Here is a 53,524-nt window from a genome sequence, read left to right on the forward strand (position 1 = left end):
TGTATTATTTGGTTTCCCAGCCGCTTGAGGGTACAGGCAGTGTTGAGCAGGCGATTAAAGCGAACTACGGTAGCGGCCCCAGTGCAAGCCGTATTACTACCGCTAGTTTTAGTGAGGTGCGGAGTAATTTAGCGGCTATCGGCTTTGATGAAGTATTAGAACAAGCTATTGAGGAAGAATAATGACAGTTAAGCAACCCGACTTAAGCTTTACGCAAAATCCTCAGTGGATAGCCGAGCGTGAGACGCACTGGGGGCCAATTGAAGGTTTTCTAAAAGAAAATAACCGAAAGGAAGTAGTTGAACAATTAAAGAAACTATTTTTTACTGGTGTGATAGACAACCCGGAAGATGTTAGGGAAGGGTTTGCAATACTGTATTACCCTCTTCAAACAGCAGAAGCTTGGGATTATCTATTTCAAGATGTCCGCCTAAACCCTAAGTGTTTTAAAGAATTTATGAATGCATCACTTATGGGCTCATATAACGAAAAATTCTTCTTGGATGACGAGGCTCGCCTGCGATTCTTTGATTACTTTCACCCAGCAACCTATCAACCCGTCATTAAAAGCCGAGTACCGATTGGGCGTGAACAAAAGATTGTGCAAATTGAGGTGGATCGATTCGAAATTCTTAGGGATATGGCCGCTAAATTCTCGCAGTTTCTTGGTGGGAGTGAGGTTCCTGTTATTTACTATCGATTGGATTACTTTTTTTCGTTTCTCGATGAGGCGTGTGATGTTATGGATGTTAGCAATAACGATAAAGATGACATTCAATATTTTGCTAATAATTTTTTGCAACGGTATTTTAAAATTGAATCTGACTTGGAACCAAAGAATCGAGGTGAACAAAAAGCCTTCCTAGTCCGCTTTTATAATCATATCGCCAACAACCCCGTACACCCCAGTATTAAAGCCATCTGGCAAAAAGTGCTGGATGAGCATGACTAATAATCAATTTGCGGTCGATATTACCGTGCCCCAAGCGCAGTTAAATGAGTGGGTGGAATTAATAAATGGCTTGTGCGAGGGGCAGTTAGGTGCATATTTAGAAGAGCGCCTAGAAGCCTTTAACCCCAAAGCGCTTGAATTGATGGATAAAGTGCTAGACGACTGGCTAGCCTACAGCCACCCACAGTTTTTTGATTTTGAACAACAAGGCAACCGCCTACGCTGTCAAGCCGAAGGCCCCACCGGTTTTCATCGTGATTTGGCAGTATTTAAAAAAGTTTTAGAATTATGCGGCGCGACAGTCAATGTTCAAGACAATACCCTGCTGGATTACTTGTAGAGACACTCACTCAAAATTCTTGATGCTCTGTCAGCGCTGTCGCCCCTTCAGGTGTGTGGCCTAAGCGCTCTTTTTCAGCTGCTCAATCCAGCACCGCGCTTTCGCTGACGTCACGCACCTTGCAGGCCTTATGGATATTGTATTTATCGATGACGAGTTCTGCTGCCTTACGCTTAAACTCGACACTAAATACGGTCTTTTCTTAGTCAGGTGATATTCCTACTGCTGTAGAATACCGCCTAACGATGTGTCCGGCATTATTAGACCAGAACTGTCCTTGCTGGTGTCGATACCTCGTTGACACCTACAGCTATATATTAAATTTTAGGCAATAAAAAACCCCCGTATCAGTCTGGCTATAGGCCTTATGATACGGGGGTTTAAGATATGGTGCCCGGTCGCGGAATCGAACCACGGACACGGGGATTTTCAATCCCCTGCTCTACCAACTGAGCTAACCGGGCTTTTCGGGTTGCCCCGAAAGAGGTGCGCATTAAACCGTCAAAGCTGCGTTGAGTCAAGCGCCTTTTTAATGTTTTTTTATTTATTGATGTTATCGCTGTTTTTTTGAGCATCAGGCGCTGGTGTTTCGGGTATGTAGCCTTCGATTGTATCTAACTCCCCGCCGTTAAAGAAGTTTTCCATTTGGGTACTTAGATACTTGCGGCTGCTTGGGTCAAATAGACTTAAGTGCTTTTCGTTGATCAGGCGGGTTTGGTGGGCTAGCCACTCTTGCCAAGCTTTAGCAGAAATATGGTTGAGTACATGCTCGCCTTTAGCGCCAGGCAGAGGTGCAATTTCGAGTGCTGGGAGCTCTTGTTGGTATTTTTGGCAAAAAACAGTGCGGGTCATGGTGTGCTCGCTTAGTAATAAATGGATAAGACGGTTGTAACTCGATGCAGCGGTGTGACTGCTACTGTAACTTGCCCAGCAGTTTTTTAACCGGTGCTGCTAGGCCAATGCTGGCAGGTTGGTTGGGATTGTACCATTGCTCGGCTGGCTGGAGCTGGGCTTGTTGAGGGTTGCTGGTGGCTTGTGAATATTGGGCTTTGGGTTGTGCGATAGCTGATTTGTTTTGCGCTGCGGTTTGAGTTGTGGTTCGATTGCTCGTTTGAATGGCTGCCTGAGCTTTTGTGGTGACAGCTTGAGTAATCGGTGTGATATCGAGATGGTAATGGCTAAAGGTGTGGCGCACGGTGGGGTGCTGTTGGGCTTTGCCGTGTGCTGTAAGGTGCGGCCAGCGCTGCTTGAGTAAGGTGGGCAGGGCGCTGAGCTCAGCAAACTCTGGCAGGCTCCACAGTCCACCCCAAATCCCTGTGTCTGGGCGCTCCTCTAAAAGGGTTTGGCCGTCTTTTTGTAGCAATAGCATAAGGGTTTGTTTGATGGGGATTGTTTTTTTAGGTTTTTTACCTGGGTAGTTGGCCCATGAACCTGCAGCATAGGCTTGGCAGCTGGAGGCCAGTGGGCATTCGGTGCATTTGGGTTTGCTGCGGGTGCACACGGTAGCGCCAAGGTCCATCATAACCTGTGTATAAGCACGGCTACAGTTTTGAGCTTTGCCGTTAGCGTCGTTGATGGGTTGTTTGGGGTTGAGTGCCTCGGCCACTTGCCATAATGCGTTGGCGGTAGCACTTTGGCCGGGCCAGCCTTCAATCGCGTAATGCCGCGCCAATACCCGCTTTACATTGCCATCTAAAATAGCGGCAGGTTGTTGGTGCGCTAGGCTTACAATCGCGCCTGCTGTTGAGCGGCCAATACCCGGTAGCTCGCTTAGTGCCTCTACGGTATCGGGAAATTGCCCGTTGAGTTGCTCGGCGACAACTTGCGCTGCTTTGTGTAAATTGCGCGCACGTGCGTAGTAACCTAGCCCCGTCCATAAATGTAAAACGTGATCTTGGGGGGCTTTGGCTAACGCTTGTACCGTAGGGTAGTGGTTAATAAAGCGCTCAAAATACGGAATGACGGTGTCGACCTGCGTTTGCTGCAGCATAATTTCGCTCAGCCATACACGGTAGGGGGTAATATCTTGCTGCCAAGGTAAGTGCTTGCGCCCATGTAATGCGTACCACGCTAATACACGTTTAACAAAGCTTTTGGCTTGGCTGTGATGGATTGTATTGTTTGAATTACTCACAATAATATTCTGCATTAAAAAATAGGGGGCTATGGTAATGGGTCTAAGGTATGGAGGCACGTAAGTCTTCATTTTTGTGCTCAAGTTACGGGCTTTATGAGCTTTATTGTATTGTTGTTGTGGCTAATGAGTGGCTGGTTACTCTATCTTTGATCTTCATCATTGCAATAACAAATAAGAATGGTTATTATTTGCGTTTGTTTTCTGGTCAAATATAAGGGCTTTACATGACGCAGCATGGCACGGTTTTATCGTTTTTGAACGCTCCGCTTAAAGCGGGCACATTTTTAAAGCTTGGTTTAGTGATTGGCGCATTGTTGACCGCCGCCTGTGGAAAAGAGTCGTCATCGAGTGAGGTGGCGGCAGTGCCTAAGCAAGATGCTGGCGGTATTATCACCGTGTACTCCGAGCGCAAAGAGCACTTAATTAAACCCATGTTTGATGCTTATACGCAAAAAACTGGTGTGCAGGTGCGTTATATTACCGATAAGGCTGGGCCTTTAATTTCGCGCTTGCAAAGCGAAGGCGCATCAACACAGGCCGATATGCTGGTGACTGTCGATGCTGGTAATTTGTGGCAAGCGGCTGAGCAGGGTGTTTTACGTGCTGTAGAGTCACCCATTTTAGAGGCTAACGTACCGGCAAACTTACAAGATGAAAACAACTTGTGGTTTGGCCTTTCGCAGCGCGCGCGCACTATTATTTATGCCACCGATCGTGTGAAACCTAGCGAATTAAGCACGTATGAAGCACTGGCTGATAGCCAGTGGAAGGGGCGTTTATGCTTGCGCACCTCTAAAAAGGTTTACAACCAGTCGCTAGTGGCGACGTTGATTGCCACGCAAGGCGAAGCTAAAACAGAAGAAATTATTAAGGGTTGGGTGGCTAACTTAGCGACGGCACCTTACTCTAACGATACATCATTAATGGAAGATATTGTTGCTGGGCGATGTGATGTAGGTATAGTGAATACTTACTACTTTGGCCGCATGCAGAAGCAGACACCCGATGTTAAGCTCGCTCTTTTTTGGCCTAACCAAAGCGACCGTGGCGTACATGTGAATATATCGGGTGCCGGCATTACTCAGCATGCTAAAAACCCAGAGGGCGCGCAAAAATTGTTAGAGTGGTTAAGCAGCCCCGAAGCGCAGTATACGTTTGCCGAGCTCAACCAAGAGTACCCTGTGCATACTGGGGTTAAGCCTAGTGCTCAGGTTTTATCGTGGGGTGAATTTAAAGCCGATCAAGTGAATATGAGCTCGGCGGGCCGCTTGCAAGCTGCTGCGGTTAAGTTGATGGACCGTGCGGGCTATCGTTAATATACGGTAGCTTTCATAAGCGTATTGATGCGCTATTGTTGTATACATTTTTAGCTATCGGGTTGCTATAAACTCATCACCCAGAGGTCGTTTAGCTCTCTGGCTGTGGTGGGTTCTGGTACATCTTCTAGCGCCATCAGGCAGTCGGTAAGTTCTAGGCTGAGGTCACCATGCTCTTTGGTGACCACTTGCCATAAGTTTTGGCGCAGTTTATTCAGTTGAAAGCGCACCTCTTTATTCATAATAAAAGCGCGCTCTATTTCGGTGTAGTAATGGCTAAGCTGTTGCTGAGCAGTTTGCTCTAAAAAGCGCACATATGCTGAGTTAATGACACTTGAGCGATCAATGGCCGATACAATATGAAACATGGCATTTTGTAGGGCATGCAAGCCTTTATGTTGATGTTTAAAGCCAAAACTTAAAAGGCATTTGTGGAGAATTTTAGTACAGGTGAGTGTGTGTGTTAGCTCGCTTTTTACAACCTCTGTAAAGTAGGGCATAAGCTCGATGGGCACAAGTGTTTGCGGGCTTTTGAGCGGGGTTAATAGCTCAATCAAAGCTCGGCCTACCGCATCATTTTTAATATTTAAACTGACCTCAAGCATAGGCGTTACATCGCCTAAATTGCAATCTGGATGCTTGCGAGCAATCGCAAACAGACTGTCGAGTAATCGAATAAAGTGCGCATATTCGTGAATACTGTTGGCGAGCTTACCATTAGGGTAGCCGGTACCATCGGGTAGTTCATGGTGGTCGAGTGCCGTTTGGGCAATGCTGCTGGGTAGCTTGGGTATTTGGGCGAGCAGCCGATGACCGCGCTGCGGATGGGTTTTGATTTCTAGCCATTGTTCTACTGTGAGTTCGCGGGTACTTCTTAAGATGGCAGGGTCGATGTGTAACATGCCAATATCGTGGCACAAGCCAGCAATAAACATGCTGCCTATCTCAGCCCCTTGCTTGTTAATATGCTGCATGACAATAGTGCTAAGCCAAGCGCAAAAGAGGCTTTGTTGGTAGGTATCTGATAGCTGGCTGCGCATAACAGTCAGGTGCTGTTTAATCACGGGGTAGCGGCATGCCAATGTGCAGCAGGTTTTGAGAACGTTGTGATTGAGATGGGTTTGGCTGAGCTGTTTTAACCGAGTATTGGATTGCAGGTAATGTAAAAAGTCTTGATATAGCTCCTCGGCGGTCAAAGTATTATCAATTGATGTGACAGCAAATGGCGGGATTGCGAGCTGAGCTTGATCGAGAGCTTCGAGCTGATGTACAGCCATGCGCAAGCCGCTCTCGCATATCAGTTTGCCATTGCGGGTGGTAAGACGTGCGTTAGCGTATACCTGGTGCTCACTGGGTAGAGCAATTAAGTGTTGAATATAGGGGGTTGTTGCCATGTATCTGATGCCAAAACGTACTGCGTCACGATGAGTATAGGTGAGGAAATCGTATTTTTGCGTTTTTGCACTATTTTATATTACGTGATTTTGCTTGGATTTTTTGCCGCTGCGATAACTTCTGGCATGATGTGCGCCTACCTTTCAGATTGAGTCGCTTGTGATGACCTCTTCCAATATGCTTTCTCGTTTACGTCATTCGTTGTGGTCTGTACCGGCTTTGGCGGTTGCATTGATGGTGGCTTTGCCGGTGCTTGTGATTATTTTGAGTTGGGGCAATGCACAGATCGATGTTTGGCAGCACTTAATAGCAACAGGCCTAGGGCGTTTACTCAAAAATACTTTATGGCTAATGCTTGGTGTGGGTATTTTAGTGATGCTGGTGGGAGTCACCCTAGCTTGGTTAACGGCGGTATGTGAATTTCCTGGGCGGCGCTGGCTTGATTGGGCGTTGATTTTACCGTTGGCTATTCCTACGTATGTTGTGGCTTTTGTGGGTTTGGGGTTGATGAGTTATAGCGGCCCTATCCTGACGTTATGGCGAGAACTGCTGGGTAATGACAGCTGGCAGCCCGATATTCGCTCACCTATTGGTGTGATTTTGGTGATGAGTGCGGTGCTCTACCCTTATGTTTATATGCTGGCGCGCAGTGCTTTTTTGCAGCAAGGCCGGGCCTTGTTAGATGCTGCTCGCACTTTGGGTGTGGGGCCGGTTAAAGGCTTTATAAAAGTCGCGCTGCCTATGGCGCGCCCTGCCATTGTGGCAGGTATGGCGTTAGCACTTATGGAGGCTTTAGCCGATTTTGGCGCAGTGTCGGTATTTAACTACGATACGTTTACGACAGCTATTTATAAAAGTTGGTTTGGATTTTTTAATTTACAAGCAGCAGCGCAGTTAGCCTCATTGTTGTTATTGTGTGTGGCACTGGCTTTAATGGCCGAGCAAAAATTGCGCGGCAAAAAAAATGTGCATAATGCGGCGAACAAAGCTCGTGACCGCATTCAATTACGTGGCTGGCAGGCCTTTTTAGCCAGTGGGTTTTGTCTATTGATTTTTACGGTGACGTTTGTGGTCCCTGTAGGCCAGCTGGTGGTATGGGTTGTGCAAACGGGTTTAAGTGCCTTTGATGCGCGCTTTGTTCAGCTAATACTGCATACTTTTTTATTGGGCTTCATTGCCGCCATATTGGTCGCGGCGGCGGCTTTGGGAGTCAGTTTGGCGCAGCGTTTTGGTAATAGCCCTATTGGGTTAACGCAGTTTACCTCTTTGGGTTACGCCTTACCGGGGTCAGTATTGGCGGTGGGTGTGATGGTGGCTTTTACATTTTTGGATCGCGAGTTACTGGCGCCTATGTTTAATTTTTTAGGCATTACACACACCGGCCAAATATTAGTGGGCAGTGTGACGGCCTTAATATTGGCGTACATCATTCGTTATTTTTCGGTAGGTCTTGGGCCTATCCAGTCTGGCCTAGAGCGCATACGCCCAAGCTTTGAAGAAGCCGCCCGCACGCTAGGGTGCAATCGCCGCCAAGTGGTTTGGCGAGTGTACTTACCCTTGCTGAGTCCTGCCACTTTAACTGCCATGGTTTTGGTTTTAGTCGATGTTATGAAAGAAATGCCTGCTACATTACTACTACGCCCTTTTGGTTGGGATACGCTCGCAGTGCGAGTGTATGAGATGACCAGTGAAGGCGAGTGGCAAAGGGCGGCTTTGCCTGCCTTGGTTTTAGTGCTGGTGTCTGTGGTGCCTGTGGTGATGATGATTCGGCGTAGTCGGCGCTAACGTGGTGTACTCTTATTTGTAAGGGGAGTCACGTCATCGCGAGCGCTTAAATACCCAAATGTCAGTCATGAGCCCCCTTCAGGTAAGGTTTGTCAGCTTAGTTGTCGAGTGGTGAATTTTTCAATGTAATAGGCGGCCCAATGGTTGGCTTTATCGTGCGGGGTGGTAGCTTGCGGCTAGTGTTAAAAGTATTGCTATTGGTATTTTTGTGTGCAACTCCATTATGGATTTATATTCCAGCATCTACGCCGTTTTTGGAGGCGCTTAATAATTCAGCGCACGCGGCGCTTTTTTTTATGATGGGTTTAGGCATTGCAGTGACTTTTGAGTTGCCTAGGCCTTGCCAAAAGAGCCTATTCGTTTGGTTTATCTTTGTTTTTTTATTGGTCTGTGTAGGTATCGCCATCGAGCTTGTGCAATCTTTTATTGGGCGCTCGGCAACGCTTAGCGATGTGCTTCTCGATGCGCTGGGTATTGGTGCGGCGCTGTGTACCTATTGGGCGCTATCTATACGTGGCTGTTGGCGTATTTTGTTGTGTGGCGTAGCGTTATTATTGCTGGCTATTGCATTTGTTGGCCCAGCGCAAGCGTTATGGGTGGGGGCTCAATTAAAGCAACAACTGCCGGTTGTGTGTAATTTTGATTCAGCTTGCCCAAATCTTGATAGTAGTGACGGGGGCACACTTGATGTGATTAACCTCGATGCCAGCAATATTGGCTCATCCTCAAAGCAGCGCTCAATTGTGTGGCGCACAAACGATTCGTTGGTTTTACGTGTAGGTTACCGTGCGGGGACATTTCCTGGTGGTGGGTTTGACCGGGTGATTGTGAGCTGGCAAGGCTATAACGCGCTATGCACCGAGGTGTACTGGCCCTATTTGAGCGCGGGGCAACTGGGGGTACATATTCATGATCAAGATTTTAGCAAAACACGTAAGAAGTTTGATCGAACGTATTCCCTTGAAGCGGGCGCTAATAAGGTCTGCATTGATTTGGCTGAGGTGGCTAAATTTATTGACTTAGCTGGCGTTAAAACATTGATGTATTACAGTATCAGACCTACAGCGGCCGGTGAGTTTTACCTCGATAATATTCATTTGCGCTAAGCGCCCCTGTTGTTGATACAATGTGTTTTTAAGCTGACCGATGGAATATAAAATGTTAAATAAAACTCCGTTAGCCCAGTTGCATGAAACAATGGGCGGCAAAATGGTTGATTTTGGTGGCTGGTGGATGCCGGTTAATTATGGCTCACAAATTGAAGAGCATAATGCGGTGCGTACAGATGCAGGCATGTTTGATGTGTCGCACATGACGGTTGTTGATGTTCACGGGGAGCAAGCACAAGCATTTTTGCGCTATTTATTAGCCAACGATGTCGCTAAGTTAACCGAGCAAGGTAAGGCCTTGTATACCGGTATGCTCAATGACGAAGGCGGTGTTATTGATGATTTAATTGTTTACCTCATGCCGCTGGGTTACCGCTTAGTGGTTAACTGCGCAACCCGCGAAAAAGACTTAGCGTGGATCAACTTACAAGCGCAAAAATTCACAGTAGAGGTGACTGAGCGTCCAGAGCTTGCGATGATTGCTGTGCAAGGCCCTAACGCACGTAAAAAAGTCTGTGAAGTATTGGCGGATGATGCTGATACGCTGAATAAACTTGACGTTTTTTATGGTGCAGCCTTAAGTGGTGCGCGCAGTGAATGGTTTGCTGCGCGTACGGGTTATACCGGCGAAGATGGTTTTGAAATTATTGTACCGGCTACCGATGTCAATACTTTTTGGCAGCAGTTGGCTGATCATGGCGTTGCGCCTTGTGGTTTGGGCTCTCGTGATACCTTGCGCTTAGAAGCCGGTATGAACCTTTATGGGCACGAAATGAACGATGAAACATCGCCTCTAGTAGCCAATATGGGCTGGACTATTAGCTGGGAGCCAACCGACCGAGTATTTATCGGGCGAAGTGTGATTGCGGCTGAAAAAGCGGCTGGCATCAAGCAAAAATTAGTGGGCTTAGTAATGCGTAGCCGCGGTGTATTACGCGATGGGTATGAAGTGGTTGTGCCAGGTACAGATGAGCGAGGCGTGATTACTAGCGGCACTTTTTCGCCAACGCTGGGTGTGTCTATTGCGATTGCTCGTGTGCCTACTGGTAGTGTGAGCAGCGCAGAGGTGATTATTCGCGGTAAACGTGTCGCCGTAGAAGTTGTTAAGCCATGCTTTGTACGCAAGGGCAAAGCACTCATTTAACACCGTGTGTTTTGCGCTGGTTTAAGCGAGCGCAAGCACATACAATACTCCAAATTTTTGACCGATGTGAGGATAACCCATGAGCGAAGTTCGCGCTGAATTGAAGTACTTAGAGAGCCACGAGTGGGCTCGTGTAGAAACTGATGGTACTGTTACCGTTGGTATTAGTGACCATGCACAAGCAGCGCTTGGTGATGTGGTATTTGTTGAGTTGCCTGAAGTGGGTAGCGATGTTACAGCGGGTTCTGAGGCCGGTGTTGTTGAATCGGTTAAAGCCGCTAGCGATGTGTATTCGCCAATTAGCGGTGAAGTGATTGCTGTAAACGAAGCCTTAGAAGATGCTCCTGAAACCATTAACTCTTCGCCTTATGACGACGGCTGGTTTTATAAAGTGCGCCCCACCGAGCTCGAAGAGTTGGATAACGCGTTAGATGCCGAAGCCTACCAAGAAGCCACTGAGTAACCCGTGTTAAAGTAGTCACCAAAAACGGCGCCTTATTTGGCGCCGTTTTTATAAGTGATGCATACAAAAAGGTCACTTGTATGGTGTGTGCTGGATTATTTTGTGGTGTTGGGTGCAGGCATGCGAGCGGCTTGTCTTAATGCGACGGTTAACTCTGCGAGCTGCTGGCGTAGCGCTGTATTATCGCTTGTGACTGGCGCGTGATCACTGTCTACCTGAGTGTCTTGTGCGCGGTGTGCAGAGGGTGTCATGTCTGTGGAAAGCGCACTGATGTGACTGGCTAATAAGCGCAGTAAATTTTGGCAGAGTGAGGCTTGCGGGTTATACCCTAAAAGGCTCAGCCATAGTTCAAGGCCTGTTAATTGTGCCTGTAAGCGCTGATATTGCCAGTGCTGCTGCCAAAGAGGCAGATCGTCATTGTGATACTGCGTGAGCTCTTGCAGCTGTTGGGCGCTGAGCTGTTGAGCGGCTTGTGCAAGAGCGGCTTGCTGCTGCGCCACAGTTTGTTGACTAAAAGCATTCAGTGCCGATTGGCTATCGCGTTTGAATAGCTGAGACTTTAGCTGCATAAGATGGTGGCGAAGGGCTTGCGTTTGTTGTGCAATGAGCTGGCGGCGCCGATTGTGTGGGTGCTCGCTGATTTCACGTAAGCCTAGGCTTTCGTGTTTGGGGGTGAGCGCGGTGACAGCGTGTAGTTGTGATACTTGGCGTGGAGTTTGGGCGCCATGTAGCATCAAGCCTAAAGGATAAAGCCCCAATGCCGCTTCTTGTTGATCTGTTTGCCGGTGTCGATCTTTTAATGTCTCTTCATTAAGCATAATGTCGAGGTTAAAGATTAAGCCGGTATTGCCTTGCGTACCGTTATTGTCTAAAAACCCAAGTTCTGCAGGCCAAGCGGCTATATACCCATGGTATAGACTGATGGTCGACCAATTGGCGGTATTTTTTAGTTGTGGCTGTAGCGGTGAATTCGGTAGTTGATCTTGGCGTTGGGTGGCCGCTAATGCGCCTAGTATTGCCAAGGGTTCTATACTAAGGGCCAGCTGCTGCCACCGTTGCTGAGCGTTTTGCAGTGTTGTGGTGTTGGGGTCTGCCAGTAAGGCACTAACGCTACGCTGCAATACGGTGGCTGCTTGAATGGCTTGCTCTAATTGCAATTGCTGGCTTTGCCATACGGTGAGCGTCAGTGTGTGAACGGCAGCCATCGGTAGTGCTATTTGGGTTGCCGTAGGCGCTGGTGGTGGCCCTTGAGGGGCGCCATTGTTGTTGCAGCTGCTAGTGCTAATTGAAGCTGTAACGCACAGTGCAAGGGTACGCCATATACAGCGGTTGAGTGGGCGTCTGTTGAGCTGCGTTAAGCGAGGCATTGCGGTGCTAACGTAAGCTCATAATAGGCACATTATGACTGGCTGCATATTTTGCCAATTTGGGGCAAGGGTCGACGGCGACGGGGTGATCAACGGATTGCAACAGGGGAATATCATTAGCGGAATCACTGTAAAAATAACTCCCTTCTAGCGTCTCGTCGTGTTGGCTGAGCCATTGATTAAGACAGGTGATTTTACCTTCTTGAAAGCACGGAGTACCGCTGTGTGCTCCAGTAAACTGGCCATCAACGATCTCGGGCTCTGTAGCAATAAGATGCTGAACACCTAAACGGCGTGCAATAGGACCAGTGACAAAGCGGTTAGTCGCTGTAATGATGACAATGGTGTGGCCTTCGCGTCGATGCTTAGCTAATAAAGTAACGCCTTTTTTTAAAATCATAGGCTCTACCACTTCGGTCATAAACTGCGCTTGTAGTGCTAAGCGCTTAGCCGCGCTGAGGCGGGTTAATGGCGCAAGTGCGAACTTAATATAAGCGGCAATGTCCAGAGTTCCTTCCTGGTAATCAATATAAAATTGATCATTGGCATGTTTAAACACTGTGCGATCGACTATGCCTTGCTGACATAGGAATTCGCCAAAAGCGTGGTCACTGTCGCCGTTAAGTAATGTGTTGTCTAGGTCGAACAGGGCAAGTGTCAAGGAAGCTCCTTAAGTACGATTGGCATGAATAAGTGGCTTTACACGCCATTAAACGTGCTAGGTAGGTGAATAATCTTAGTATATCGTGTAAATAGGTACTCAATAACGAAATAAAGCTGAATAAGAGCTGAATCGCAAATTGCTGTTAGTGTATAAATTGTGAAACAATGACCTGATCATTATAACAACAAATCGTTAAGGAGCTCGTGTGATAGACGCCGAAGGCTTTCGCCCTAATGTGGGCATAATCCTCATGAACCCTAAGGGGCAAGTACTCTGGGCGCGGCGTATTGGTGGCCAAGATGCTTGGCAGTTCCCGCAGGGGGGAATTAAAACCAATGAATCAGCCGAGCAAGCTCTTTATCGTGAACTTAAAGAAGAGGTCGGTTTAACGGCTGAGCATGTCACGGTTATTGACGCTACCCGAGGGTGGTTGCGCTATCGTTTACCGAAGCGCTATGTGCGACCTCAGCAGCAGCCTTTATGCATTGGCCAAAAGCAAAAATGGTTTTTATTGGAGTATAACGGCGCCGAGAGCGCCATTGACTTAAGCGGTGATGGCCATCCAGAGTTTGATACTTGGGAGTGGGTCAGTTATTGGTATCCGTTAGATCGCGTAGTTAACTTTAAGCGTGATGTGTACCGCCGTGCAATGCGTGAACTAGCGCCTGCGCATGCTAATTATCAAGAGCAAAAGTGGCGAATGGAGCAAGGTTAATGCTGGGGTCTTTGCGGAGTATTGTTCAGGAGGTTAATTCAGCGCGGGATCTCCCGGCGGTACTGCGTATTATTGTGACGCGTGTAAAGCAAACCATGACAACCGATGTGTGCTCGGTATATTTGCGTAATGTTAAAAAAGAATTTGTTCTGATGGCAACCGATGGCTTAAATGTAGAGGCTGTCGGGCGCGTGATGCTGACTAAAGGGCAGGGGCTTGTAGGTTTGGTGGCGGCGCGCGAAGAGCCCGTTAATCTAGATCAAGCTGAAGCACACCCCAATTTTGAGTATTTTCCCGAAACAGGTGAAGAGCGTTATAGCGCATTTTTGGGTGTACCGATTATTCATCAGCGCAAAGTGATGGGTGTATTAGTGGTTCAGCAAGTTAAGGGTCGTACCTTTGATGAGGGTGAAGAGGCCTTTTTAGTGACCATGTCAGCGCAGTTATCGGGGGTGATTGCCCATGCCGAAGCCACTGGAGCGCTGGTGGATATTCACTCGGATGCAGGGCCTACCGAAGCCAAGTTTATGGGGGTTGCGGGTGCACCGGGTGTTGCTATTGGCCGTACGGTGGTTGCGGCGCCGCCAGCGGATTTGCGCGCAGTGCCCTATCGCCGCTGTGATGATATAGAGCAAGAGGTGGTGTTTTTTTTAGAGGCCTTAGCGCAAGTGCGGGCCAATGTACGCTTATTGGGCGATGAGCTGGCTAACCGGGTCAATAAAGAAGAGCGCCAGTTATTTGATGCCTACGTGGGTATGCTCGACGATGCTTCATTGGGTGGTGAGGTTATGGATCGTATTCGGCAAAATATATCGGCCGAGTATGCGTGGAGTGAAGTGATTCTGGAGCATGTGACAAACTTCCAGAGTATGAGCGATCCTTATTTACGTGAACGCGCCAGTGATGTCCAGGATTTGGGTGGGCGAGTGCTCGCTGTATTGCAGCAAAGTAACCAAAAAAAAATCGTCTTCCCAGAAAATACTATTTTAATCGGTGAGGAGTTAACGGCTTCTATGTTGGCCGAAGTGCCGGCAGGGCGTTTGGCGGGTATTGTATCTGTAAGAGGCTCTAGTAACTCGCATGTAGCCATTTTGGCCCGCTCAATGGGTATACCCACCGTGATGGGGGCGGTCGATTTACCCTTTACGAAGCTCGATAGCCGCGAAATGATTGTCGATGGTTATCACGGTAGTGTTTACAGCGACCCGTCGCGCAATTTATTGCTGCACTACCAAGATATTGTGGATGAAGACTTGCAAGTTGTTCGTACCCTCGAAAGCCTTAAAGACGAGCCCTGCGAAACAACCGACGGCCATCTCATTGAGTTATGGGTCAATACAGGTTTGGCGGCCGATGCCGTGCTATCACTCGAGCGCGGAGCGGAAGGCGTCGGGCTCTATCGCACCGAAATTCCCTTTATGCTGCGTGACCGCTTTCCTTCAGAGGAAGAGCAGCGGCAGGTTTACCGCGAACAGCTGGCAGCGTTTTTCCCGCACCCTGTTACCATGCGCACCTTAGATATTGGTGGGGATAAAGCGCTTCCGTATTTCCCCATCGAAGAAGAAAACCCCTTTTTGGGCTGGCGTGGTATACGTGTAACGCTTGATCATCCCGAGATATTTCTAGTGCAAGTACGGGCAATGCTCCGCGCCAGCGAAGGCTTGGATAATTTACGTATACTCCTGCCCATGATTTCGGCTATTCCCGAGCTAGAAATTGCTCAAATGCTGATTATGCGCGCTTACGAAGAGCTAGTGGCAGAGGGGCGTAAAATAGCCTTGCCGCCTATTGGTGTAATGATTGAGGTGCCTTCGGCAGTTTACCAAGCGCGCGAGCTAGCGGCGCGCAGTGATTTTTTATCGGTCGGGAGCAACGACTTAACACAATACATTTTGGCCGTTGATCGTAACAATACACGCGTTGCTGACTTGTATCGCTCTTTTCATCCTGCCGTTTTGCGGGCTTTAAAAGATGTCGTCGACGCCTCGCACAGCCAAGGCAAGCCAATCAGTATTTGCGGCGAACTCGCTGGTGACCCAACCGCGGCATTGTTGCTGATGGCTATGGGTTACGATGTATTGTCGATGAGCGCGACGAATTTGCTCAAGGTGAAGTCGGTGATTCGTCGCGTCAGTTTGATTGACGCCCATGAGTTGATGCTCGAAGTACTTGCTTTGCCCGACACCGAATCAGTCTATGCCACGCTTGATGATGCGTTTAAAGAAGTCGGTTTGAGTCGAATGCTAAAACCTATTGTGCCAATTAATCGTTAAGCACTAATGACTTTAGTGACTCGAGCGTGGTATGTGGTGCTCTCTTTGCTTTTCCCCTATATGATAGCTGCTTTTTATAATGTGTCTCATCGCTTTAATGCAGTCATTACATTCAATTTAGTCATTACATTCAATAAGGATGCATCATGCTCACTTATCCAGAAATTGACCCTGTTGCCTTTACGGTTTTTGAGTCGCTCGAGGTATTTGGTAAAACATTTGGCCCCCTAGAAGTCCATTGGTATGGGCTGATGTATTTATTGGGCTTTGCGGCGTGCTGGGGGCTTGGCATGTATCGAGGGGGGAAGTCTTATAATGTGGTTTATCGTAAGCAAATGGATGACTTATTGTTTTATGTTGCCATGGGTGTGGTTCTGGGTGGACGCATGGGCTATGTTGTTTTTTATCAGTTTCAGGAGTTTCTTGCTGATCCGGCGATGATTATTCGGGTTTGGGAGGGCGGCATGTCATTCCATGGTGGTTTGCTGGGGGTTGTTGTTGCGGTCTTACTCTACTGTCGCAAAGTTGATCAAAATATTTTCGATGTCATTGATTTTTTTGCACCCTTTGTTCCTATTGCCTTGGGGCTTGGGCGTTTGGGTAATTTTATTGGTGGTGAACTGTACGGCCGTGCAACCGATGTGTCGTGGGCCATGGTTTTCCCTAAAGACCCAGAACAATTAGCGCGTCACCCATCACAGTTATACCAAATGTTTTTTGAAGGACTGGTATTATTTACAGTACTATTCTGGTTCTCGCGCAAGCCGCGGCCACGTGCTGCTGTAGGTGCGTTATTTTTGTTGCTGTACGGCTGCGTGCGTTTTGGTGTGGAGTTTGTACGCCAACCCGATGCTCATATTACCTTTTTGTTGTTTGGTTGGATGACGCGCGGGCAAATGCTATCGGTACCGATGATTCTTATTGGCGGTGGCGTGTTTATTTGGGCCATGAAGCGCCAAAAATACGGCCCAGGTAAGCCTGAAATGAAAGCGCAAGAAGCAGCTAGCGCTTAATGAGCCGATCAGCTGCGCTGGTTTTTCAGTCGCGGCTGCCGACTTAATCGCTAAAAGACATCAGTTTAATGGTATTAAAGTCCACGCCTTTATTTGCTATCACACTTTAAAGACTGGCATGTTGTAAAATAGCGGCCCTTGCCAGTAGACATATTTTAAAGAAGGCCAGCAAAGGTTTTGTTATGAAGCAGTATTTAGATTTAATGCGCCATGTGCGCGATAGTGGTGTGACAAAATCAGATCGTACCGGGACGGGGACTAAAAGCGTTTTTGGCTATCAAATGCGCTTTGACTTGGCTCAGGGCTTCCCGCTGGTGACAACAAAAAAATGCCACCTTAAGTCGATTATTCATGAGCTGCTCTGGTTCTTGCGCGGCGATACTAATATCGCCTATCTCAAGCAAAACGGCGTCAAGATTTGGGATGAGTGGGCTGATGAAAAAGGCGATTTGGGCCCCGTTTATGGGGCTCAATGGCGTAGTTGGCCCAAAGCAGACGGCGGCACAATTGATCAAATTAGCGAGGTAATTGAGCAAATTAAAACCAAGCCTGACTCACGTCGCTTGATTGTCTCGGCTTGGAACCCAACGTATTTACCCGAAGAGGGGCAGCAGCCTAGCCACAATGCGGCCGAAGGCAAAATGGCGCTACCACCATGCCATACATTGTTTCAATTTTACGTCTTAGAGGGCAAGTTGTCGTGCCAGCTCTACCAGCGCAGTGCTGATATTCTGCTGGGCGTACCTTTCAATATTGCCTCTTATGCGTTGCTGACCATGATGGTGGCACAAGTGACGGGGCTGAAATTGGGTGAGTTTGTGCATACCCTAGGGGACGCGCATTTGTACCTTAACCATTTAGAGCAAGTCGACTTGCAGCTAGCGCGAGAGCCTTTTGCTTTGCCGACAATGCACATTAACCCCGCCGTGACCCATATTTTTGACTTCACCTATGATGATTTTGAATTGCGTGATTATGAGTATCACCCTGCAATCAAGGCGCCCATTGCCGTTTAATGCGCGAGTAGGATAAACAGAATGAATACAACACCACGTTTGGCCCTAATGGTGGCAATGGCTCAAAACCGTTGCATTGGGGTTAAAAATACTCTGCCTTGGCACTTGCCTGAAGACTTAAAGCACTTTAAAAAAACCACTACGGGTAAGCCTGTGATTATGGGCCGTAAGACCTATGATTCTATTGGGCGCCCGCTCCCTAATCGTACGAATATTGTGATTACACGGAACGCCCAATGGCAAGCGCCGGGTATTGAAGTGGCCGCGAATTTGACCGATGCCGTGGAGCAAGGATTGGCGGCGGCCGAGCTCATGGCTGCCGAAGAAATCGTTATTATGGGTGGTGCGCAAGTATATACCGAGGTGCTTAATACGCCGTTGGCGCAGAATGCTGTGGTTCTGAGCCGCATGTATTTAACACGTGTGCATGCCGATGTGGACGGCGATGCCTTCTTTCCCGAGTATGATGAAACTCAGTGGCAATTGGAATCCACACACAAATATGCCGCAGATAGTCGTAATCCATATGCTTATAGTTTTGAAATTTGGGATAAAAAATAAACAATGAATGGCCGCATCAGCGTGAGGATCAACGCGACAATAATATTTCAATCGCGCCGGTGTTACTAATATGCTCAAAAGTGTTACTAAAGGTTATCATTATTGTTACACTTTTATCACAAGCCATAAACACATTGAATAAAGGTCAGCCCTCCTTTTAAAATGCTAAACGATTAGTTGTTGCCAAATCGGCTACACGATTTTCAGCTCAGTGTAATTGCGCTTGCTTTAGCTCTTGTTGAGCTAGCAGGCTAACTCTGTTGCACCAAATTCAAATCATGCATGCGCCCGATTGGGGGGAATATGAAAAAGCAGCGAATGAAAGCTGTGGCTCTGTCCACAGTAATTTCAGCCGGAGCGCTTCTGGCTGGCGCCGCCCAGGCCGATCAAAACCTGAATGGTATTTTGTCTGTTGGACAAACTAAAGTAGATGCTGCTCGCGCATCTCAAGTGCGTATCAACAAACTACAAGATCAAACCGCAGACCTTATTTCACAATTTAAAACAGTGAATAAGCAAATTGATGGTTTACGTGTTTATAACAAGCAAATGGAAAAACAATTGAGTGCGCAGCGTGCTGCTTTGGCTGAATTGGATGATGCCATTTCTAACGTAACTGTTATTCAGCGCGAAGTGCCGCCACTCATTATCCGTATGCTCGATGCTATGGAGCAATTTGTTGAGTTAGATGCACCCTATAAAAAAGAATTGCGTTTAGAGCGTATCGCCAATCAGCGTGCTAACCTTGATAGCGCAAAAATCACCGTGGCTGAGAAGTTCCGTCAAGCGATTGAGCTGTACAATATCGAAGCTGAATATGCGCGCAAAGTAGATACCTATACCGACAGCATCAATGTTGATGGTCAAGACATTGATGTTAGCATCTTAGCTATCGGTCGCGTGTCTCTAATGTTCCAAACAGCTGATATGTCCATGACTGGTGCTTGGGATCGCAGCTTAAACAAGTGGGTTGTATTACCTGCTGATGAGTATGCTGCAACTGTTTATAACGGTGTTCGTATGGCGCAGAAAAAAGCGTCTAACGGTATCCTTGCCCTGCCTGTTTCTGCACCGGAGGCCGCACAATGAAATCACTTTACAAACACATAATGGCTGTAGTGGCCGGTGGTGCTTTGTGTGCAATGACTGCCAGCACTTTTGCGCAAGACGACAAAGCCACTTCGCTTGACCAGCTTTTGCAAATGATGAAAAACAGCAAAGTCGCTGAAAGCCGTGAACACAAAAAGCGTGAGTCTGACTTTTTATCACAAAAGAACAACCGCGCAAACTTGCTTGCACAAGCCAATGCAACACGCGCCGCCGAAGAAAAACGCTCCAGTGAGCTAGAGGCTAAGTATGCCGAGCAAGATTTGGAGATTAAGGCCAAGCGTGAGCAATTAGATAATAGCTTAGGTGCCCTTAAAGAGCTCTTCGGCCACTTAAGTTCAGCGGCTGATGATTATCGTTCAGGCTTAGGCAACTCTTTAGTCAGTGTTCAATATCCTGGTCGTGACAAGTTCGCGCTTGATTTGATCGAGAAAATGAACAGCGAGACTAAGCTCCCTACAGTTGCTGAAATTGAGAAGCTATTTTACGAAATTCAATTCGAAACCGTACAGGCAAGCAAGGTGGTTAAGTTTACTACCAGCGTTGCTGATGCAGCGGGTGTAGTTAGCCAGCGTGAAGTTGTGCGTATTGGTAATTATGGCGTGTTGTCTAACGGCGAGTACTTATTCTTCGAAAAAGGCTCAATCACCGTACCACCACGCCAGCCTAGCGAATTAGCTGACCCTACAGCTGTACAAAATGCAACCAGTGGTTTAGTAGCAGCTTCTGTTGATCCTACATTGCCTCTAGGTGGTCAAATCATGCAAATCATGATCGACCGTCCAGACTTGAAAGAGCGCATTGAGCAAGGCGGTTTGGTTGGTAAAATTATCCTATTTGGCTTAGGTGGTATTGGCTTCTTATTAAGTATTTGGAAGTTGATCTCATTAACGATCACGGGTGCAAAAGTTCGCAGTCAGCTTAAAGCTAGCAGTGCCAAAACAAACAACCCATTAGGTCGCGTACTTAAAATCGCAGAAGATAACCCTAACTGTGATACCGAGTCGCTTGAGCTTAAGCTTGAAGAAGCGGTGCTCAAAGAGCGTCCAAGTATTGAAAGTGGCTTGAACATGGTGAAGATTGTATCCATGGTTGCACCTTTGATGGGTCTTTTAGGTACTGTTGTGGGTATGATTCAAACCTTCCAAGCAATTACCGACTTTGGTGCTGGTGATCCTAAGCTTATGGCTGGTGGTATCTCGGGTGCATTGGTAACGACTGTACTTGGTTTGGTTGTGGCTATTCCAACGGTATTCTTCCATACCATCTTGAGTGGTAAAGCGAAGAGTATTATTCATACCCTCGAAGAGCAAAGTGCCGGTTTAATTGCCGAAAAATCTGAGCGCTAATTTGAGGACTCCACAATGAATGATGTACTAGCAGCATTATCTACCGTCGAGACGTTTGTTGATTCAGGCGGTCCTATCTTGATGGTAATTGCAGCAGTTACTTGTGTCATGTGGACGTTGATCTTTGAACGTTTATGGTTTTACAAAGCAACACTGCGTAAAACTGTAAACGGTACCATTGCGCACTGGGATGCGCGGGCCGAGCGTAAATCTTGGAACGCGCACCAGATCCGTACTGCGATGATTTCGCGTGTAACTGAGCAAATTCGACTTAATCTAGATGTCATTGGCACTTTAGTGGCATTATGTCCTTTGTTTGGTTTATTAGGTACGGTTGTAGGTATGATCGAAGTATTTAACGTTCTTGCAACCTCTGGCGGCGCGGATGCAAAATCCATGGCTGGCGGGGTAAAACAAGCAACTATTCCTACTATGGCTGGCATGGTAGCGGCGATTTCTGGTGTATTTGGTAGCACAATTGTGAACCAAATTGCCAACCGCGAAAGCCAGCTGCTTGAAGATCACATGACAATGGATCACTAAGGCAGCCGTTGTTGTTTTAGTTATTTGAGCCATTGAGCAGAGCTTGCAAACAGAGTGTAATGTATTTAGTCTGTTTGCAAGCCGATATAAAAGAGAGTAGCCATGAGCAGACAAAATTCCGCTACCGATGATGACGCAGGCGCCATTGATTTAACGCCAATGCTTGACGTGGTTTTTATCATGTTGATCTTCTTCATCGTGACGGCGACCTTCATTAAAGAGCCTGGTGTTGAGGTTGAACGCCCTGACGCAACAACATCAGACTATAAAAACTCTAAGATCCTTATCGCTGTAGATAACGACGATAAAATATGGATCGACAAGAATGAAATTGACGAGTCTTTGGTCAAAGATCAGATTGAACTATTGATCGCTGAAAACCCCAAAAGCCCTGTTGTGATTCAAGCTGATAGTAAATCTACTATCAAGATGCTTAATATCGTGGCGCAAAAAGCGCGCGAAGTCGGCGTGGCTGACATTTCCATCGCAACCAATAAGCAATAAGGACAAAGCCCATGAGTATGGTGAGATTCATATTTTCAGGTGCATTGGGCGCAGTGATTACCGCTGCGCTGGTCCTATTGATGCACATTTTAATTCAGACGAATATCAAGCCACCCGGCGAGGTTAAGAAGTACAAAATCCCTGATATTGTAATGCCCGAGCGTGAAATCACGACAGAGTACGATACCAGTAAGCCGAATCGCCCCGAGGAAGTGGATGAACCACCACCTGAGATGCCCGATTTTGATCAGATTTCACCTGATTTAACCAATGAAGGTATCAGCATTACAGGCCCTAAAATTGGTAAGCCAACTATTGCAGGTCCCGGTGGATTTGGCGGTGATGGTGAGATGATTCCAATTACCAAGATTCAACCTCAATATCCCTCGCGTGCAGCGAGCCGCGGTACTGAAGGCTACTGTACAGTGAAATTTACAGTGACTGAAATTGGTACTACAGAAGATATCGTTGTTCATGATTGCCCTCAGTCTGTATTTGGTCGTGCGTCTATCAAGGCCGCCAGTAAGTTTAAATATAAGCCTAGAGTCGTCGATGATGTGGCTGTAAAAGTCCCTGGCGTACTGAATAAATTTATATTCCAGCTGGCGAAGGATTAATAAAGATGATTCATATGTTCTTAAAAAAAACCTTAGCTCGGCCTTTCATTTGCAGCTCATTGTCGTCTGCGTTATTGCTTGGCTCTTTAGTTACTGTGCCAGCAACAGGCTATGCCGCTTCTTTTCCTGGGTGCGGCGAGCCTGCAAAGCCACGTCGATTACCTGCGTTAAGCCAGAAGCTTTTTAAAAAATTAGCGCCGGTTGATGAAATGATCAGCCCTATCGAAGATCCTAAAACAGGCGTCACTCCAGAACCTAATTACAAAGAAGGCTGGGCGCGGTTACAAAAAATTGTTAACCGTTGTGATGATTGCAATCCCTACGAGCAATCACAGCTGTATAACCGGGCGGCGTTTACTAACTACTCGTTAGAAAATACGAAAGGCGCGATTAATTATTATGAAAAACTCATAGCGTTATCACCTAATATTCCTATTGCTCAAGAGCAGCAAAGTCTTTATACCGTTGCCCAGCTAAAGGCATCGTTAGAAGATTACAAAGGTGCGATGGCAACCTTTAAAAAATGGGAAAAGACATGTCCACGTGTGATCCCAAAAGACTATAACTATATGCTCGCCCAAGTGTATTACCAAATGGACGATAAGGTATCGGCGTTAAAGTTTGCGTCTAAAGCTGTATCTGATGTTGAAGCAAAAGGCGAAACACCAAAAGAAGGCTGGTACCGCCTGCAAATGGCTTTGCATGTTGACAAAGAAGATTTTAAATCAGGCACCAAAGTGGCTGAGAAAATTGTCATTCACTACCCTAAAGCAAAAAATATTGCTCAATTGGCTGGCTTATACGGTATGACGGGTAATGAATCAAAGCAGCGTGGTTTGCTTGATGCATTAAATGTCATGGGTGCTATGACTAAAGAGTCTGAAGTACGTAACCTAGCATCGCTATATCAGTCGGCAGAGGCACCTTATTTGGCGGCCAAAGCACTGGAAAAACATCTTAAAGCAGGCACTTTAAAGAGAACTCAAAAGAACCTTGAGTATTTAGGTGCGGCCCTTCGTCAATCACAAGAAATCGACAAATCTATTCCTGTGATGGAAGAAGCAGCAGGTAAGTCTAAAGATGGGCGCTTATTTGCACAGCTATCAGCGATTTATTTAGATGCCGAAGACTACTCAAAGTCAATAGAGGCGGCAAATAAAGCGGTCAAAAAAGGCGGTCTCAAAAATCCAGGCGAGCCTTATTTTTATCGCGGTAATGCCGAAATGCAGTTAAAGCGTTATGGCTCTGCTGTGACGAGTTTGAAAAAAGCAGTGAAAGATGAGCGCTATGGTAAGTATGCAAAAGATTTGCTGCGTTATGTTGAAGCCGAGAAAGCACGTACAGATGCGTTGAAAAAAGCAGAGGAAGAGGCAAACAAAAAAGCAGAAGCTTTAAATGTATTGCCAGGCTCTGCCTAGCTCTTTACTGAACAGCTAAGACGTGAAAACCCAGCCATTGGCTGGGTTTTTTTGTTGGCAAAGCTAACTCCCAGCCCGTAAGTCGAGCATCTCCCACTTATAGCCTAGCTCTATCAATTGGGCCAAGTTCTTTACACCTGCTTTTTTGAATAAGTTTTCGCGATGTTTTTCGGCTGTTCGCGTAGAAATACATAATTGATCAGCGGCTTGCTTGGTACTGTGTCCTTGCGCCAATAGCCTAAATATTTGAAACTCACGACCTGTAAATGGCTGTACCTGTGCGGCTAGTTTTTGCTGTACTTGGCTTGAAATAACAAGCTTGTCACCGGCGCAAAGCTTTTCAAAAACGGTATGTAGCTCCTCTGGACTGATCTCTTTATGGAGTACGCCGTCTGCTGTACTGGCAACCAACTGCTGTAGTACCCAGCTTGACTGGGTGCCAGTTAAATAAATGAGTCGACACTGCGGATGCTGCTTTTTAATGGCTAAACCGGTTGTGAGAGCGTCACCGTCTGGCATATGGTAATCCATTATGATGATATCCGGTTGGTAGTCAGCACACGCCTTTTGAGCCTGAGTTAGGTGGTTGTAGGTTGCGACAACGTCAAAGCCAAAAGCATGCTCTAATAGCATCGCTAAAGAACTTCTAAAAAGTGCATGATCATCAATCACAATGACGCGGTAGCGAGGCAGTGCAGGCGCATTTTGGGTTGTGGTATCGCTGTTGGTTTTGTGATTGCTGTTGTTACCATTGTTGCTGTTGCTGTTGCTGTTGCTGCTGTTGCTGTTTTGGGGCAATGTCATAGGGTTGGCCCGTATAAAAAAGTGATGACACACAATACCCGATTCCATGAGTAATGGAATAATGATAAGCCTATGGATGATGACACTATGTTGAGGCGCTGTATATTTTTGTTGTGGGCGATGACTTGCTGTGCTCAGGCCTTTGCTCACGTACACAATGACTATCACAATGAGAGTCACGATAATATCGCTACCAATGACACTATTGCAAAGATGTCAGTAGTGCAGGCTCTACGAGAAGACCTTCCAGCAATTAATGTGACTATTGGCCTCCAAGGCTCGTCGCTGGCTGGCCCAGCTTTTTATTGGGCTGATGGGTCTGGTGTGTCCCCAGTGCAAGCGCTATTAGAGGGCCAGTTTAAATCGCTTAGACAGCGACAAGTTGTTTTTTTTGCCAAAAAACATTGGTATGTTCTGAAAGTGTTTAACCCTACATCGCAGCCTGTAACGATATCTTTGGCGACAGGCTTGCCGAGTACGCCTTTTTTGCGGGCTTACTGGGTGGAAGAAAATCTCGAAACGATTTTTTCTTTATCGGCAAAGCAACGATTTGATGAGCGGCCAGTTCATTACCCATTACTGTTTATTCCCCTCGAAATACCGCCAGCAACACAAAAGGTGCTATTACTCGAGCATCGGAGTATGGCGAATTACCCATTGTCGTTACGTCTTTTAGATGATGACAATCTGCAAAGTAAAATGTCGTCTTTTACTTTGGCGCGCGGTTTTGTCTTTGGTGCGCTGTTTATTTTCTTTGTTTTATTCTTTGCTCAGTGTTTGGCGTCACCTTCGCGGGCATTGGCTTTTTATTGCTGCTATATCGGTTGTTTGATTTTGCTGGTCGGGCACATTTTTGGTTATAACTTTGCTTATCTATGGCCGGATCATGGTATTTTTAATCAACGTTTTATGCCTTTTATTACAGGGATTACATATGGTTTTTACTTCTTATTTAGTGCGTCACTGTTTAACTTAAAGGCTTTAAATCTGCGTTTGTACCGCCTGATGGTAGCACTGGCAGTTATCGCTTTTATTTTGGCGATCGTCAATGTGTTTGTCGAGGCTTTTTGGTTGCTAGCGGCTGCGGCTTTAGTGGGGCTACCAGTCCCAGTATTTATTGCTCTGTGGGCTAAAAAGCAGAGGCTTACGTCGGCTAATTTGTTTTTTGCCGGTACGGTATTGCACAGTACATTAAGCTATTTACTGGCACTTGAATGTCTAGGTTTACATTTAGGTTATAGCTATTACTTGTTCAGTTTTTTAAGTGCTGGTCAGATAGTCGATTTGGCTTTGTTTTCGACGGCTTTATTGCGCCAAGCAAGTGAGTTGCGCAAAACACTAAAAGAGCAACTAAAGCAGCGCCTAAGTGATGCGCAGGCTCTGGCGCAAGCAGAGCGCGCAAAGGCCGAAGTACTTATTGAGCAGCAACATAATGCACTAGATTTAGCCTGCGCAACACATGATTTGAATCAACCCCTTGCCGCCATTCGCTTTGCCTTAGCCTTGGTCGATGGAGGTAAAAATACTCCAGCCAAAAACCATATTGTCAATACATTGAATTACACACAAGAGTTACTGCAAAGCATGACAAACAGTGGCAAAGTCGGTTACGAGCAATCTTGGCAAAAAATCTATACGCACGCACTTTTTGCGAGCTTAGAGGCGCGGCACGCATCGGCATTTAAAGATAAACCGCTGATGTTGCGCTTTAAAAGCACAATCCAGCATTTTGATGCCATGCCAGTCATTGTGCAGCGAATCTTGGATAACCTATTGGTGAATGCTGGGCGTTATACCTCAAGCGGTGGAGTATTACTCAGTGTCAGGCGCAGTGAGGGCGGTGTATTGCTACAGGTGTGGGATACCGGCATTGGCATGTCACCAGAAAAAATCGAGCAATTTAAGCAGCCCTTTTCGCAAGCGAATACGTTGGCTGAGCAAGGCTTTGGCTTGGGGTTGTTTATTGTGAAGTCACTGGCCGAGCAGGCGGGCTATTTATTGACGATTCGCTCCAGAATAGGTTGCGGCAGCTGTGTTTCGCTATGGGTGGCGCAGCCATCTGGGGTGCCCCGCCCAAAATGATAAACGATTAAAAGACTATTAAAAAAAACCTTTTAGAGTGTTTTAATGCGGTATTAGGCAAAAAAAACATATTACAGAAGGGAATATTAATGAGTGCTTCACAGAGCGATTGAGGCATGGGTCACATGCTGACTTATCTCTTGCATTGTGCTTGTAGACTTTGATCAACCGCAAATTTTTAGCCTAATTAATTCAGTACTATGGTGGCGATCTTTAAATGGAGCTCGGTCATGAAAAAGCGACCTTTAGTATTAAATACCGGTGTGAACATCGCATTAAACAGAACCTTATTAGTTAACTGTGGGAAGTTATTATTTTTAGCGGGCTGGGGCTTGGCTTTGGGTGCTTGTATGAATGATGCCAACGCACAAGGGTTTGCACTGCATATTGGCTTTTTGGCCCAATAAGGTAGCGGTTCCAGCAGTACCGATGGAGATGTACTGCGCGACCCATGAATCTATTTGTGCACAAGTTCACAAATAGGGTGTTGCAAGCAACAAATAGGATTCATTGATGCATCATTATTTTACTTGTGACGCTTAAAGCATCATTATGCTCGCCAAGTATACTTATTAAGCTGCGGTTTACCAATAATGAATGCGTTGTTTTGGTGTGCTATGACTACCATTCAAAATGGATTACCTACAACCTTTACATAACTCTCTCAATTCAGCCAGTTAAAGGTACTGCGTACGAGCGTAGTGTTGACGCATATGCTTGATGAGTCGCTTAACTGATGTTTGCAGTAACCTAATATTTTATGACTAAGGAGTTGCGCGTGAAAAAAATATTCAGTGTCTATGCCTCGCTGCCAGTACCTACTGTGCAAGTGGTTACAGGCCTTTTAAAAACAGCAGGCATGATGTCGGCTTTAGTGATCGGTTTGGCGGGGTGTGTCAGTGATGACGATGGCACCAAAAGCTCAGACTCGCCGACCATTAGCTCTAGTGCGGCTCCTGTTAGCTCCGCTCCGGCCAGCTCTAGCATGCCTAGCTCTCAAGCTGTTTCAAGCTCTAGTGTACCCGCGACATTTGTGGGCGATGCGGCACAAGGCAAAATACGTTATGAGTCTGGGCTGTGTAGTGGTTGCCATGGTCTTAAAAACGCTTTTGGCTCTAATGCTGTGGGTACCGGTGGTAACTTTAAATTTGATATGGCGGCTTTAACTAAGCAGGCAGCTAAAGACAATTTACAAAAATATTTACACGATGAAATGCCAACACCCATCAATACAGCGTGTGAAGACCAGTGTGCGGCCGATGTGGCCGCTTACCTCGATACGTGGAAAGCCGATGCTGGCAATGGTGGTGGCTCTAGCGCACCAAGCAACCCTTATGCCGGTAAAACCGGTTCAGAGATTTATCAAGTCGCCTGTGAAAGTTGCCATGGTGATCGCGGCCAAGGTGTTGATCGCGAAGCGAACCCGCTAGGCTCAGAAATCTTGGTTGAAAATTACAGTCTACAAACATTGACTAAAAAAATTGCCGATGACATGCCTTACGGCGGTGTGGGCACATGTACAGGTGACTGTGCAAAAGATGTGGCAGAGTATATTTTAGGCTGGCAGGTATTGGTGGATTGCAGCGTCGACGGTGAAACGCCATTACCACGCCGTTTACGTATTTTGACGCCTGATGAATACACTCATACCGTGATAGATCTCCTAGCACTTGATAACAAAACCGAAGCCACGCGCAATTTATTAAAATTTGCGCCAGTGCGTGGCTACGATAACAATGCTGCAGGCTCGGTGGCTGCTAATGCTCATATTGACCGCTATTGGGCTGTTGCAGAAGCGTTATCGGATGAAGCTAATTTAAACCGTATTATGTCTTGCGGTGGCCAAAATCATAATGATTGTGCCAGAAGCTTCACCCAAACATTTGGCGAGCGGGCATTCCGCCGTCCGTTAACGAATGATGAAAAGACAGACTACACCCAGCTCTTTAACTCTGTAACAAGCAGTAAAGAAGATGCCGCGCGTTTAGTGATTCGCTCGATGCTCATGTCACCAAGCTTTATTTATCGCAGCGAAATGGGTGAGCGCGATGGCTCATATTACACATTGACCTCATGGGAGCTGGCTAGCCTCTTGTCTTATACATTTTGGGGCACAATGCCGGATAACAGGCTATTTGAAGCCGCACGTAATAATAATTTGCAAAGTGCCTCTCAAATTGACAGTCAAATGACACGTTTATTAGGTGATAAGCGAGCCAGCCAGCGTCTGGTGCATTTTGCTGCACAATGGTTAGATGTAGAAGATATTGCTAGCTTAAATAAAGATGCTGGCGAGTATCCTGAATTTAATGATGAGTTAGCGAAGGCGATGCAAACTGAGTTTGATATGTTATTGGCTGATCTGTTATTAGGGCAAGACACTAAGTTTGCAGACCTTTACACCTCTGATTACACCTTTGTGAATAATAAACTTGCAAATTTTTATGGTATTAATGGTGTCGGTTCTAATAACTTTATGAAGGTAACAGCAGGTGCTCAGCGCGGCGGTATTTTGAATTTGTCGGCGTTTTTAGCCTCTCACGCCAAAATGGATCAATCCTCTCCTATTGCTCGTGGTGTAGGTGTGCGAACCCGCTTACTGTGCCAAGACTTTCCAACGCCACCGGCGAATGTGGGTGATGTTGAGCCGTTAGACCCAACGAAATCTACACGTGAGCGCTTTGCTGCGCATACTGATAATGACGGTTGCCGCGAGTGCCATGAAAAAATTGACCCTATTGGTTTTTCGTTTGAGCGTTATGACGGAATTGGTGCTTATCGCGAATTTGAGGGCCAAAATGTGGCTGTTGATGACTCTGGTAGCTTAAGTGGTTTGGTCTTGATGAGTGATAGTGATAATCAGGACTACGTGGGCACCAAGGGTCTAGGTGTTATTCTTGCTGAAGCACCTAGCGCTGCAACGTGTTTGGTCGATCAATTTTCTAGCTTTATGCATGGTGTGAAAGATCCGGATGTGTGCGCAGTACAAAATACTGCTCAGCGCTGGGCCAATCAAGGCTATAGCCTCAAAAGCCTCTGGAAAGAAATTGTCAAAGCCGAATCACTCAGTAAACGCCAGTAAGGAGTACAACATGAAAAGACGTAATTTATTAAAAGCTCTTACCGGTGCGTCGGCAGCAATGCCTTTGGCTTCTATTTTAGCGAACTCTGCCACTGCGGCAGATGGTGCGCGCCCCATTCGCTTTTTAAGTATTTATCACCCGAATGGCTGCGTACCCGATATGTTTCACCCCAGAGCAGGCTCTTTAGCATTACCTGCGATGAGCTCACCTTTAGAAAAAGTTAAGCAGCACTGTGTGTTTATGGATGGCATTGGCTTAATTGGCAATGGCTCTACACATGAAGGTGGTGCGGCGAAAGTCTTAAGCGGTAGTCACGAGGCTGGCCAAAAAGCTACCGGCTCTTCTATTGAGGTATTAATGGGGGAGGAAAACGCCTCTAAAGGTATCACGCCAACAGCACCATCGATTCAAATGGGATTGTTGGCCAGTAAATGGTCTGATAAATCAATTAGTTTCCAAGGCACGACTCGCTTACCCTACCAAGACGACCCATTAGCGCTTTATAAGTCGTTGTTTGGTGGTGCGAGTGATGATGGTGGTGCGGCGGCTGGTTTAACAGGGGCCGATAATATTCGTGCCTTTGAGCGTGCCAAAGGTGACTTGGTTCGCTTACAGCAACAGCTTGGTGGCTTAGAGCGTGAGCGCTTAGAGCAACATATGAGTGCCTTTAATGTGCTCGAGAGCAAGCTTAAAGCGATTGCTGATGCGGGTAATAGCGGTACTGGCGGCGGTGGTAGCTGCGGCATGGTCAACCTCGAGGGTATTGGCAGTAATGACTGGCGTGACGATAGCCCAACGGGCGCCATGGCGCGTGTTTCTGATGCGCAGCAAGATGTTGCGATTGCCGCATTATCTTGTGATGTGACACGTGCGATTAGCTTTATGTATTCTCATCCTGTGTCACCGATACAAAATCCTTTAGGTGGCCTTGCGGATCACGATGCGTCACATGCTAACGGTGAAACGCATCGCAAGAGTAAAGTGTGGTGGATGCAAGAGATTGCGACCTTTATCGAAAAAATGTCAAATACGCCTGATGGCGATGGTTACAGCTTATTAGACAATACTATTGTATTGCTGTGCTCAGAGCTTGGGCATGGTAACTTGCATGATCACTGGCGCATTCCTTTTGTGATGGCTGGCGGTAAAGGAACAGGCCTTGATACGGGGCGCTCACTAGATTTTAGCGGATCAGGTAACTATGAAGGTAAGGGCGCTAGCCATGCGGATTTACTTCAGGCCATTGCACGTAAGGCGGGGTATGGTTTTGATATTCCATTAGCAAAAGGCGAGCTGGCTGGTATTTGGTAATCTACTGCTACAAAGAACATGCTGGCAGACAGTGGCCAGCTAATACTGGCGGTGTATAAAGGGGCTTTGCGCCCCTTTTTTATTAAATTGCTCTCACTAAAAAGCTCCCCAAAACGCTCCTATCTATCTAAATTGGGTCGCTCAGCGCCCTCGCCCTCAATTTATGCCCCTACGATGGCTCGCTGGTATGTCTTTATTGGGCGCACAAATACCATTGCACATTCGCTCTAGATTAAGCGCCGTGGTGAAAAATATTTACCCTCTTCGTCATTGCGCGACGATCGAGGTCGGACTTCTATCGTTTTGACAATTTCTTGCTCGTAAATACACCGCTAGCGAGCGCCCATCCGCTAATACGACGCTAAATAGTGTTAGTGGTTGATCATGTGCACAGTGAGTCATTATTCACTATGCTTAAGCGAATGTTAGGAAGTGGTGATACCACTGCGAGACCGTATCAATATTTTTAGCAGTGGTATTCCTATATTTAAAGGCATCGCTGATTAAGAGTGCTATTGTTAAAAGTATTATTGTTAAAAGTGTTATTGTTAAAAGTGTTATTACTGTGAAATACATATACTGCATTTCACAGTTTCTGTCGCTATTTGTTAAGTCGAATATTTTAATTTTACCAAGCATATTTTAATTTTTACTAACGAGTTACTTAATGATTTATTTAAGGCTCGGTGAGACTTTAGTGATTATTTGGTGAGACTTTAGTGACGCTTTAGTGAACATAGGAATATATATTTGACGGTAGTTTGATGAGCCGTGAAATACTGGCCAAATCGTTGCCACTTAAACGTGACGTTTTTTTACTGAGTATCATTAGAAGGTCTGATGCAATGGCGTTAGCTTCATCTTCGCGTATTCGTGCTGCCGCTGTTATAGCAACGGTTGTTGTGATGCTGGGCCATTATTTTTTGCCGCCAAGATATATCACGGTGCACCCCGTCGATAATAGTACCTATAACATCTATAGTGATGGAGACTGGGGGGGCGAGTCGAGTGTGGCATGGCTAGATAAGAGTGCGACTCGTTGGTTGTGCCATTTTAAAAAAAGCCCTGCACACCCCGTATGTGGACTGGCTGTGCATTGGGGGGACGCTCGTAGCCAATTCATTAATGCTGAAGGCTATAGCCTTTTACGTCTAACGCTTAAATACAAAGGCCCTGCACATGCTTTACGTATATACATTCGTAATTTTGATGAGCAGCATGGGGTACTAGAAGACCGAGACACCCATAAGTTTATGTCGGTCAATATTCCTGCCGATGAATTTTCACAATTTGAGGCAAGATCACATAGTACAGAAATAGCATTAAGTGAGTTACAAGTTGCAGATTGGTGGAAAAGTGAATATAACGTAGATCGCCATCAGGCGAAGCCAGCATTTAATCGCATGACGTCTTTCGGTATTGACTTTCCTGTCCCCCCAGTTATGGGTGAGCATACCTTAGAGCTTGAGCGGGTGGAGTTGGTAGGAACGTGGATCCCTGCCGAAAATTTATATCTAGGTATTATTTTAGCGTGGTTGTTAGGATTGCTTTTAGAAACGGCATGGCATATGTATCGATGGCGGCGTGTCGCCAAAGAAAATTTTAGGCAAGTCAAAGATTTGACTGACTACGCCGAAGCCTTAAAATTGAAGTCAGAAAAATACCGCGAACTCTCGCATATCGATAGCTTAACAAAAGTCTATAATCGTTATGGCTTTATGCAAACGCTCAAAAAACTCTTTGGTCGTGGCGCGTTAAACGGCTGCCTTATGATTATTGATATTGATTACTTTAAGAAAATTAATGATAATTTTGGGCATGTAGCTGGCGATAAAATATTACATGAAATTGCTCAAGTGTTTGCACGAAATGTACGAAAAAATGATGTTTTTGCTCGCTGGGGTGGTGAAGAATTTGTTCTTTTAGTGACCCATTATGACCTGAAACAAGCGCGTGCTTTAGCTGAAAAATTAAGGCTTTTAATTAAAGATTATGATTTCAATACAGTGCAAAATATTCAAGTAACGATTAGTATTGGATTAACCTCTTTCTCTAAAAGTGATTCTTTAAATAGTGCTTTCTTACGTGCAGATGAAGCCTTATATTCTGCTAAAACGCAAGGGCGCAACCAAGTAGTCATTGCATGCAATGACTAGTAGCTGTTCTTCTTATATATGCGCTATGACTTATTGCTGTTTATCAATACTATAGACAGCTTTATGAAATAATAAGCCCGTAATCGCTCAGCTCCTTGTTGTTCTGCTCAACTAAAATCAAACAATCAGTCATGCTAAGCCTCAGTTATTGCCTACGCCTAAATTACTGGTGTCGCTCAATATCAGACGTTTTTATAGCGCAGAACCTTAGATTATTGATCGTATGAGATGCAATGAGCGGCTTGACTTGAAAATTCTGTTTCTTTTCCCCGAAATTATCCAGCTCACTGAATGAGTTCATAGGTCGTGTTGTGGTCAATCCACCTGAAGTCATACTTTAATGAGCGTGCAAGTATAGGCTCTGCGGCATTAGGTTGGAGCGATGCGTTTTATAGCCATCCCCTATTCACGGTGAAAGCCCTAGCGCTTGGGTGCTTGGATGACGGGTGGCGGCTTATGGTCTGCGTTGCTCTGGGTAAGTGGTTGAGCGCTGTTGATGTGCTGTGGTGCATTGGCGGTGATGGCTTGCAGGTTGTGAGCGGTTGATCACAACGCCAGACATTTGAGGCTAAAAAGGGTACAATCGCGGCCTTTCAAGAACGTAAGCAAGAGAGCCTCTTATGGAGATCAACCCCATTGTAAATGCCCTTAAAGATATGGCCGATCGCACGGCTGTGCTTAGGGGGTACCTTTGACTATGATGTCAAAAAAGAGCGCTTAGACGAGGTAGAGCTACTCCTTGGTGAGCCTGATGTTTGGAATGACCCTGCCAAGGCGCAAGAGCTAGGGCGTGAACGCTCGGCGCTCGAAGCCGTTGTTAATACTATTAATAACCTTGAAGTCGGCATTGCCGATAATCGTGAGCTGCTCGATTTTGCAGTAGAAGAAAGCGATGAAGACACCCTAGAAGAAATTCGTACGGAAGTGGCAAGTCTCGATGCGCAGCTGGCAACACTCGAGTTTCGCCGTATGTTTTCGGGTGAAATGGATGCCAATAATGCTTATCTCGATATCCAGTCGGGCTCTGGTGGTACTGAGGCGCAAGATTGGGCCGAGATGATTTTGCGTATGTACTTGCGTTGGGGCGAAGCTAATGGCTTTAAAACCACGCTAGAAGAAGCCTCTGCGGGTGATGTGGCGGGGATTAAAAGTGCCACTATTCGTTTTGAAGGAGAATACGCTTTTGGTTGGTTGCGCACCGAAACAGGCGTGCATCGCTTAGTGCGTAAGTCACCGTTTGATTCGGGCAATCGCCGCCATACGTCTTTTTCGTCGGTATTTGTTTCTCCTGAAATCGACGATAATATCGATATTGATATTAACCCTGCTGATTTACGCGTCGATACCTATCGTGCCAGTGGTGCTGGTGGTCAGCATGTTAACAAAACTGATTCAGCAATTCGTTTGACCCATGAGCCAACAGGTGTTGTTGTACAATGCCAAAGCGAACGCTCGCAACATGCTAACCGTGATAAAGCGATGAAAATGCTACGGGCGCGTATGTATGAGCAAGAAATGCTGAAGCGCAATGCCGAAAAGCAAGCGCTAGAAGACAGCAAGTCTGATATTGGCTGGGGCAGTCAAATTCGCAGCTATGTCTTAGATGACTCCCGCATCAAAGACCTACGTACTTCGGTGCAAAGCAGTAACTGCCAAGCCGTATTGGATGGCGGGCTGAATCTGTTTATTGAGGCGAGCTTAAAAGCTGGGCTTTAAGATTTTATAGCGTTCTCTTTACTTAGTTAAGTGACTCATTTAGTTAGGCTGTGCGTGAAGCGCCAGCTATCAACTCACAGAAAAAATGGTTTGAATATGTCAGACAAAAACAATACTCCGCAAGCGCCAGATGAAAATAAATTAATTGCTGAGCGCCGCGGTAAGCTTGCCAACATCCGCGAGCGCGGTAATGCGTTTCCTAATCAATTTCGTCGCACGCATATGGCCGATGAATTACAGCAAGCCCACGGTGAAAAAACCAAAGAAGCGCTCGAAGAGCTAGGTTTTGTCAGCGCTGTGGCGGGTCGTGTAATGGCAAAGCGAGGACCGTTTATGGTATTGCAAGATGTGAGTGGTCGCATTCAGGTATATGCCGATAAAACCGCTCAAAAAGCGATGAAGGCTAACGATGGCGCTTGGGATATTGGCGATATTGTGGGTGTTAAGGGAATATTGCATAAGTCAGGTAAAGGAGATTTGTATGTCAATTGTGAAGAGTTTCAAATGCTCACCAAATCACTTCGTCCATTACCCGATAAGTTTCACGGCCTTGCAGACCAAGAAATGCGTTATCGTCAGCGCTATGTTGATTTAATTGTGAACCCAGAGGTGCGTAACTTATTTGCGGTGCGCTCTAAAGTCATTGAGTATATTCGCAACTATTTAAACGCTAAAAGTTTTGTAGAAGTCGAAACACCGATGCTACAAGTAATCCCTGGCGGTGCAACCGCACGCCCTTTTAAAACACATCACAACGCTCTAGATATTGATATGTATATGCGTATTGCTCCAGAGCTTTATTTAAAGCGCTTGGTTGTAGGTGGCTTTGAGCGCGTTTATGAAATTAACCGTAATTTCCGTAATGAGGGTTTGAGCACGCGTCATAATCCTGAATTTACAATGCTTGAGTTTTACCAAGCTTACGCCGACTACCAAGATTTAATGAACCTCACCGAAGATATGCTACGCGGCATGGCTGAAACGGTATTGGGTTCAACAAAAGTCAATAGCACCAAGTCAGCTAAAGAAGGTGAAGAGCCTGAAGTTGTGACTTACGACTTTGCCCAACCTTTTGAGCGCTTAACGGTGCTTGAGGCTATTTTGGCACACACCACTGATATTACGCTTGAGCAACTCAATGATTTAGAGCAAGCCAAAGCTGTGGCTAAAAATGTCGGTGTTGAGTGCAAATCTATTTGGGGTTTAGGTAAAATTCAAATCGAAATATTTGAAGCGGTTGCCGAGCATAAATTAGAGCAACCGACCTTTATTACTGAGTATCCCGCAGAGGTTTCACCGTTGGCACGCCGTAACGATGACAACCCATTTGTGACCGATCGCTTTGAGTTTTTTGTAGGTGGTCGTGAGCTAGCGAATGGTTTTTCTGAATTGAATGATGCTGAAGATCAAGCCGAGCGCTTCCAAAAACAAGTGGCCGAAAAAGACGCCGGCGATGATGAAGCTATGCACTATGATGCCGACTATGTACGCGCATTAGAATACGGTTTACCGCCCACAGCAGGGCAAGGTATTGGCATTGATCGTTTAGTGATGCTGTTAACTGATTCGGCGTCTATTCGCGATGTGTTACTCTTCCCGCATATGCGACCTGAAGCCTAGTTATGTGAGAGCCTGTAAGCGGTACTCTTATTAATTAAGGCGTAATGTCTTAGTACCCACCTTTGGTGGGTATTTTTTTATACGGATATTTTTTTTAAATGACTCAGAGGTGCAGGGTGAAAAAACAAGTTGAGCTTCATCAGTCATGGTTGCAATATCTACAGCCAGAATTTGATAAGCCGTATATGCAAAGTTTACGCTCTTTTTTACTTGGCGAAAAAAGCGCCAAGCGCACGATTTATCCGGAAGGTAAATTAATTTTTAATGCACTAGATTCTACCGTGCTAGATAATGTCAAAGTAGTGATACTCGGGCAAGATCCTTATCACGGCCCCAAGCAAGCCCATGGCTTATCGTTTTCGGTACCTTATGGTGTCGATGTTCCGCCGTCGCTACGCAACATGTATAAAGAGCTACATCAGGATATTGGTTTTGCTGTGCCCAATCACGGTAATTTACAAGCGTGGGCAGATCAGGGTGTGTTATTGCTTAATGCCACGTTAACGGTTGAAGCGCGTAAAGCTGGCTCGCATCAAGGCAAAGGCTGGGAGCAATTTACCGATGCCGTGATACATGCCGTTAATGATCATTGTGAGCATGTCGTTTTCATGCTGTGGGGTAGCTACGCACAAAAAAAGGGGGCGTTTATTGACGCCCAAAAACATTGCGTATTAAAGGCCCCGCACCCTTCGCCATTATCGGCTTATCGTGGTTTTTTTGGTTGCAAGCATTTTTCGCAGGCAAACGAATACCTACATGCAAATAATATAGAGCCTATTGAATGGCAGCTTAGCACTAAAGCGTAACGTGCATCGATGTTATTCATAGATTTTTATAGTCGCTCGTCCTGCTGTTTTTTGATTAATCGCGAATGTAAACTGTTCTAGCTGATCGCTTGGCAGTATCAAGTGCAAACATACATCGGTACTGTATGTTTGGTCAGTAACCTGAGCGTCAAAGGCTTCGCAATAATGGCGTATGTGAGGTTCGTCTTCGTAATGGGCTGTTATTGTTAGATTTTTTTGTGGTACCACATCGTGCCAACTTGCATTATCTAAGGCTTTTGAAATGGCTTGCCCGTAAGCACGTACAAGCCCTCCAGCCCCTAGTTTTATACCACCAAAATAACGCACAACAATAGCGCCTGTATTACCGGCTCCTCGCTGAGTGAGTACATGCAGTATTGGCCTTCCCGCTGTACCTGAAGGTTCGCCATCATCATTAAAAGCTACAGTTATCGGCTGTTGAGGATTTCCTATTAAATAAGCCCAGCAGTAATGGCGCGCATCAGGGTATTGCATCTTGATTAACTTTAATGCCTCCATGAGCTGTTCGCGCTCAGTCACCGGATATAAATGCGCAATAAACTCACTGCGCTTTTCTTCATAGGTATATTGAGTGGGATTTGTGATGGCTTTAAACATAGCAGGTGACTTATTTGGCTTTTACATAAAGCGCTGATTGAATGCGGGATGTGATTTTACATAATCATCATCAGTTGGCGATAGGCTAAGCACTGTCGTATAGAATACAAGCGCCAATCTATACATTGTATGTTGCAAAGCTTGAAGGGCTAAAGTTTGGTGAGTACACTCATGGATTATTAAAATAATAGGCCACCCATGGGTTGTATTAATTATGATTTCTCTCGAAGGGATACACAAACATTATACAAGTGATTCTAGGCGACTGCATGTGCTAAAAGGCGTCAATTTATCGATTGATGATGGTGAAATGGTTTCGATCATGGGATCCTCCGGTTCTGGTAAATCTACCTTGCTCAATATTCTTGGCTTGTTAGATACTTATGATCACGGCGCCTATCAATTAGGTGATACGGTGATTTCGGCAGGGTTGTCTGAGGCAAAAGCGGCGCAGTTGCGTAATCGATTTATTGGTTTTGTATTTCAATCTTTTAATCTACTCCCGTTTAAGAGCGCATTAGAAAATGTTGCATTACCGCTGTACTACCAAAAAATAGGGCGAAAGGCGCGTAATTATCGCGCTGAAAAGTTATTGGATATGGTAGGCCTTGGTGAGCGCACCAAAAATATGCCCAATGAGTTATCTGGCGGGCAAAAGCAGCGCGTGGCTATTGCGCGAGCTTTAATTACAGATCCTAGAATGATTTTAGCTGACGAACCAACAGGCGCATTAGATAGCGCAACAACAGATGATGTGATGACCGTTTTTAAAGAAGTACATCGCACAGGTAAAACCATCGTGATTGTGACGCATGAGCATGATATAGCAGAGCAAACCGAGCGATTAATTTTATTAAAGGATGGACAGGTCGAGCGTGAATAGGATATTCAAATAGGCTTAATTAGACTAGGTGCAATATGTACGGTAATAAAATATGAGTCTTGATGCTTTACAGGAAGTTTGGTTTACCCTTAATCAAAATCGGTTGCGCACATTTTTAACGGCTTTTGGCGTATTTTGGGGAATTTTTATGTTGGTGCTTTTGCTCGGTGTGGGGCAAGGGCTCAAAAATGGTATAGAGCAAAGTTTTAGTAGTGATGTGCGAACGTCTATGTGGATTAGTAGCAATAAAACCTCTTTACCTTATCGTGGGTTGCCGCAAGGGCGCCACATTAAATTACAAGAATCTGACGTTGATTTTTTAAAAAATCAATTTCCTGAAATTAATATTATTGCTGCCGAAGAGCCTTTAGGTTCCAATTTTAGAGCAGATATTTATGTTACCTATGGTCAGCATTCGGGTAGTTTTTCGGTGCTTGGGGCAGGTGCTAATTATTTTAAAATAAAAAAAAGTCAAAATTATCACTATGGCAGAAGATTGAATGACTTGGATGAGGCTGATGCACGCAAAGTTGTAGTGATAGGTACAAAGGTTGCTGAGCGTTTATTTGGCAATGAATATAATCCCATAGGTCATCAAATAGCTATTAATGGCGTTAGTGTAAAAATAGTGGGCGTATTTTATGACTCGGGCTGGGAGGGGCGAATGAGTGAGCGAATTTATATGCCGCTTGCTGCCTTTCAAAAAACATTTGGTAAAGGTCAAAACATCGGGTCAATTGCTGTGGTGCCGCATAGCGATGTTGATAATGTTGCTTTAAGTGAGCGTATTTTAGGCATGCTGAAAGAGCGCCATAAAATTTCGCCTCAAGATAATACGGCGCTTCGATTATTTGATCTAGCGAAGGAAACCGAAGAAATTAATAATACTTTCACAGGTATTGGCCTATTTTTATGGTTTGTTGGCTTAGGAACGTTGATGGCGGGTATTGTCGGGATTAGCAATATTATGATTATTTCGGTCAAAGAGCGAACCCGTGAAATTGGTATACGAAAAGCACTGGGGGCGCACCCACGTCAAATTATTTACACCATATTATCGGAGTCATTGCTTGTTACATTAATAGCAGGTTATGTGGGGCTCGTTTTATCGGTTGGGTTGTTGGAACTATACAATTGGATGACTAATGAATACGGTATTGAGTTGCCGTATTTTAGCCACCCAGAGGTTGATGTTCATATTGCTATAGTTGCCTTACTTATTTTGGTTTGCGTTGGTACCGTGGCTGGGCTGGTGCCCGCGTGGCAAGCTGCACGTATCTCTCCGATCGAAGCTATGCGTGAGGAGACTTAATATGTGGGATTTGGATCGCTGGCAGGAAATAGGTCACACTCTCAGTCGCCACAAATTGCGTACAGGGCTGACAGCTTTTGGCGTTTTTTGGGGTATTTTTATGCTAGTGCTACTACTCGGTGCCGGTAATAGTTTAAAGCAAGGTGCTATTGATCGATTTTCGGGTAATACGAATACTATTTATATTTGGGTTGGTAGCCCAACGCAGTACGCTTATAAAGGCTTTGCCAAAGGCCGTCGAGTGGATTGGAATATTGATGCCCGAGATATGCTGAGGAAAAAATTAGAGGGTGCGGAAGTTGTTGTAGAAATTAACGAGCTTGGCGGTTGGCAAGCTGAGCAATATATTGTACATAACAAGCGTAGCGGAACATTTGTGGCTCGCGGTACCCATCCAGAAGTTGCACTTAACAGTGGTTACGCGCCTATTAAAGGCCGCTTTGTGAATGCCAATGATTATGACCAAAAAAGAAAAGTTGCGGTATTAGGCGCTGAGGTTTACAAGCAAATTTTTGAGCCTGGCGAAGATCCTGTAGGTCAAAGTATAAAAATTGCTGGCATCCATTTCATGATTATTGGCGTTTATAAATCAATTATTGCGAGTGAAAATTCGCGTCGCGACGACTCCCGCATTTTGATTCCTAATAGCACATTACGCACAGCTTTTAACCAAACTGAGTATATTGGTAGCTTACGTATTAAGCCTAAAAATGGAGTATCAGCGGTAAAGGTAGAAGAGCAAGCATTGGCTTTGCTCAAGGAATACCACCATGTGCACCCGCAAGATACAACAGCTTTTGGATATTACAATACAGAAAAAAATTATATGAAAGTGGTGGCGCTATTTAATGGTCTTAATGCTTTTAGCTGGTTTGTAGCGCTGGGAACTTTGCTGGCAGGTGTTATTGGTGTGGGCAATATTATGTTAATTGTTGTCAAAGAAAAAACACGCGAAATAGGGTTGCGTAAAGCGTTAGGTGCAACGCGTGGTTCGATCGTGGGTTTAATTATACAAGAGGCTTTAGTGATTACAGCCTTAGCCGGTTATATTGGATTAGTGGCTGGCGTAGCGATCTTGGAGTTGTTCGCTATCTTGTTAGTTAAGTTTGATATTCCCGGATTTGGTGCCCCATCAATCAACTTTACAACGGCCATTACGGCGCTTGTGTTATTGATAATTTCTGGATTGTTAGCGACTTTGTTACCCGCACATAAAGCGGCAGCCGTTAACCCTATTACAGCATTACAGGATGATTAAAAAATGATGAAGAAGTTTTTAGGTGTTTTTTTTGGCCTGAGTTTGTTAGCAACTTTTGTATGGACTACATTGTTTCTGTATCAAAAATCTGAAGAAGATCCCATCGTCCATGAAATAGCAACGCCGCTCATGGCTGATATTTTTGTCAAAACGGTTGCGACAGGTAATATTAAACCACGCAAAGAAATTGATGTGAAATCAAAAGTGTCAGGTGTTATTGAAGAGGTGCTTGTAGAGGCTGGTGATGCGGTAAAAAAAGGCGATGTAATTGCGCGAATCGAACTAGTACCTGATGTAGAATATTTAAGGAATGCCGAGTCGAATGTAGAAAAAGCACGGCTTAACTATCTTAATGTTGAGCGGGATTTGGCACGCCAAAAGAAGCTACATAATTCTTTATTAATATCTGAGTTTGAATTTAATAAATACAAGCTGCAATTTGATTTGGCGGAAGAAGCCTTGCAGGCAGCAGAGGATAACGTAGCACTGATCAAGGTAGGTGTCAGTAAGCATGGAGGGAAAATCTCTAATATCGTGTATGCTACAGTATCGGGTTTATTGTTAAGTGTGCCGGTAAAGGAGGGGACTTTTGTTATTGAAAGCAATACCTTTAATGCCGGTACAACGATTGCTCAAATTGCCAATATGAATGATATGATTTTTGAAGGTAAAATTGATGAGTCGGAAGTCGGTAAATTAAAAATAGGCATGCCGATATCGCTCAGTATTGGTGCCCTGGGTCAGCATACCTTTGGGGCCGATCTGGAGTATATTGCACCTAAAGGTTACGATCATCATGGTACGATAAAATTTGATATTAGGGCTGCTGTTAAGTTGCAAGAAGGCATCTTTTTACGTGCTGGTTATAGCGCAAATGCTGATATCGTATTGAATGAACGTATTGATGTACTGGCTATCAATGAAGGAAATTTAATTATTGAAAATGGCACTAATTTTGTAGAAGTTGCTGTGAGTGATCAAGATTTCGAACGGCGTGAGGTAGTGACCGGACTATCTGATGGAATTAATATCGAAATACTATCAGGTGTTCGGTTGGATGAGAAATTAAAGAAATTGTATTAAGTTTGTACGTCTTAGATGCCGGTGAAACCGCTTTCGCTATTTTACCGAGCGGCGTTGATCGAGAAAGCATTTTTGTACGTACTAGGTTGTGAGTATCGATAACAATAGTCAATCAATGGTGGTCAAAATGCAATCTTCAGCCGAGCCCGTTCAAGATGAAACAAGCCGTAGGCTGCCCAAAGCGATATTAATTGCTGGTGGATCGGGATTTATTGGTCGTCATCTTGCGGTGGCTCTACATCATCAAGGCTATTTGGTTGATATTGTGGGGCGTGATGCCTCTAAAATTATGAAAGCGACACCATTTGCAACCCCCATCACCTGGGCGTCACTGGCAGGCTGTACTGAGCACCCCTCAAAGTATCAGGCTATTATTAATTTGACGGGGCACTCTATTGCAGCAGGTCGATGGACATCGGCTCAAAAAGAGCGTTTATTGAGTAGTCGCATCGATGCCGTCGAGAGCCTGATTCGCTATTGTATGAAAACACAATTCGAGGGTACTTTTATTAATGCTTCGGCTATCGGTTTTTATGGTGGCCAAGGCGATCAACGTATCACTGAAAGTACAGCGCCTGCTGATTGTTATTCGAATACTTTATGTGCTGCGTGGGAGGCTGCGCTTAACCCATTAATTGATCATAAGGCAATTAGGGTTTGTGTGGCGCGCTTTGGTGTCGTCATGTCCAATGATGGCGGTGCATTTCCCCAGATGGCCTTACCTTTTAAAGCTAAAGTGGCAGTGCAAAATGGCAATGGCCAGCAATGGTTTTCTTGGATAGCCTTAGAGGATGCCGTTAAGGCATTAATATTTTTAATTGAAAATACTCAGCTAGCCGGCGCTTACAATATTGTTGCGCCCGAACCGCTTACTAACAAAACACTAACAGCACACTTAGCCGCGCATTATCATACTCTACTAACCCTTACTGCCCCTGCACCTATTTTAAAACTGGCTATGGGGCAAATGGCTGAAGAGTTATTGTTGGCTAGCCAGCGAGTAGTGCCAAGTAAGCTACAGCAATCGGGCTTTACTTTTACACATAATGATATGTCTAGCTGGCTAAAGACGCTTTAGCTTTGATCTGAGTGTGCTGTATGGATGCAGTACTTGCCTTGGCGCGTTTGCGCTCTTTTATACTGCCCAGCAACACTGCCCCGACAAGTACCTATTGCCGTTAAATACCCTATTGCCGTCAAATACCTATGCGCGACGGTAGTCGTTGAGCACATTGCTGACTATTGATGGGTATTGTTTGTTGTGCCTCTAAGCCAACCTTGCTATGCCAAACTTTAATTTCATCGTCATAATCAAAACGAATTTTTTGATATTCGATACCATTCACCGTAGTGCTACCTGCAGGCTTCATAATAGCTTGATAGTTAGCGCCTAAAAAATCAAATGTCAGTAATAAACTATAGGACTTAGGGTGTTCTTGGGTGGCGCCTAGTAAGCTCCAAAAACCGTTTAAAATTTCGCCTTTAAAGTTACCCTCGCCTAAACTATTTTGACTGGCACCATCAATATACTTAGCGCATGCTATTATGCTACCGCTTAGCTCACTATCACCGGCTTTAAAATACAGTTCTAATTCAATATCACTAAGATTATTGGGTAAATAACCAAGATCTAAGTCAGAAATTAACAGTTGTTTACCATCAAGGTCACGAAAAGCATTGGCATCATCTTGAATGCGTGCTGCGTGAGTAATAGCGGCAATATTATTAAAGTCATCGCCGCTAAAATCATTCGCCACTAATGCATTAATATCTGCTTTATCATCACTTAAGGCGATACGTAAGGCCTCTATAAGAGCGGTATTGCCAGTATTAAAAAAGAAATCAAAAGCGTTATTAATTGTGCTGTCATCTTGTATTGATTCATTGACTGATTTGATAACAACAACCTCTAAGGCGCGAATATAACCTAATATTTGCCCTTGATCTATTACATCTGTTAACAGTAAATCGATAAGCGGCGGTATTTGTGCTGCAATTTTGGCTGGGCGATTAAATTTTTTCGGGTTATCTGGGCTTCCCATATCGAGGGGCAAATCAATATTGTATTTGTTGTATGTGTTACGAATAGTTTTTTCAGTGTTGTCTAATATTTGAAGTAAAGCATTGGGGTTGGTGAGTATATTGTCTAGGCTAATAGCGCTTATGTCTTGGCTGTTAGGCAGTGTTAATGTGTTGGCAAGATTTTTATACAACGCTTGCGAGGCATCATTAGGCATGCCAGTTGTCTCGCGCATTTGTGTATAAGTATCGTCGATGCGGTCACTGAGAATGGTAATTGTTTTGTGAATTTTTAGTGCTGTATTGAGTAGATAGCTGTCTATTTCATTATTTCCTCGACTATTTAAATAATCAATATCTAAATCTTTTTCTTCAATACCGAGAACCGCGAGAATGTTTTCATAGTTGGTAGGGTCTTGTATGCTGGTGAGTAGCGTTGTAATCGGTGTAATAACGAGCTGTGTTCTATCGGCAGGGTTGAGCGCATTAATACGACGACTGAGCTGCCCAACAAAAGGCTCACCTGTGAGTCTATCGTAGCCACCGTCAACGCGTATAACTACATTGCCAAGTGCTGATTGTGAGCTTAAGCAATATTGTTGCTCTTCTGGTGTGGCATCACTGGCGCAATAGTCAGTCCCTGTATTAGGGTTATAGCCATAGTACCCTGCATCATCTGTGAATGAAAAGTCCTCCCAAGGATCCCGTGTTGCATTGTTATTGCTATCTATAAAGACCTTGGCTCTTGCGATATGCCCGTCAACGGCGACACCGCTAAAATTTTGCTCAAAAAAAGAAACCTTGCCGCGATCTTGATCACCACCACCACAGGCGCTGAGCATTAATATAGCAGCCCCTATACCAAAGATATTTTTAAGTTTTGCTATGAAATGTGTCGTTGACATAATTTACCTCTGGTCAAAGTGTAGTGTTTTTTATTTTTAAAGTATGGTGTTTTTTAAAGAGTATGATTTTTGTAAGAACTGTATTGAGATGTATTCATCAAGACGGTCAATTAATTATCCGGCTATACACTATGGAGTCGTCTTGAGGCTATTAGTATCGGCTTTGCTTTAATACTTAAAACCATTCTTCAATGCTTAAAGCAAAGCCGATGCCTCGGGGAACCTTATCGGTATCAACAATGACATCGTCAAGTGCAAAGTTAAAATCTATATTGACAACTTTGCCTAGTGTCAATCCAATACCAGCATAACTTAACTTTGAGCCAGCTAAATTTTTGCGATAACTAACGCGGGTGCTGGGAACCCAAAAGCTGTTAGGTTGATAGCTACTTGACCAATGGACCCATTGATTTTCTTGGCCAACAGTGTCGTCATAGTTTGAAAGCTCTGCGGCTGCAGAGACTAACCATTTAGGGCTGATAAAATAACTACCATCAAGGGTAATAACAGGGTTTTTAGTGTGTTGTTCGTGGGTTTTGATATCCCCTTTAATATTGGAAAAATAATTAGCGATATAACAATTACTTTGTGAGTGGCTTGCGTCAATATATTTATCGCAATTAACACCTATGGCGCCATAATGAAAGGCGGGGGCATTTACATTTGTAATTGTGGCGCCTAGGCGATATTTTTTAGCAGACCAGATGGCGCCAAAATCTAAACCTATACCGGTAGACTTTATACGATTATTTTTGTACTCATCTTTGATAAGATCTTCAATACCTTGGCCGCGGAGTAATTCAAGTTGAAAGACTTGCTTGCTGAGTTCGAGATCGTAAATATTTAACCTTGCACCGACTAATAGTTGTGTACCTTTTGTGCCAAATAAATCTTGCGAAAGACTTTGGCTATAGCTAACAGCAAACTTTGTTTGTAGGCCACTTTTTAAGTAAGCGGAAGTTGCCGTTGAAAAAGTTTCTTTTTGATCGTCGTAAATCAGTTCATCAGCTAGGGCGCTAACGTTTATTTGGCTTTCTATATTGAATTCGAAAGTAAGAGTGCCGGGCAAAAATAATGGCCGCCAATACAAAGGGAATGGCGGTAAATAGATACCATTAGTGGTTTTTAAGTAACCGTCTTGGCCAGCCTGTGTAATAACAAGGTTAAAGCGGTCAAGTGTTTCATTAACGGGTATATCACCGGCATTGGCAGAGTCTTCCAAAATATTAATTAGCTCATCAATGTCATCAACAAAGTTATCGACTTGGCCAAGCTCAGTTGCGCTGGATAGGCTAAAAAAATAGGCCAGGCGGAATCGCTCACTGGGCCTAACCGCTAAGTGGCCCATAGCAGGGTTAGCAATACCGCTAAAAAGTGCATGATGATTCGCGCTTTGACCGGTTGTAATACCTTGTGAGTGATTAAGTAAATTACTATTAGCGTAAGTTGGCGGAATGATAACTAGACTGATGAGCAATAAGGTTACAGGCTTCCACATAAATTGAGCTTGCACTAAGCGATAAGTCGTACTGCAAGTTATTACCTTCAAAATATGTGCGCCAATACTCATTATTAGACCCCTGAACGGTAGGTTCCCATAGCAATATTTATATGGGCAGTACCCAAAGGGTAGTCAAAGATCGAGCCTCTTTAGACTTGATTGATGGCCATATAAAAATAAAGTCTGAGAGTAAATAAAGCAGGGTATATAAGTATTAATTAATAACTAAAAGAAGCTGTTTTATGTACGCATATTATTTTTATTAAGGCATTTTTTTGACGTATTACGCTATGAAATTAAAATAGTCTGACTAGAGATACTTTTTTTGAATTTGCTGTGTAAAATAACGCAATCAAGGTATGTCATTTATGCGCACATCTCGACAGCGAGGGTCACTTTTTTTGTGCTCTATCAGGGGTAATATCGGTACGGAATAAAAAAATTATTCACTTAAGCCTTAACAAAACTTTGGCAAAACCGCACAATGGTCGCTTTCAATGTGATTGTGGTCATAAAATAGACAGCGGGCTGCGACGGGTCGTAGTATTTGGGGTAATCTCTCCCACATGAAAGAACTCAATATAAAACAACTTATTCTATCGGCTGCTCGTACAATGTTACGGCCAGTTATTCGGGTATTAATTCATAATGGCGTGACTTACAGCGAGTTTTGTAAACTCGCGAAAACGCTTTTTGTTGAAGTGTGCGCGAATGATTTTGGATTGCAGGGGCGGCCAACGAATATGTCGCGTATTGCGACTATGACAGGTATTGACCGAAAAGAAGTCAAACGAGTAAAAGATGCCTTAAAACAAGCAGATCTCGTCGAAGATAATCAAAATGAACAAGATCGTTTGACACGTATTTTAAGCGCTTGGCATCAGGATATAAGCTACGTGGACCCCAACGGGTTGCCTTTAGAGCTTCCCTTGGAGACAGATGATGAGGCTAAGGATTTTACTCGATTAGTAAAAGCTTATGGCGGCGATATACCAGTGAGTACCATTCTCAAAGAGTTGCTGGGGAGCGATTGCATTGAAAAGACACCAGCAGGTACTTTTCGTGTGCTTAAACGTTTTTATGTCCCGGCTAATAACAACCCCGAGTCACTATTACGCGCAAGCTCTGTTTCGAGTGAGATTCTAAATACCATGTTTCACAATCTTTATGTTGTGGGCAAAGAGAAGCGCGCGCGCCCCCGCTTTGAGCGTCGTGCAAGTAACAACGCCATTGCGATTAAAGATGTCGTTGCTTTTGAGCGCTTTGTAGAGCAAGAAGGGCAGGCTCTGTTAGAGCGTGTTGATAGCTGGCTCACCGATCATGAGTGCGATGTTACCGCTGAGCCTACAGAGGTTGTGCGCTTGGGTGTCGGTGCTTATTTAATTCGTCACGATAAAGAAAAGTTAAAAGTTAGTGTAAACAATCTTCCAGGAGAGACTCATGATTAGTTATTCGCAAGCGTTGCCCATTATCTGGCGAGTAATTATAGGCGCATGCTTATTGTTGATGACAGGTTGTTTGCAGGGCGAGTCAGATGACACAAAGTTTGCGGGCATTGATGGTAGCGGCAAAATCCCTCTTCCCGATGAGCCCGGCGGTGAAATTGGTTTAGGTAAGCGCTCTCCTTTAATTGTACAAGGCTCTATTAACGGTTTTGGTAGTGTGATTGTGCATGGTGAGCATTATGACACGACTGACACAGATTTTTATCGCCATGGCGAGTTAGTCAGTGAAGCGAATTTTGAAGTCGGCGATCGCATCGCTGTGAATGGCTACAGCGATGAAAGTGGTAAGCTTTTTGCTGAGCAAGTCTTCTTTGAACCTTCTGTCACTGGCCGTATCGAGGCTTATGACGATGTTGCGGGTATCGCTACTGTTTTGGGGCAGCGCGTGCGTATCGACTCGCAAACAGTGCTGGGTGCAGAGTTGAGCGATAAAATGCTTTTTGGCAAGGAGGTGACTATCAGTGGCTGGTTGCAAGATGGTGAAATATTAGCAACACGAGTGACTTTAGGTGAAACACCGCAGATGAGTTTAGTACGCGGTTACATTTATGATAACGATGCACTTCAAATGCAAGCATCAGTTGGCAACTTGAGGGTTAATTACGCCAATATTAATGACCCCTCAATAGTTGAAGAAGGCGCGGGGGTTGTCTTTGAGGGGCAGCTTAGCCAAACTAGCCCCCAAATATTGATAGCGACAAAAGCGTTTAACTTTGTGACCAATCTAGAGCAAAGTGATGTGGTTGTAGAGTCCGCTGTTATTGCCGGTACTGTGCGTAATATCGAAGCGAAGCATTTTTGGGTTAATGGCATCAAGATTGTCCATGACGCTGACACTACCGTTACCTCGGCCAGTGCAAAAGTGCTTAGTATCGAGGCGATCAAAGGTGGTGATCGGCTTGTTGTCAAAGGGAAGCCCATAGACGCGGCGCAATTACTTGCTGAAGATATTAGCATCAAATCTAACGTGGTTACGCAAACCATAACCGGTGCAGTGACTATGCTCTATACCGACGAGACCGGTCAGCAATTCGTGGATATCGACAGTCAGCGGGTTGCGTTAAAGTCAGAAACAGCTATTGTCGATCTACTCCAGCAGCATTCACGCTTGACCTTTGACACCCTGAATATAGGCGACTACCTAGTGATGGTGGTGGTACCGGGTGAGCCAGCGGTAGCCGTATCTATCAAGCGCACTCAGCAAGGTGTCAATGATCGTAAATTCGATGGTACAGATGAGCTTCCCTACGATTGGGGCTTTGACTTTCGAGAGCGTAGTACCAGTGATGATGATGAAAACCTACTATTTGCCGGTAAGCTTCTTTCCGTCGATACGAGCCTGAATACGCTAGTGCTAAGCAACGGCGTTATTCGGATTAAGTCGGATAGCGGTAATAGTACAGAGGTCTTTGATAGTGAAGGCAATGCTATTGCTGCAAATACTGCTGCCGCTGAAATTGGCGAGCTGCTGAAGGCAAAAACTCACCGCACCATCTGGGTTAACTTACAGGGCGATCGTCGTAATGATGTTGTTTTTGCAGATCATATTGTGATTAAACTGGATTGGTATGGGCGTGAAATAACAGGCCAGCTTATTCCTGAGGAGTAGATAAGGGTGAGATTGTGTGAGTATTAATTAAAGGGCTGCCATGAAGGCGGCCTTTTTTAATGGTAGGCCGCTACCTTATTCAGGGGGTGCCAGTATCAGTGGAGCATTAGATTGGTGGGCTTTTGGTGTTTAGCGCTGAGATAGAGCGTGCTTTACCGTAAGGGCGCGTATTCGTCAGTCTTTCTGTTGCGCTTCTTGTACATAGTGACACTTTAAGATCTAAAAATATGCAATGGTGTGATGGCGGGCTTACCTCGGTGTTAAGGTATTTGCCAAGCGTGTTAATGGCTTTTACACTGGCGGGCCTAAATGACGCTACTGGCGTCATATTGAATAATAGCTAGATATTGATGGTTACTCGGATTGTACTGTATATGGCCCAGCTTCTTCTCAGTCTTTGTCAGCGCGTATTGGGGCTATTTATGTCGCGGCAATTCTTGCTTTTTTTGTTTGTAGGCGGCTCTGCAACTTTGTTGCAATTTATGTTGCTTATGTACTTTGTCGAATGGTTGGGTATGAGCAAAGTTATCGCCTCTGCGGCAGGTTATTTACTGAGTGCTGCCTACAATTACCTACTCAATTATTATCTAACGTTTGCTAATGGGCAAAGCCATTGGCAAACGTTACCAAAATTTATAGCAGTGGTTTTTTTGGGTGTGATGGTTAATACTTTAGTGTTTGCTTTAATGCTTTATGTTGCCCCTTACTTGTTGGCCCAACTCTTTGCGGTTGGAGCGACTCTAGTTGTTAATTTCTTATTACATAAATTCTGGATATACCGGAGAACACAATAATGTCTAACTCTACCGACCATAATCGCAGTAGTACAGCCGCTCTTGATGGGCCACCCTCTTTGGCGATAGTTGTTCCTTGTTACAACGAAGAAGAGGTTTTGAGTGAGACTTTTGCGGCACTTGAAAAAGTAATGACTAGCATGCTGACGGCCAACAAAATTAGCGATGCTTCTAAGTTGTATTTTGTGGATGATGGGAGCAAGGATAAAACGTGGCAAATGTTAGAGCAAAAAGCTCAGAATGATGGGCATGTAATCGCTATTAAGCTGTCCCGAAACAAGGGGCACCAAAATGCGCTTTACGCAGGCCTATGTACAACGACAGAGGACCTCGTCGTAAGTATTGATGCCGACTTACAAGATGGCCCCGAAAATATCAAGGCGATGGTCGACGAGTATGCTAAAGGTCACGATGTTGTTTATGGTGTGCGTAGCGAGCGTAAAACCGATACATTCTTTAAGCGCTTTACGGCCGAGGGTTACTACCACCTTATGCGAAAAATGGGTGTCGATTTAGTTTTTAATCATGCAGATTTTCGCCTCATGTCTCGTAAAGCCCTAGAGGCGTTTAAGGAATACCCGGAAGCCAATTTATTTTTGCGAGGCATTGTGCGAGAAGTGGGCTTTAGCTCTTCTAGCGTTGAATATGAGCGTCAAGAGCGTTTTGCCGGGGAGAGTAAGTACCCGTTGCGTAAAATGCTGAGCTTTGCTTGGGAGGGGGTTTCTTCGTTCTCAACCGTACCGTTGCGTGCAATTACCGTGATGGGATTTGTTGCTGGCTTTTTAAGTTTAGCAATGATTTTTTGGGTACTTGGTGTGAGAATTTTTACCGATAGCGCTATTCCGGGCTGGGCTTCTGTGTTGTTACCGTTACTTTTTATAGGTAGTGTTCAGTTGATGTGCTTGGGGATATTGGGTGAGTATGTGGCGAAGATATACGCTGAGGTGAAGAGGCGGCCTAAATATCATGTTGAGGAAGTTCTAAGGCGTGATTAAATATACAACTTTTATTCAGTTAATACGCTTTGGTGTGGTAGGTGGGGGGGCTGCGGCTATCCACTTTGGGATTGCGTTAATGCTTACTGAAAAGATAGGTGCCAGCATCCAGATTGCGAATTTAATGGGTTTTTGGGTTGGTTTCGTTGCTTCCTATGCTGGTCAGGTGTTATTTACTTTTCAAAAAGCTCCATCTCGTGCTAATTTTTTATTATATTTCGGGTTAGGTCTCGTCAATTACTGCGTTGCTTGCTGTTTAGTTTTTGTTAGTGGCTTATGGCTTCCAACTTGGGCGGTATTTGCCTGTACTGTGGCTTTGATTCCGCTGTTTGGTTTTTGGGTAAGCAGGTTTTGGATTTTTCGTTAGGTTAGCTTTATTTTTATTATAAAATTATAAAAATAAAGCTAACTATTCAGTAGTATTTTCAAAAATACTGGGTCGTTGTCCAGAGAATAGCGTCGCTAATGCGTAGGTAGCGGTGATTTTTTTGTACGTTGATAGATAGCTGCAGGCTCGGTAGACATTGACCACGCTGACTTAATAGCGCGACTGCCCTGATCACTCAGTAAGCTAATCATCAATAAGAGCATTTCACAGGCCGTGCGCACTGAGACTGATAGCGTTTTATCAGCCTTAATGACTCTCCTTGCATATTTAATGGATTGTTATATATTTATGCGGTCTATCGTCACTGTATGATTTCTTTAATATCAACTCTACATCGCGTTACTATAACTTGAGTTTTATTTGGGGTGTTACATTATCGTAATTAGGGCTGAATAGTCATTATTTTTTAATTATTGAGCTTGTAATGAAAGTGAATGCCAATGAATGACTCTGTGCTATGCAGGGGGAAAATCTGACTATTTATGAATACAAGGTAAGCGTCCAGCCAACCACACCTTAAACACTCGATACCCCGGTCGTAAACTGATGCCTTTTCCAGAAAAGGGCATATCTCATGAAACGAAGCCCCGAAGCTGAGTAGCAGGCGCTTATTAAAGAGCAAGCGCAATCCGGGCTAACTGCCACGGAATTTTGCAAACAGCGAGGCATCAGCGGCAAGTATTTCAGTCTGCGAAAGCAGCGATTGTTAAAAGCAGATCCTGAGCAGATGGATTTTGCAGTGGCCTCCATTCGTCCTGAATCAAGCGCCATTGAAATCAGATTGGGCCACACAGCAATTTGCTTGCCGGTAAATCAGTCTCCTCCTAAGCGTAAACCTCTGCCAAAAGACTTACCGCGCGAAACGCGTGTCATTGATATAACTGACGAAGAAAAAGTCTGCCCTTGCTGCAATGGTGAGCTTCATCAATTGGGTGCTGAGACCAGCGAACAGCTTGAGTACATCCCCGCTTCAATTAAAGTCATTGAAACCGTTCGCCCCAAGTATGCCTGTCGTACGTGTGAGCAGAATAACATTCACACACCCATCAAAATTGCGGATGTACCGGCATTGCCTATTCCCAAGAGCATCGCGACACCGAGCTTACTGGCACAGGTAATACTTCAAAAATACCAATTTGCATTGCCGCTGTATCGCCAAGAGGCGCTCTTTGCGCAATTGGATATCACATTAAGCCGCAAAACACTCGCTACATGGATGGTTCGCTGTGCCGATCTTTTAGAGCCTGTCATACATCAGCTAAAAGACATTTTATTAGAGCAGAATGTT

At 45.1% G+C, this 53,524-nt stretch carries 48 protein-coding genes and 1 tRNA gene; 39 read left to right on the forward strand and 10 right to left on the reverse strand.

Features of this window, described 5'->3' with window-relative positions; genetic code table 11:
* The 3 genes from AC438_RS16975 to AC438_RS12115 all read left to right on the forward strand — a co-directional run.
* Positions 1 to 182: hypothetical protein (locus AC438_RS16975; protein WP_162230736.1), on the forward strand; the 182-nt coding region annotated here is incomplete at its 5' end.
* Positions 182 to 952 (forward strand): hypothetical protein, encoded by a 771-nt coding sequence (locus AC438_RS12110; protein WP_053981528.1) that lies wholly within the window; start codon positions 182 to 184, stop codon positions 950 to 952. The genes AC438_RS16975 and AC438_RS12110, both read left to right, overlap by 1 nt.
* The gene (locus AC438_RS12115) at positions 945 to 1,292 is read left to right on the forward strand and encodes a hypothetical protein (protein ID WP_053981529.1); all 348 of its coding nucleotides are present in this window, start codon (positions 945 to 947) and stop codon (positions 1,290 to 1,292) included. Before AC438_RS12110 ends, AC438_RS12115 begins: the two co-directional genes overlap by 8 nt.
* Before the next feature lie 388 nt (positions 1,293 to 1,680).
* Here the strand turns inward: AC438_RS12115 and AC438_RS12120 are convergent.
* From AC438_RS12120 to mutY, 3 genes are all read right to left on the reverse strand, one after another.
* Positions 1,681 to 1,756: transfer RNA gene (locus AC438_RS12120), tRNA-Phe, on the reverse strand.
* Between the two features lie 76 nt (positions 1,757 to 1,832).
* Entirely contained in the window at positions 1,833 to 2,144 is a 312-nt protein-coding gene (locus tag AC438_RS12125; protein WP_053981530.1) for an oxidative damage protection protein, read from the reverse strand.
* A 61-nt stretch (positions 2,145 to 2,205) separates the two neighbouring features.
* Positions 2,206 to 3,426, reverse strand: coding sequence for an A/G-specific adenine glycosylase (mutY, locus tag AC438_RS12130; protein WP_238376384.1), 1,221 nt, complete (start codon positions 3,424 to 3,426; stop codon positions 2,206 to 2,208).
* Between the two features lie 227 nt (positions 3,427 to 3,653).
* On the opposite strand from mutY, the gene AC438_RS12135 reads away from it, so the two are divergent.
* Entirely contained in the window at positions 3,654 to 4,745 is a 1,092-nt protein-coding gene (locus AC438_RS12135) for an extracellular solute-binding protein (RefSeq protein ID WP_053981532.1), read from the forward strand.
* A 65-nt stretch (positions 4,746 to 4,810) separates the two neighbouring features.
* On the opposite strand, the gene AC438_RS12140 is transcribed toward AC438_RS12135, so the two are convergent.
* The gene (locus AC438_RS12140; RefSeq protein ID WP_053981533.1) at positions 4,811 to 6,139 is read right to left on the reverse strand and encodes an HD-GYP domain-containing protein; all 1,329 of its coding nucleotides are present in this window, start codon (positions 6,137 to 6,139) and stop codon (positions 4,811 to 4,813) included.
* 163 nt (positions 6,140 to 6,302) lie between these two features.
* Here AC438_RS12140 and AC438_RS12145 point away from each other — a divergent pair, with 163 nt between their 5' ends.
* The 4 genes from AC438_RS12145 (at position 6,303) to gcvH (ending at position 10,641) form a co-directional block, all read left to right on the forward strand.
* Positions 6,303 to 7,925 carry an ABC transporter permease gene (locus tag AC438_RS12145; protein WP_202904759.1) on the forward strand — a complete coding sequence of 541 codons (1,623 nt, stop codon included), beginning with the start codon at positions 6,303 to 6,305 and terminating at the stop codon, positions 7,923 to 7,925.
* Between the two features lie 140 nt (positions 7,926 to 8,065).
* Positions 8,066 to 9,031, forward strand: a complete 966-nt coding sequence (locus AC438_RS12150; RefSeq protein ID WP_053981534.1) for a VanZ family protein — start codon at positions 8,066 to 8,068, stop codon at positions 9,029 to 9,031.
* Positions 9,032 to 9,083: 52 nt separating this feature from the next.
* Positions 9,084 to 10,178 carry a glycine cleavage system aminomethyltransferase GcvT gene (gene gcvT, locus AC438_RS12155; RefSeq protein WP_053981571.1) on the forward strand — a complete coding sequence of 365 codons (1,095 nt, stop codon included), beginning with the start codon at positions 9,084 to 9,086 and terminating at the stop codon, positions 10,176 to 10,178.
* Positions 10,179 to 10,257: 79 nt separating this feature from the next.
* A complete protein-coding gene (gene gcvH / locus AC438_RS12160; RefSeq protein WP_053981535.1) occupies positions 10,258 to 10,641 on the forward strand; it encodes a glycine cleavage system protein GcvH in 384 nt (127 codons plus the stop codon).
* Between the two features lie 95 nt (positions 10,642 to 10,736).
* On the opposite strand, the gene AC438_RS12165 is transcribed toward gcvH, so the two are convergent.
* Positions 10,737 to 12,008, reverse strand: coding sequence for an imelysin family protein (locus AC438_RS12165; protein ID WP_053981536.1), 1,272 nt, complete (start codon positions 12,006 to 12,008; stop codon positions 10,737 to 10,739).
* A 7-nt stretch (positions 12,009 to 12,015) separates the two neighbouring features.
* A complete protein-coding gene (locus tag AC438_RS12170) occupies positions 12,016 to 12,669 on the reverse strand; it encodes a histidinol-phosphatase (RefSeq protein WP_053981537.1) in 654 nt (217 codons plus the stop codon).
* A gap of 208 nt (positions 12,670 to 12,877) precedes the next feature.
* Here AC438_RS12170 and AC438_RS12175 point away from each other — a divergent pair, with 208 nt between their 5' ends.
* The 11 genes from AC438_RS12175 to AC438_RS12225 all read left to right on the forward strand — a co-directional run bounded on the left by AC438_RS12175 (position 12,878) and on the right by AC438_RS12225 (position 23,788).
* On the forward strand, positions 12,878 to 13,387 hold the full coding sequence (locus tag AC438_RS12175) for an RNA pyrophosphohydrolase (RefSeq protein ID WP_053981538.1): 510 nt from the start codon (positions 12,878 to 12,880) through the stop codon (positions 13,385 to 13,387).
* Positions 13,387 to 15,660 carry a phosphoenolpyruvate--protein phosphotransferase gene (gene ptsP, locus AC438_RS12180; protein ID WP_053981539.1) on the forward strand — a complete coding sequence of 758 codons (2,274 nt, stop codon included), beginning with the start codon at positions 13,387 to 13,389 and terminating at the stop codon, positions 15,658 to 15,660. Before AC438_RS12175 ends, ptsP begins: the two co-directional genes overlap by 1 nt.
* A 146-nt stretch (positions 15,661 to 15,806) precedes the next feature.
* Positions 15,807 to 16,673: a prolipoprotein diacylglyceryl transferase gene (gene lgt, locus AC438_RS12185; protein WP_053981540.1), complete on the forward strand. Its 867-nt coding sequence runs from the start codon at positions 15,807 to 15,809 to the stop codon at positions 16,671 to 16,673.
* A 182-nt stretch (positions 16,674 to 16,855) separates the two neighbouring features.
* A complete protein-coding gene (locus AC438_RS12190) occupies positions 16,856 to 17,689 on the forward strand; it encodes a thymidylate synthase (protein ID WP_053981541.1) in 834 nt (277 codons plus the stop codon).
* A gap of 21 nt (positions 17,690 to 17,710) precedes the next feature.
* Positions 17,711 to 18,250, forward strand: coding sequence for a dihydrofolate reductase (locus tag AC438_RS12195; RefSeq protein WP_053981542.1), 540 nt, complete (start codon positions 17,711 to 17,713; stop codon positions 18,248 to 18,250).
* A gap of 303 nt (positions 18,251 to 18,553) precedes the next feature.
* Positions 18,554 to 19,339 (forward strand): DUF3450 domain-containing protein, encoded by a 786-nt coding sequence (locus tag AC438_RS12200; RefSeq protein ID WP_053981543.1) that lies wholly within the window; start codon positions 18,554 to 18,556, stop codon positions 19,337 to 19,339.
* Positions 19,336 to 20,706: a MotA/TolQ/ExbB proton channel family protein gene (locus AC438_RS12205; protein WP_053981544.1), complete on the forward strand. Its 1,371-nt coding sequence runs from the start codon at positions 19,336 to 19,338 to the stop codon at positions 20,704 to 20,706. The genes AC438_RS12200 and AC438_RS12205 overlap by 4 nt, the downstream gene beginning before the upstream one ends.
* 15 nt (positions 20,707 to 20,721) lie before the next feature.
* On the forward strand, positions 20,722 to 21,249 hold the full coding sequence (locus AC438_RS12210; RefSeq protein WP_053981545.1) for a MotA/TolQ/ExbB proton channel family protein: 528 nt from the start codon (positions 20,722 to 20,724) through the stop codon (positions 21,247 to 21,249).
* A gap of 102 nt (positions 21,250 to 21,351) precedes the next feature.
* Positions 21,352 to 21,753 (forward strand): ExbD/TolR family protein, encoded by a 402-nt coding sequence (locus AC438_RS12215; protein WP_053981546.1) that lies wholly within the window; start codon positions 21,352 to 21,354, stop codon positions 21,751 to 21,753.
* An 11-nt stretch (positions 21,754 to 21,764) separates the two neighbouring features.
* Positions 21,765 to 22,370, forward strand: coding sequence for an energy transducer TonB (locus tag AC438_RS12220; protein ID WP_053981547.1), 606 nt, complete (start codon positions 21,765 to 21,767; stop codon positions 22,368 to 22,370).
* 14 nt (positions 22,371 to 22,384) lie between these two features.
* Positions 22,385 to 23,788: a tetratricopeptide repeat protein gene (locus AC438_RS12225; RefSeq protein ID WP_053981548.1), complete on the forward strand. Its 1,404-nt coding sequence runs from the start codon at positions 22,385 to 22,387 to the stop codon at positions 23,786 to 23,788.
* Between the two features lie 63 nt (positions 23,789 to 23,851).
* On the opposite strand, the gene AC438_RS12230 is transcribed toward AC438_RS12225, so the two are convergent.
* Complete coding sequence (locus AC438_RS12230) at positions 23,852 to 24,772, reverse strand: response regulator transcription factor (protein WP_162230737.1); 921 nt, start codon at positions 24,770 to 24,772, stop codon at positions 23,852 to 23,854.
* Positions 24,773 to 24,814: 42 nt separating this feature from the next.
* Here AC438_RS12230 and AC438_RS12235 point away from each other — a divergent pair, with 42 nt between their 5' ends.
* The 9 genes from AC438_RS12235 to ung all read left to right on the forward strand — a co-directional run bounded on the left by AC438_RS12235 (position 24,815) and on the right by ung (position 37,366).
* On the forward strand, positions 24,815 to 26,674 hold the full coding sequence (locus AC438_RS12235; protein ID WP_162230738.1) for a sensor histidine kinase: 1,860 nt from the start codon (positions 24,815 to 24,817) through the stop codon (positions 26,672 to 26,674).
* A 230-nt stretch (positions 26,675 to 26,904) separates the two neighbouring features.
* The gene (locus tag AC438_RS12240) at positions 26,905 to 27,081 is read left to right on the forward strand and encodes a hypothetical protein (RefSeq protein ID WP_156312395.1); all 177 of its coding nucleotides are present in this window, start codon (positions 26,905 to 26,907) and stop codon (positions 27,079 to 27,081) included.
* A 371-nt stretch (positions 27,082 to 27,452) separates the two neighbouring features.
* The gene (locus AC438_RS12245) at positions 27,453 to 29,756 is read left to right on the forward strand and encodes a DUF1592 domain-containing protein (protein WP_053981552.1); all 2,304 of its coding nucleotides are present in this window, start codon (positions 27,453 to 27,455) and stop codon (positions 29,754 to 29,756) included.
* 10 nt (positions 29,757 to 29,766) lie between these two features.
* Positions 29,767 to 31,068: a DUF1552 domain-containing protein gene (locus AC438_RS12250; protein ID WP_053981553.1), complete on the forward strand. Its 1,302-nt coding sequence runs from the start codon at positions 29,767 to 29,769 to the stop codon at positions 31,066 to 31,068.
* 764 nt (positions 31,069 to 31,832) lie between these two features.
* The gene (locus tag AC438_RS12260; RefSeq protein WP_053981555.1) at positions 31,833 to 33,224 is read left to right on the forward strand and encodes a GGDEF domain-containing protein; all 1,392 of its coding nucleotides are present in this window, start codon (positions 31,833 to 31,835) and stop codon (positions 33,222 to 33,224) included.
* Between the two features lie 306 nt (positions 33,225 to 33,530).
* Positions 33,531 to 33,770 carry a hypothetical protein gene (locus AC438_RS12265; RefSeq protein ID WP_053981556.1) on the forward strand — a complete coding sequence of 80 codons (240 nt, stop codon included), beginning with the start codon at positions 33,531 to 33,533 and terminating at the stop codon, positions 33,768 to 33,770.
* Between the two features lie 74 nt (positions 33,771 to 33,844).
* Positions 33,845 to 34,940, forward strand: a protein-coding gene (gene prfB, locus AC438_RS12270) for a peptide chain release factor 2 (protein WP_156312394.1) whose coding sequence is annotated in 2 segments (ribosomal slippage) — positions 33,845 to 33,916 and positions 33,918 to 34,940 — 1,095 coding nt in all. Because the reading frame shifts where the segments join, the coding sequence is not laid out codon by codon here.
* Positions 34,941 to 35,036: 96 nt separating this feature from the next.
* Positions 35,037 to 36,560 carry a lysine--tRNA ligase gene (gene lysS / locus AC438_RS12275; RefSeq protein ID WP_053981573.1) on the forward strand — a complete coding sequence of 508 codons (1,524 nt, stop codon included), beginning with the start codon at positions 35,037 to 35,039 and terminating at the stop codon, positions 36,558 to 36,560.
* Between the two features lie 116 nt (positions 36,561 to 36,676).
* The gene (gene ung, locus AC438_RS12280; RefSeq protein WP_238376385.1) at positions 36,677 to 37,366 is read left to right on the forward strand and encodes a uracil-DNA glycosylase; all 690 of its coding nucleotides are present in this window, start codon (positions 36,677 to 36,679) and stop codon (positions 37,364 to 37,366) included.
* 12 nt (positions 37,367 to 37,378) lie between these two features.
* Here ung and AC438_RS12285 read toward each other — a convergent pair whose 3' ends face one another.
* Entirely contained in the window at positions 37,379 to 37,984 is a 606-nt protein-coding gene (locus tag AC438_RS12285) for a YigZ family protein (protein ID WP_053981558.1), read from the reverse strand.
* 214 nt (positions 37,985 to 38,198) lie between these two features.
* Here AC438_RS12285 and AC438_RS12290 point away from each other — a divergent pair, with 214 nt between their 5' ends.
* From AC438_RS12290 to AC438_RS12310, 5 genes are all read left to right on the forward strand, one after another.
* The gene (locus tag AC438_RS12290; RefSeq protein WP_053981559.1) at positions 38,199 to 38,867 is read left to right on the forward strand and encodes an ABC transporter ATP-binding protein; all 669 of its coding nucleotides are present in this window, start codon (positions 38,199 to 38,201) and stop codon (positions 38,865 to 38,867) included.
* Between the two features lie 52 nt (positions 38,868 to 38,919).
* The gene (locus tag AC438_RS12295) at positions 38,920 to 40,179 is read left to right on the forward strand and encodes an ABC transporter permease (RefSeq protein ID WP_053981560.1); all 1,260 of its coding nucleotides are present in this window, start codon (positions 38,920 to 38,922) and stop codon (positions 40,177 to 40,179) included.
* A 1-nt stretch (position 40,180) separates the two neighbouring features.
* Positions 40,181 to 41,437: an ABC transporter permease gene (locus tag AC438_RS12300; protein ID WP_053981561.1), complete on the forward strand. Its 1,257-nt coding sequence runs from the start codon at positions 40,181 to 40,183 to the stop codon at positions 41,435 to 41,437.
* Between the two features lie 3 nt (positions 41,438 to 41,440).
* Positions 41,441 to 42,520 carry an efflux RND transporter periplasmic adaptor subunit gene (locus tag AC438_RS12305; protein ID WP_238376386.1) on the forward strand — a complete coding sequence of 360 codons (1,080 nt, stop codon included), beginning with the start codon at positions 41,441 to 41,443 and terminating at the stop codon, positions 42,518 to 42,520.
* 127 nt (positions 42,521 to 42,647) lie between these two features.
* Positions 42,648 to 43,598: a TIGR01777 family oxidoreductase gene (locus AC438_RS12310; RefSeq protein ID WP_054112477.1), complete on the forward strand. Its 951-nt coding sequence runs from the start codon at positions 42,648 to 42,650 to the stop codon at positions 43,596 to 43,598.
* Between the two features lie 118 nt (positions 43,599 to 43,716).
* Here AC438_RS12310 and AC438_RS12315 read toward each other — a convergent pair whose 3' ends face one another.
* Both AC438_RS12315 and traF read right to left on the reverse strand, forming a co-directional pair.
* A complete protein-coding gene (locus tag AC438_RS12315; RefSeq protein WP_053981563.1) occupies positions 43,717 to 45,444 on the reverse strand; it encodes a hypothetical protein in 1,728 nt (575 codons plus the stop codon).
* A 175-nt stretch (positions 45,445 to 45,619) separates the two neighbouring features.
* Positions 45,620 to 47,014 carry a conjugal transfer protein TraF gene (traF, locus tag AC438_RS12320; protein WP_053981564.1) on the reverse strand — a complete coding sequence of 465 codons (1,395 nt, stop codon included), beginning with the start codon at positions 47,012 to 47,014 and terminating at the stop codon, positions 45,620 to 45,622.
* 497 nt (positions 47,015 to 47,511) lie between these two features.
* Between traF and AC438_RS12325 the strand changes: the two genes are divergently transcribed.
* The 6 genes from AC438_RS12325 to tnpA all read left to right on the forward strand — a co-directional run.
* A complete protein-coding gene (locus AC438_RS12325; protein WP_053981565.1) occupies positions 47,512 to 48,393 on the forward strand; it encodes a DUF6502 family protein in 882 nt (293 codons plus the stop codon).
* The gene (locus AC438_RS12330) at positions 48,386 to 50,059 is read left to right on the forward strand and encodes a DUF5666 domain-containing protein (protein ID WP_053981566.1); all 1,674 of its coding nucleotides are present in this window, start codon (positions 48,386 to 48,388) and stop codon (positions 50,057 to 50,059) included. The genes AC438_RS12325 and AC438_RS12330 overlap by 8 nt, the downstream gene beginning before the upstream one ends.
* 422 nt (positions 50,060 to 50,481) lie before the next feature.
* Positions 50,482 to 50,853: a GtrA family protein gene (locus AC438_RS12335; protein WP_053981567.1), complete on the forward strand. Its 372-nt coding sequence runs from the start codon at positions 50,482 to 50,484 to the stop codon at positions 50,851 to 50,853.
* The gene (locus tag AC438_RS12340) at positions 50,853 to 51,848 is read left to right on the forward strand and encodes a glycosyltransferase family 2 protein (protein WP_053981568.1); all 996 of its coding nucleotides are present in this window, start codon (positions 50,853 to 50,855) and stop codon (positions 51,846 to 51,848) included. The genes AC438_RS12335 and AC438_RS12340 overlap by 1 nt, the downstream gene beginning before the upstream one ends.
* Complete coding sequence (locus tag AC438_RS12345) at positions 51,841 to 52,215, forward strand: GtrA family protein (RefSeq protein ID WP_053981569.1); 375 nt, start codon at positions 51,841 to 51,843, stop codon at positions 52,213 to 52,215. Before AC438_RS12340 ends, AC438_RS12345 begins: the two co-directional genes overlap by 8 nt.
* 631 nt (positions 52,216 to 52,846) lie before the next feature.
* Positions 52,847 to 53,524, forward strand: a 678-nt coding sequence (gene tnpA / locus AC438_RS12350) for an IS66 family insertion sequence element accessory protein TnpA (RefSeq protein ID WP_420798151.1), incomplete at its 3' end; no start/stop codon positions are given.

Source organism: Marinagarivorans algicola (assembly GCF_001292705.1).
Taxonomy (GTDB): Bacteria; Pseudomonadota; Gammaproteobacteria; order Pseudomonadales; family Cellvibrionaceae; genus Marinagarivorans; species Marinagarivorans algicola.

Bases quoted from the DNA above. Each gene is read 5' to 3' on its own strand.
- AC438_RS12110 (WP_053981528.1), top strand. From the start codon at position 182: ATGACAGTTAAGCAACCCGACTTAAGCTTTACGCAAAATCCTCAGTGG.
- AC438_RS12115 (WP_053981529.1), top strand. From the start codon at position 945: ATGACTAATAATCAATTTGCGGTCGATATTACCGTGCCCCAAGCGCAG.
- AC438_RS12125 (WP_053981530.1), bottom strand. From the start codon at position 2,144: ATGACCCGCACTGTTTTTTGCCAAAAATACCAACAAGAGCTCCCAGCA.
- AC438_RS12135 (WP_053981532.1), top strand. From the start codon at position 3,654: ATGACGCAGCATGGCACGGTTTTATCGTTTTTGAACGCTCCGCTTAAA.
- AC438_RS12140 (WP_053981533.1), bottom strand. From the start codon at position 6,139: ATGGCAACAACCCCCTATATTCAACACTTAATTGCTCTACCCAGTGAG.
- AC438_RS12145 (WP_202904759.1), top strand. From the start codon at position 6,303: ATGACCTCTTCCAATATGCTTTCTCGTTTACGTCATTCGTTGTGGTCT.
- AC438_RS12150 (WP_053981534.1), top strand. From the start codon at position 8,066: ATGGTTGGCTTTATCGTGCGGGGTGGTAGCTTGCGGCTAGTGTTAAAA.
- gcvT (WP_053981571.1), top strand. From the start codon at position 9,084: ATGTTAAATAAAACTCCGTTAGCCCAGTTGCATGAAACAATGGGCGGC.
- gcvH (WP_053981535.1), top strand. From the start codon at position 10,258: ATGAGCGAAGTTCGCGCTGAATTGAAGTACTTAGAGAGCCACGAGTGG.
- AC438_RS12165 (WP_053981536.1), bottom strand. From the start codon at position 12,008: ATGCCTCGCTTAACGCAGCTCAACAGACGCCCACTCAACCGCTGTATA.
- ptsP (WP_053981539.1), top strand. From the start codon at position 13,387: ATGCTGGGGTCTTTGCGGAGTATTGTTCAGGAGGTTAATTCAGCGCGG.
- lgt (WP_053981540.1), top strand. From the start codon at position 15,807: ATGCTCACTTATCCAGAAATTGACCCTGTTGCCTTTACGGTTTTTGAG.
- AC438_RS12190 (WP_053981541.1), top strand. From the start codon at position 16,856: ATGAAGCAGTATTTAGATTTAATGCGCCATGTGCGCGATAGTGGTGTG.
- AC438_RS12195 (WP_053981542.1), top strand. From the start codon at position 17,711: ATGAATACAACACCACGTTTGGCCCTAATGGTGGCAATGGCTCAAAAC.
- AC438_RS12200 (WP_053981543.1), top strand. From the start codon at position 18,554: ATGAAAAAGCAGCGAATGAAAGCTGTGGCTCTGTCCACAGTAATTTCA.
- AC438_RS12205 (WP_053981544.1), top strand. From the start codon at position 19,336: ATGAAATCACTTTACAAACACATAATGGCTGTAGTGGCCGGTGGTGCT.
- AC438_RS12210 (WP_053981545.1), top strand. From the start codon at position 20,722: ATGAATGATGTACTAGCAGCATTATCTACCGTCGAGACGTTTGTTGAT.
- AC438_RS12215 (WP_053981546.1), top strand. From the start codon at position 21,352: ATGAGCAGACAAAATTCCGCTACCGATGATGACGCAGGCGCCATTGAT.
- AC438_RS12220 (WP_053981547.1), top strand. From the start codon at position 21,765: ATGAGTATGGTGAGATTCATATTTTCAGGTGCATTGGGCGCAGTGATT.
- AC438_RS12225 (WP_053981548.1), top strand. From the start codon at position 22,385: ATGTTCTTAAAAAAAACCTTAGCTCGGCCTTTCATTTGCAGCTCATTG.
- AC438_RS12240 (WP_156312395.1), top strand. From the start codon at position 26,905: ATGAAAAAGCGACCTTTAGTATTAAATACCGGTGTGAACATCGCATTA.
- AC438_RS12250 (WP_053981553.1), top strand. From the start codon at position 29,767: ATGAAAAGACGTAATTTATTAAAAGCTCTTACCGGTGCGTCGGCAGCA.
- AC438_RS12260 (WP_053981555.1), top strand. From the start codon at position 31,833: ATGAGCCGTGAAATACTGGCCAAATCGTTGCCACTTAAACGTGACGTT.
- lysS (WP_053981573.1), top strand. From the start codon at position 35,037: ATGTCAGACAAAAACAATACTCCGCAAGCGCCAGATGAAAATAAATTA.
- AC438_RS12285 (WP_053981558.1), bottom strand. From the start codon at position 37,984: ATGTTTAAAGCCATCACAAATCCCACTCAATATACCTATGAAGAAAAG.
- AC438_RS12290 (WP_053981559.1), top strand. From the start codon at position 38,199: ATGATTTCTCTCGAAGGGATACACAAACATTATACAAGTGATTCTAGG.
- AC438_RS12295 (WP_053981560.1), top strand. From the start codon at position 38,920: ATGAGTCTTGATGCTTTACAGGAAGTTTGGTTTACCCTTAATCAAAAT.
- AC438_RS12300 (WP_053981561.1), top strand. From the start codon at position 40,181: ATGTGGGATTTGGATCGCTGGCAGGAAATAGGTCACACTCTCAGTCGC.
- AC438_RS12305 (WP_238376386.1), top strand. From the start codon at position 41,441: ATGATGAAGAAGTTTTTAGGTGTTTTTTTTGGCCTGAGTTTGTTAGCA.
- AC438_RS12310 (WP_054112477.1), top strand. From the start codon at position 42,648: ATGCAATCTTCAGCCGAGCCCGTTCAAGATGAAACAAGCCGTAGGCTG.
- AC438_RS12315 (WP_053981563.1), bottom strand. From the start codon at position 45,444: ATGTCAACGACACATTTCATAGCAAAACTTAAAAATATCTTTGGTATA.
- traF (WP_053981564.1), bottom strand. From the start codon at position 47,014: ATGAGTATTGGCGCACATATTTTGAAGGTAATAACTTGCAGTACGACT.
- AC438_RS12325 (WP_053981565.1), top strand. From the start codon at position 47,512: ATGAAAGAACTCAATATAAAACAACTTATTCTATCGGCTGCTCGTACA.
- AC438_RS12330 (WP_053981566.1), top strand. From the start codon at position 48,386: ATGATTAGTTATTCGCAAGCGTTGCCCATTATCTGGCGAGTAATTATA.
- AC438_RS12335 (WP_053981567.1), top strand. From the start codon at position 50,482: ATGTCGCGGCAATTCTTGCTTTTTTTGTTTGTAGGCGGCTCTGCAACT.
- AC438_RS12340 (WP_053981568.1), top strand. From the start codon at position 50,853: ATGTCTAACTCTACCGACCATAATCGCAGTAGTACAGCCGCTCTTGAT.